The sequence below is a fragment of the Actinoplanes regularis genome, assembly GCF_900188005.1.
GTDB classification, from domain to species: Bacteria; Actinomycetota; Actinomycetes; order Mycobacteriales; family Micromonosporaceae; genus Actinoplanes; species Actinoplanes regularis.
The window spans coordinates 56,641-99,516 of sequence record NZ_FZNR01000030.1; the positions used below are offsets into that span (position 1 = coordinate 56,641).

At 68.8% G+C, this 42,876-nt stretch carries 43 protein-coding genes and 1 pseudogene (1 of these 44 only partly in view); 23 read left to right on the forward strand and 21 right to left on the reverse strand.

Annotated elements, in window-relative coordinates:
* The 4 genes from CHC09_RS40895 to CHC09_RS40915 all read left to right on the forward strand — a co-directional run.
* Window positions 1-92, forward strand: partial view of a hypothetical protein gene (locus tag CHC09_RS40895; protein WP_089298641.1) — the 3' end only. The gene continues 244 nt to the left of window position 1, outside the view; only the last 92 of its 336 coding nucleotides appear in the window; its start codon lies beyond the left edge, outside the window; it ends in the stop codon at window positions 90-92.
* Window positions 89-547, forward strand: coding sequence for a MerR family transcriptional regulator (locus tag CHC09_RS40900; RefSeq protein WP_089298642.1), 459 nt, complete (start codon window positions 89-91; stop codon window positions 545-547). Before CHC09_RS40895 ends, CHC09_RS40900 begins: the two co-directional genes overlap by 4 nt.
* Window positions 531-797, forward strand: coding sequence for a hypothetical protein (locus tag CHC09_RS40905; RefSeq protein ID WP_089298643.1), 267 nt, complete (start codon window positions 531-533; stop codon window positions 795-797). The genes CHC09_RS40900 and CHC09_RS40905 overlap by 17 nt, the downstream gene beginning before the upstream one ends.
* A 166-nt stretch (window positions 798-963) precedes the next feature.
* Window positions 964-1,176, forward strand: coding sequence for a hypothetical protein (locus tag CHC09_RS40915; protein ID WP_089298644.1), 213 nt, complete (start codon window positions 964-966; stop codon window positions 1,174-1,176).
* A gap of 81 nt (window positions 1,177-1,257) precedes the next feature.
* Here CHC09_RS40915 and CHC09_RS45860 read toward each other — a convergent pair whose 3' ends face one another.
* A complete protein-coding gene (locus CHC09_RS45860) occupies window positions 1,258-1,941 on the reverse strand; it encodes an SMI1/KNR4 family protein (protein ID WP_143232862.1) in 684 nt (227 codons plus the stop codon).
* 196 nt (window positions 1,942-2,137) lie between these two features.
* On the reverse strand, window positions 2,138-2,950 hold the full coding sequence (locus tag CHC09_RS40930) for a S1 RNA-binding domain-containing protein (protein ID WP_239138837.1): 813 nt from the start codon (window positions 2,948-2,950) through the stop codon (window positions 2,138-2,140).
* A 36-nt stretch (window positions 2,951-2,986) separates the two neighbouring features.
* Between CHC09_RS40930 and CHC09_RS45865 the strand changes: the two genes are divergently transcribed.
* A complete protein-coding gene (locus CHC09_RS45865; protein WP_143232863.1) occupies window positions 2,987-3,172 on the forward strand; it encodes a hypothetical protein in 186 nt (61 codons plus the stop codon).
* A gap of 294 nt (window positions 3,173-3,466) precedes the next feature.
* Window positions 3,467-4,024, forward strand: coding sequence for a radical SAM protein (locus tag CHC09_RS40935; protein ID WP_239138838.1), 558 nt, complete (start codon window positions 3,467-3,469; stop codon window positions 4,022-4,024).
* A gap of 131 nt (window positions 4,025-4,155) precedes the next feature.
* Here CHC09_RS40935 and CHC09_RS40940 read toward each other — a convergent pair whose 3' ends face one another.
* The 3 genes from CHC09_RS40940 to CHC09_RS40950 all read right to left on the reverse strand — a co-directional run bounded on the left by CHC09_RS40940 (window position 4,156) and on the right by CHC09_RS40950 (window position 6,424).
* Complete coding sequence (locus tag CHC09_RS40940) at window positions 4,156-4,524, reverse strand: hypothetical protein (protein ID WP_239138839.1); 369 nt, start codon at window positions 4,522-4,524, stop codon at window positions 4,156-4,158.
* 68 nt (window positions 4,525-4,592) lie between these two features.
* Window positions 4,593-4,823 (reverse strand): hypothetical protein, encoded by a 231-nt coding sequence (locus CHC09_RS40945; RefSeq protein ID WP_089298648.1) that lies wholly within the window; start codon window positions 4,821-4,823, stop codon window positions 4,593-4,595.
* A 29-nt stretch (window positions 4,824-4,852) separates the two neighbouring features.
* Entirely contained in the window at window positions 4,853-6,424 is a 1,572-nt protein-coding gene (locus CHC09_RS40950; RefSeq protein ID WP_089298649.1) for a serine/threonine protein kinase, read from the reverse strand.
* A gap of 468 nt (window positions 6,425-6,892) precedes the next feature.
* Between CHC09_RS40950 and CHC09_RS40955 the strand changes: the two genes are divergently transcribed.
* The gene (locus tag CHC09_RS40955) at window positions 6,893-8,215 is read left to right on the forward strand and encodes a TIGR04013 family B12-binding domain/radical SAM domain-containing protein (RefSeq protein WP_089298650.1); all 1,323 of its coding nucleotides are present in this window, start codon (window positions 6,893-6,895) and stop codon (window positions 8,213-8,215) included.
* Here CHC09_RS40955 and CHC09_RS40960 read toward each other — a convergent pair.
* The 6 genes from CHC09_RS40960 to CHC09_RS40985 form a co-directional block, all read right to left on the reverse strand.
* On the reverse strand, window positions 8,149-9,408 hold the full coding sequence (locus CHC09_RS40960; RefSeq protein WP_089298651.1) for a sensor histidine kinase: 1,260 nt from the start codon (window positions 9,406-9,408) through the stop codon (window positions 8,149-8,151). The two genes, CHC09_RS40955 and CHC09_RS40960, sit on opposite strands and share 67 nt — an antisense overlap.
* Window positions 9,405-10,061 (reverse strand): response regulator transcription factor, encoded by a 657-nt coding sequence (locus tag CHC09_RS40965; protein WP_089298652.1) that lies wholly within the window; start codon window positions 10,059-10,061, stop codon window positions 9,405-9,407. The genes CHC09_RS40960 and CHC09_RS40965 overlap by 4 nt, the downstream gene beginning before the upstream one ends.
* A gap of 84 nt (window positions 10,062-10,145) precedes the next feature.
* The gene (locus CHC09_RS40970) at window positions 10,146-11,408 is read right to left on the reverse strand and encodes a cation:proton antiporter (protein ID WP_089298653.1); all 1,263 of its coding nucleotides are present in this window, start codon (window positions 11,406-11,408) and stop codon (window positions 10,146-10,148) included.
* On the reverse strand, window positions 11,405-12,661 hold the full coding sequence (locus CHC09_RS40975) for a cytochrome P450 (RefSeq protein WP_089298654.1): 1,257 nt from the start codon (window positions 12,659-12,661) through the stop codon (window positions 11,405-11,407). Before CHC09_RS40975 ends, CHC09_RS40970 begins: the two co-directional genes overlap by 4 nt.
* On the reverse strand, window positions 12,658-13,650 hold the full coding sequence (locus CHC09_RS40980; protein WP_089298655.1) for an alpha-hydroxy acid oxidase: 993 nt from the start codon (window positions 13,648-13,650) through the stop codon (window positions 12,658-12,660). Before CHC09_RS40980 ends, CHC09_RS40975 begins: the two co-directional genes overlap by 4 nt.
* A gap of 1 nt (window position 13,651) precedes the next feature.
* Window positions 13,652-15,205, reverse strand: a complete 1,554-nt coding sequence (locus tag CHC09_RS40985; RefSeq protein WP_089298656.1) for an NAD(P)-binding domain-containing protein — start codon at window positions 15,203-15,205, stop codon at window positions 13,652-13,654.
* Between the two features lie 440 nt (window positions 15,206-15,645).
* Between CHC09_RS40985 and CHC09_RS40995 the strand changes: the two genes are divergently transcribed.
* The 6 genes and pseudogenes from CHC09_RS40995 to CHC09_RS41020 all read left to right on the forward strand — a co-directional run bounded on the left by CHC09_RS40995 (window position 15,646) and on the right by CHC09_RS41020 (window position 19,637).
* Window positions 15,646-16,392, forward strand: a complete 747-nt coding sequence (locus CHC09_RS40995; protein WP_089298657.1) for a hypothetical protein — start codon at window positions 15,646-15,648, stop codon at window positions 16,390-16,392.
* A 101-nt stretch (window positions 16,393-16,493) separates the two neighbouring features.
* On the forward strand, window positions 16,494-16,832 hold the full coding sequence (locus CHC09_RS41000) for a hypothetical protein (protein WP_089298658.1): 339 nt from the start codon (window positions 16,494-16,496) through the stop codon (window positions 16,830-16,832).
* Window positions 16,833-16,987: 155 nt separating this feature from the next.
* Window positions 16,988-17,446 carry a hypothetical protein gene (locus CHC09_RS41005; RefSeq protein WP_089298659.1) on the forward strand — a complete coding sequence of 153 codons (459 nt, stop codon included), beginning with the start codon at window positions 16,988-16,990 and terminating at the stop codon, window positions 17,444-17,446.
* A gap of 151 nt (window positions 17,447-17,597) precedes the next feature.
* Window positions 17,598-18,137, forward strand: coding sequence for a hypothetical protein (locus CHC09_RS41010; protein ID WP_203833400.1), 540 nt, complete (start codon window positions 17,598-17,600; stop codon window positions 18,135-18,137).
* A gap of 178 nt (window positions 18,138-18,315) precedes the next feature.
* Window positions 18,316-18,809 (forward strand): annotated as a pseudogene (locus CHC09_RS41015) (DinB family protein).
* Between the two features lie 135 nt (window positions 18,810-18,944).
* Window positions 18,945-19,637 carry a hypothetical protein gene (locus CHC09_RS41020; RefSeq protein ID WP_143232864.1) on the forward strand — a complete coding sequence of 231 codons (693 nt, stop codon included), beginning with the start codon at window positions 18,945-18,947 and terminating at the stop codon, window positions 19,635-19,637.
* Window positions 19,638-19,743: 106 nt separating this feature from the next.
* Here the strand turns inward: CHC09_RS41020 and CHC09_RS41025 are convergent, their stop codons facing one another.
* Entirely contained in the window at window positions 19,744-21,228 is a 1,485-nt protein-coding gene (locus CHC09_RS41025; RefSeq protein ID WP_089298661.1) for an aromatic amino acid ammonia-lyase, read from the reverse strand.
* A 63-nt stretch (window positions 21,229-21,291) separates the two neighbouring features.
* Between CHC09_RS41025 and CHC09_RS41030 the strand changes: the two genes are divergently transcribed.
* The 3 genes from CHC09_RS41030 (at window position 21,292) to CHC09_RS41040 (ending at window position 26,177) form a co-directional block, all read left to right on the forward strand.
* The gene (locus tag CHC09_RS41030; RefSeq protein WP_089298662.1) at window positions 21,292-22,809 is read left to right on the forward strand and encodes an NAD(P)-binding domain-containing protein; all 1,518 of its coding nucleotides are present in this window, start codon (window positions 21,292-21,294) and stop codon (window positions 22,807-22,809) included.
* A gap of 2 nt (window positions 22,810-22,811) precedes the next feature.
* Window positions 22,812-24,236: a class I adenylate-forming enzyme family protein gene (locus CHC09_RS41035; RefSeq protein ID WP_089298663.1), complete on the forward strand. Its 1,425-nt coding sequence runs from the start codon at window positions 22,812-22,814 to the stop codon at window positions 24,234-24,236.
* 87 nt (window positions 24,237-24,323) lie between these two features.
* On the forward strand, window positions 24,324-26,177 hold the full coding sequence (locus CHC09_RS41040) for a beta-propeller domain-containing protein (RefSeq protein WP_089298664.1): 1,854 nt from the start codon (window positions 24,324-24,326) through the stop codon (window positions 26,175-26,177).
* A gap of 160 nt (window positions 26,178-26,337) precedes the next feature.
* On the opposite strand, the gene sodN is transcribed toward CHC09_RS41040, so the two are convergent.
* The 3 genes from sodN to CHC09_RS41055 all read right to left on the reverse strand — a co-directional run bounded on the left by sodN (window position 26,338) and on the right by CHC09_RS41055 (window position 29,241).
* On the reverse strand, window positions 26,338-26,742 hold the full coding sequence (gene sodN / locus CHC09_RS41045; RefSeq protein WP_089298665.1) for a superoxide dismutase, Ni: 405 nt from the start codon (window positions 26,740-26,742) through the stop codon (window positions 26,338-26,340).
* On the reverse strand, window positions 26,742-27,242 hold the full coding sequence (locus CHC09_RS41050; RefSeq protein ID WP_239138841.1) for a flavin reductase family protein: 501 nt from the start codon (window positions 27,240-27,242) through the stop codon (window positions 26,742-26,744). The genes sodN and CHC09_RS41050 overlap by 1 nt, the downstream gene beginning before the upstream one ends.
* Window positions 27,243-27,582: 340 nt before the next feature.
* The gene (locus tag CHC09_RS41055; RefSeq protein ID WP_089298666.1) at window positions 27,583-29,241 is read right to left on the reverse strand and encodes a S8 family serine peptidase; all 1,659 of its coding nucleotides are present in this window, start codon (window positions 29,239-29,241) and stop codon (window positions 27,583-27,585) included.
* Between the two features lie 511 nt (window positions 29,242-29,752).
* Here CHC09_RS41055 and CHC09_RS46945 point away from each other — a divergent pair.
* On the forward strand, window positions 29,753-30,346 hold the full coding sequence (locus CHC09_RS46945; protein WP_179277495.1) for a hypothetical protein: 594 nt from the start codon (window positions 29,753-29,755) through the stop codon (window positions 30,344-30,346).
* A 727-nt stretch (window positions 30,347-31,073) separates the two neighbouring features.
* Window positions 31,074-31,556 (forward strand): fumarylacetoacetate hydrolase family protein, encoded by a 483-nt coding sequence (locus CHC09_RS48960; RefSeq protein ID WP_373872014.1) that lies wholly within the window; start codon window positions 31,074-31,076, stop codon window positions 31,554-31,556.
* 212 nt (window positions 31,557-31,768) lie between these two features.
* Here the strand turns inward: CHC09_RS48960 and CHC09_RS41070 are convergent, their stop codons facing one another.
* Genes CHC09_RS41070 through CHC09_RS41085 form a run of 4 tightly spaced genes read right to left on the reverse strand, consistent with a single transcriptional unit; the run spans window position 31,769 to window position 35,584 of the window.
* Window positions 31,769-32,680, reverse strand: coding sequence for a carbohydrate kinase family protein (locus tag CHC09_RS41070; protein WP_089298668.1), 912 nt, complete (start codon window positions 32,678-32,680; stop codon window positions 31,769-31,771).
* Window positions 32,677-33,480 carry an ATP-binding cassette domain-containing protein gene (locus CHC09_RS41075; protein WP_179277496.1) on the reverse strand — a complete coding sequence of 268 codons (804 nt, stop codon included), beginning with the start codon at window positions 33,478-33,480 and terminating at the stop codon, window positions 32,677-32,679. Before CHC09_RS41075 ends, CHC09_RS41070 begins: the two co-directional genes overlap by 4 nt.
* On the reverse strand, window positions 33,477-34,505 hold the full coding sequence (locus tag CHC09_RS41080; protein WP_239138842.1) for an ABC transporter permease: 1,029 nt from the start codon (window positions 34,503-34,505) through the stop codon (window positions 33,477-33,479). Before CHC09_RS41080 ends, CHC09_RS41075 begins: the two co-directional genes overlap by 4 nt.
* Window positions 34,506-34,507: 2 nt before the next feature.
* A complete protein-coding gene (locus tag CHC09_RS41085; protein ID WP_089298692.1) occupies window positions 34,508-35,584 on the reverse strand; it encodes a substrate-binding domain-containing protein in 1,077 nt (358 codons plus the stop codon).
* Window positions 35,585-35,909: 325 nt separating this feature from the next.
* Between CHC09_RS41085 and CHC09_RS41090 the strand changes: the two genes are divergently transcribed.
* The 3 genes from CHC09_RS41090 (at window position 35,910) to CHC09_RS41100 (ending at window position 40,722) form a co-directional block, all read left to right on the forward strand.
* Window positions 35,910-36,971, forward strand: a complete 1,062-nt coding sequence (locus CHC09_RS41090; protein WP_239138843.1) for a LacI family DNA-binding transcriptional regulator — start codon at window positions 35,910-35,912, stop codon at window positions 36,969-36,971.
* A gap of 34 nt (window positions 36,972-37,005) precedes the next feature.
* Entirely contained in the window at window positions 37,006-39,441 is a 2,436-nt protein-coding gene (locus CHC09_RS41095; RefSeq protein ID WP_089298672.1) for a glycoside hydrolase family 32 protein, read from the forward strand.
* A 375-nt stretch (window positions 39,442-39,816) separates the two neighbouring features.
* The gene (locus tag CHC09_RS41100; protein ID WP_089298673.1) at window positions 39,817-40,722 is read left to right on the forward strand and encodes a DUF6910 family protein; all 906 of its coding nucleotides are present in this window, start codon (window positions 39,817-39,819) and stop codon (window positions 40,720-40,722) included.
* Between the two features lie 100 nt (window positions 40,723-40,822).
* Here CHC09_RS41100 and CHC09_RS41105 read toward each other — a convergent pair whose 3' ends face one another.
* Window positions 40,823-41,464 (reverse strand): TetR/AcrR family transcriptional regulator, encoded by a 642-nt coding sequence (locus tag CHC09_RS41105; protein WP_089298674.1) that lies wholly within the window; start codon window positions 41,462-41,464, stop codon window positions 40,823-40,825.
* Window positions 41,465-41,501: 37 nt separating this feature from the next.
* Between CHC09_RS41105 and CHC09_RS41110 the strand changes: the two genes are divergently transcribed.
* On the forward strand, window positions 41,502-41,840 hold the full coding sequence (locus CHC09_RS41110; protein WP_089298675.1) for a rhodanese-like domain-containing protein: 339 nt from the start codon (window positions 41,502-41,504) through the stop codon (window positions 41,838-41,840).
* Here the strand turns inward: CHC09_RS41110 and CHC09_RS41115 are convergent.
* The gene (locus CHC09_RS41115) at window positions 41,833-42,420 is read right to left on the reverse strand and encodes an MGH1-like glycoside hydrolase domain-containing protein (RefSeq protein ID WP_179277497.1); all 588 of its coding nucleotides are present in this window, start codon (window positions 42,418-42,420) and stop codon (window positions 41,833-41,835) included. The two genes, CHC09_RS41110 and CHC09_RS41115, sit on opposite strands and share 8 nt — an antisense overlap.
* Here CHC09_RS41115 and CHC09_RS41120 point away from each other — a divergent pair.
* Window positions 42,412-42,606 carry a hypothetical protein gene (locus CHC09_RS41120; protein WP_089298676.1) on the forward strand — a complete coding sequence of 65 codons (195 nt, stop codon included), beginning with the start codon at window positions 42,412-42,414 and terminating at the stop codon, window positions 42,604-42,606. The two genes, CHC09_RS41115 and CHC09_RS41120, sit on opposite strands and share 9 nt — an antisense overlap.
* The last annotated feature ends 270 nt before the right edge of the window (window positions 42,607-42,876 follow it).

Consider the following 42,876-nt stretch of genomic DNA (forward strand, 5'->3'; position numbering starts at 1 on the left):
AGGTGCTGCGACTGGATGTCGAGGTCCCGGCCGCGCACGTAGCGGTCCTCGACGCCCTCGCCGAGCGGGCCGCGGCGGGGATCCGGCCGTGACCGGGTTGCGGAGCGGTCAGGTCGCCGACGCGGCCGGGGTGAATCTGCAGACGCTGCGCTACTACGAGCGGCGCGGTCTGCTGGCCGAGCCGGACCGCAGCCTCGGCGGGCACCGGCTCTACCCGGCCGAGGCGGTGACGGTGTTGAAGGTGATCAAGGCGGCGCAGCGGCTCGGGTTCACCCTGGACGAGGTTGCCGACCTGCTCGCCGCCGGCGGGCATCGACACGGCCGTCCGGACGCCGGGCTCCGGCAACGGGCCCAGGAGAAGCTCGCCGAGGTGGAGGCGAAGATCGGTGACCTGCAAGTGATCGCCGGGACACTGCGGGCCGCAGTCGCCGCGGGCTGCGACGACCTGGTCACCTGCGCCGGCCGGCCGTGCTGCCCGATCCCGTTCGCCACCATCGCCTCCGCCCCGCCCGCCGATGAAGGAGCGCTCGATGCCGACTCTCGCTGACGGGTTACGTCGCCTGCTGCCGTCCGGGTTGACCGGCCTGGCCGGGGTCGCCTGCGCGGCTTGCTGCGTCCTGCCGATGCTGCTGGCTGCCGGAGCGCTGTCGGGCGCGGGCTGGGCGGTCGCCGGAGACTGGATGCCCGGGATCACCGTCGCGCTCGCGGCGGGAGCCGGCGGGGCCTGGTGGTGGGCGTCGCGGCGACGCCACCGTGCCGGGTGCGCCGGTGGCGGCTGCGCCTGCGGGACCCGGTGACCTCGGCAACGGCGGCTGATGATCATCGGCCGGTAGGTTGCCGGGCATGACCGTCGGTCGTTCTCCGCGGTTGGTCGTCCTGGCCGCGTTCGCCGAGATCGGCGAGCGTGGCTGATCTGGCAGGGCTGGCGGGAGAACCGCGGGCTGTGGTGGATCGCCGCCGACGGTGTCGCGCTGGGCGCCTAAGGCTTCGTCGCGACCCTGGCTCGCCAGCCTCTTCGACGGCCTTCCGGCCACCGCCGCCCAGCTTCGCGAGGATCGCATCCTGGAGGAAGCGCGAGCTGGCGGCGGTTACCCGCTGCACATCGCCGCGATGTTCGGCCTCACCGCAAGACCCGCCCTGCGCTACGCGAAGGCCGCCCGGCCGCAAGCCGAGTGACCACCACATGCACGGCTGGGAACCTGCAGGTGCAGGAAGCTCCAGCCGTCCAACCCGATAGACATGGGCGCGAGGACCGGATCATTCGGGCCCCTCCCAGTCGGCGTCGGCACCGCCGTGCCATTTGCCTGTGTTCGGGTCCTCGAAGAGCCAAGGTGGGTACAGGCGGCTCTCCGTCCATCGCAGCAGCCACGACGCCAAGGTCATGTCTTGGCGGAACAGCGACGCAGCGATCTCTTCCTCCGGCGCAGGATTGGGGTCCATCCCCCACATCGGCCCGGCTGGATCACCTAGGTCGATGAATGAGGTGATGCCGCAACCCCAATGGCAGATGGTCAACAGGTTGCGTGCCTCCTCGGGGAACCCGGCCGGCCATCGTTGATCGAGAAAGCTGGGCGCGAGCTCGGCAACCGGGACCAGTCCGTTAGCCGGGCCGAACCCCCCGTCGCCCAACTCCAGGTAGCAGCGACGTAACAGTCGAGGCAGAGGCCTTCCGATCGCTGCTTCACACGCTTCGATCGCATCGACCGTGGCCGGTTCTAACGGCGAAAATGACGGAATCCGCCCCGCCTCGCGCGCTGCCCGAAAACCGGGCTCCCACCGGGCATGTACGCGCGCGAGCTGACCGTCCGGCGCATACCTGAACGCGCCGCCACCTTCAAGATCCTCTCCCGGAACTCCCGGCATCGAGTCCAGGTACTCGCCAGCCTCAATGCGTTCCCGGACAGCCTCGATCGCCAGATTCTCCTGGTCTTCCTCGGTCACGGCGCGATCATGACCCAGGGGTACGACATCAATCGGTGCGGCGGGATTCGTGGAGGTACGGCGCTCTGTCACTAATGCATCGACGGTAGTGAGCCCGCCGCTGCCTGGTTAGGCTCGGCTGATTCCGCCGCAACCACCTGGTCCCCGTCCCTTCTGGACTAATCCTGGTCGGCCAACGAGGCCTCGAGGAAGCGGATCAGCGGTGACAGGACAGAGCGAGCCGGCGCCGGAGCAGGTCGATTTCAGTGATGGTGACGATGACCTCGTCGCCGATCTGGACTGCCTGGTCTGGCGTCTCGATGGGCGTTGTGGAGAGTTCGCTGAGGTGAATCAGGCCTTCGATGCCGTCCTTGACGCGGACGAACGCTCCGAAGGGCACCAGTTTGGTGACCGAGCCATGCAGGATCTGCCCCACCTGAAAGGTGTGAGCGAAGTCCAGGAAAGGATCAGGCTGGGTGGCGCGAAGCGACAGACGGGCCTCACCATTGGTGGTGTCGAAGGCGAGGACTTCGCAGGTGACATGCTGTCCTGCGGCGATGACCTCGGACGGGTCTTCGAAGGTGAGCCAGGACAACTCGGGCATGGTGATGAAGCCGACGCCGGGGAAGGTGGGGTGTTTCGGCCCATCATCCAGATCCACGAAGACGCCGAATCTTTCGATGGTCGCCACGGTGCCCGACAACCGCTGTCCCCGGTGCAGTGCTTTGAGGAAGGCCCATAGTTGTGGGTTCTCGGTCGCTGACCGTGAAAGCAGGACCTGCCGTCTCAGATGATCGACGGTGATGACCTCAGCGGAGACTCGGTCGCCGACCTGAACGATCGCGCCGGGCGATCGTTGGAAGGAACGCCAGGAGAAGTCCAGGCAGCCGATGAAGCCGACCGGGTCGCCGGCGAAGCCATCGAGCAACACCGCTACTCCTGAAGGCGTGATCTCCGCAACGGTTCCCGTCAGGGTGTCACCGACGCTCACAGTCGCCATGAACGCCGTAGGGGACTGGTCGTCTTCCATCGTCTTCATGATCCAGGACGTTCCATGGGTGTTCAAATGGCGATGTCCTCGACAGAGGGCGGATGCCGCTGCGTCGACAGTCCGTGCTGCGATCTTGGGAAAGGCGGGCATGCCGAGTTGGACGGCCGCGGCGCGGCGCTGGAAGCTGATGTCATCAAGGTCACCGGCGATGAGGCCGAGATGATCCGTCAGGTCCGGGAACTGCGATGCGGCGGAAGCTGACCAGGGCGGCCCTCGAGGATCTGCATCACCGCGAGCGGAAGTTTTAGCCGCCCCAGGCCACGAGAAACCGGACCGGTATCCAGGACGGCACCACAACCCAGATGCCCATGCGCCGGCAAGCGACCAGATCCCGATGTTCCCCACCCGGAGGTGCCGGCTCGATTCGCGTGCGGCAGGTTGCCCCAACCCGATAGTGCCGCCCACCGCCCAATGAAGATTCAGCACGCCGACCGAGAAAACGCCGACCAGCGCGGGTGCCGGTCCGCGATGGCGGGTGCTGGCAAAATCGCGGCCATGGACGGTCCTGAGCTGGTCTTGGTGCTGCGGTACCGCAAGGCGGTGACGTACGGCTTCCACGTGCTGCTGGGTGCGCTCGGCCAGCATGAGACCCCCACCCGGTACGAGGTGCGCTTCGGCGAGAACGTCGAGGAGACCGCCCGGCACATCCGTGCGGCCGGCGATGTCCGTACCCTCGTGCTCTGGTCTTTCTATTCGCCGGACGCGGCGGCGCTCGCCGAGGAGTTGAAGCAGATCCGCGAGTTGGCGGACGGCCCGAACGTCACGCACCTGGCCGGGGGAGTGCATGCGACGGCGGAGCCGGTGCAGACGCTGGACGCGGGCTGGGACCTGGCCGCGGTCGGCGAGGGCGAGTCGACCCTGCTGAGCCTGGTCGACGCCAAGGGCGACCCCACCGGGATCACCGGCCTGGCCTACCGCGACGCCACCGGCAACGTGAAGAGGACCGGCAAGGCCAGGCAGCGGGACCTCAACGACTTCCCGGGCTTCGCCCTCAAGTGGGACAAGTTCAACGCCCTCGAGATCACCCGGGGCTGCGTCTACGCCTGTCCGTAGCCACCCGAACTACTACATGTGCTCCCCCGAGTTCCCCCGCCTGCCTCTGGTCATGCACCGGTCAGGCCGCCTGGTGTCCGTTCGCCCTCGGATATCAACGTATCGGTGATCTCACCGGCCCGGGCGAGACCTCACGGCTGGGCGTCTTCGATCCGAGCACAACGCAGGTAGGCGAGCAAGTCTCGTTGCTCGGATTCAGGCAGGGCTGCGAACGATTGGTATGCCGTCTGTCTTGCGTACGGCGTCTTCGCTGCCAGCAGAGAAATGATCGCCGCCCAAGCCAGGGACAGCGCGTGGATACGGTCCGCGCGGAGGACCGGAAGGCGGGTCAGTTCACCCAGAAGACTCGCCGCGCCCTCGTCGGTCGCGGCTCTGTCGCCCAGCTCGAAGACAGCCTTCCCCCGGTACGGGCCACCAGCTCGGACGAGATCGGCCAACGCCATGTTGCTCATCTCCCGGACCGGTGGCACGGGAAGTTTCGGGGGTACAGGCAGGGTCATGGTTCCTCTCCGAAGATCTTGCGATACTCCTCGCTGACAAGGTCCCTGAGCTTGCGACCGAGTCGTGGTCACCGATCGACTCGGCGTACCGGATCTCCGCTGCCGACGGCGAGGACCAGGCCGTCGTCGCGGACGAGGACCGAGAGCCGCCGCGGTGACAGGGCGGTGTGGCTGGTGCTCGGGCGCCGGGGCAGGTGCCAGTGCAGCAGGTCGGGGGCGAAGTGCCGGAAATCCTGCTCGATGCGGTCGACGGTAGCCCTACTGAGGCGGGCGGCTGATCTCGGAGAAGTCGAGATCAACAGCGACGTCGGCAGTCACCGCAGAGGTGTCAGCTGACCGACGGGCTGGGCAGCGGGCCGCGGTCGACGAAACTGAACGTGTAGATCGGGTCGCCGTCGCCGACCTCCTGGACGTAGAAGGCATCACCGTCCCACAGCAGGTAACCGCTGGAGTCGTTGTAGATGTAGTACGCCGGCCGGCCCTGGTCGTCCTTCTTCTCGGCGGGGATCAGCTCGAACCGTGTTCCCGGCCCAGCGAAGCATTCGGACTGGATCAGTTTCGCCGACTCCTCGGTGAGCCGGACACCGAGACACACCGGACGGTCGGGCGTCGACACGGCCAGTGACTTGAACAGGAAGTCGACGCCGGCCGGGATCAGCGCGAACTCCGACTTCTTCCCGGTGCCATCCCCGGCCTCGATCTCGGTGTAGTGCGACTCCATCGCCAGGTCCTTGTCGAGCTGGACGGAGTGGATCAGGGTCTTGCGCTTGCCGTTCCGGATGGCCTGAAGCTTCTCGAGCGGTGACAACGACCGTGCCGACGGTTTCGGCGCCGGCCGGCCCGATGCGGCACTGCCCGAGGTGGGTTCACCGGAAGCGGCGGCACTGCTGGGGGACGGTGCGCCGGTGGCCGCCCGGCTGCCACCGGGCAGGCTACGGTTCGCCAGCCCTATGCCGGTTGCGGCGAGCACGGCGACCGCGGTGGCGAGCACGGCGACCGTACGCCCGCGCTTTGCCTTGACCGGAACCGGCGCTATTTCCGTCGCCGCGGACGTGGCGGTGACCACCGCCGGACGTGGCGACTCGCCCGCCAGCAGCAGATCCAGCAACTCGCGGGCGGTCGGCCGGGCCTCCGGGTCCCTCGCCAGCGCCCATTCCACCGCGCGGCGCAGCGACTCCGGCACCCCGGCCAGATCCGGCTCACTGGTGAGGATGCGCATTGCCGTCCCGGCGGCCGAATCCGCGGCGAACGGGCCCCGGCCGGTCGCCGCGAACACCACGACGGCGCCCCAGGCGAAGATGTCAGCGGCCGGGGTGACCGGCCGCCCGTTGACCGGATCGAACCGCTCCGGTGCCATGTAGGAGACCGTGCCGACCATCTGATCGGTGCGGGTGTGCTGGCTCGTGGCCTCGAACGCCCGCGCGATCCCGAAGTCGATCACCTTGATGCCGCCGCGCGCGAACAGCACGTTGCCCGGTTTCAGATCCCGGTGGATCACCTCGGCCCCGTGGATCGCGGTCAGCGCCGTGGCGATCCCGACGGCGACACCCTGCAGCGCCGCTCCGGACAGCGGCCCCTGCTCCCGCACCTCGACCGCCAGGCTCGGCCCGTCGACATATTCCACCACCAGGTACGGCGGCTCATGATCGGGATCAGCGTCCAGCACCTCGGCGGTCGAGAACGGCGGCACCTGCTTGGCCCGGTTCACCTCGCTGCGGAACCGTCCCCGGAACTCCGCCTCGTGCGCGAACTCCGGCCGCACCATCTTGATCGCGACAAGCCGCCCACCATCACTGTCCCGGCCCAGGTAAACGGTGCCCATGCCGCCTTCACCGAGCCGTCCGACCAGCTCGTACCGGCCGAGCCTGGCCGGGTCTCCCGGGCGCAGCGGCATGCTCATTCGGATCCGTCTCCTTCCGCTTTCGCGCCCCGGGAGTCTACCCATGCGGATCATCACGCCCCGGTGCCCGTCGAACCGACTGCTCCCGGTGCGAACGCGCCGGTGGCCGCGACCGCGGTAACGCCCCCGAGGTGGTACTCCAGCAGGAGATCCGTTCTGAGCTGCGGTAGTGGTGTGGCTTTGTCCGTGGACGGCAAGCAGCCACCGTCGAGTCTCAGCGGTTGTTGGACTACTGATGCTTCGGCGGTGGCTGCCGCCTGCAGAGTGGACACGGTGGGGCGCGCTTCATCCGTCCAGAGCCGCGTCGCCGGGTCCGGGACTGCGTGGCCGAGCGGCTCGCGCCACTGCCAACCAAGAACTGCTGGACCATCGCCGAACACGGCCCCCTCGATCGATGGACATGAGAGGCCGAGATGGTCAGGGCCATGGGCTCGGAACTGGCTCTCCGGGGCCTGGCAAAATCGCGGCATGGGCGGTCCTGAGCTGGTCATCGTGCTGCGGTACCGCAAGGCGGTGACGTATGGCTTCCATGTGCTGCTGGGTGCGCTGGGCCAGCATGAGACCCCCACCCGGTACGAGGTGCGCTTCGGCGAGAACGTCGAGGAGACCGCCCGGCACATCCGTGCGGCCGGCGATGTCCGTACCCTCGTGCTCTGGTCTTTCTATTCGCCGGACGCGGCGGCGCTCGCCGAGGAGTTGAAGCAGATCCGCGAGTTGGCGGACGGCCCGAACGTCACGCACCTGGCCGGGGGAGTGCATGCGACGGCGGAGCCGGTGCAGACGCTGGACGCGGGCTGGGACCTGGCCGCGGTCGGCGAGGGCGAGTCGACCCTGCTGAGCCTGGTCGACGCCAAGGGCGACCCCACCGGGATCACCGGCCTGGCCTACCGCGACGCCACCGGCAACGTGAAGAGGACCGGCAAGGCCAGGCAGCGGGACCTCAACGACTTCCCGGGCTTCGCCCTCAAGTGGGACAAGTTCAACGCCCTCGAGATCACCCGGGGCTGCGTCTACGCCTGCAGGTTCTGTCAGACGCCCTTCATGTTCTCGGCGAAGTTCCGGCATCGGAGCGTCGAGAACGTCCGGTGGCACGTCGACCGGATGCGGGCGCGTGGGCTGCGCGACGTCCGCTTCATCACGCCGACGGCGTTGAGTTACGGGAGTCAGACGGAGGAGCCGAATCTCGACGCCGTCGAGGAGCTTCTCGCGTCCTGCAGGGAGGGGATCGGGCCGAACGGGCGGGTCTTCTTCGGCTCGTTCCCGAGCGAGATCCGGCCCGAGCACGTCAGCCGCGAGGCGCTCCGGCTGGTCAAGAAGTACTGCGACAACAACAACATCATCGTGGGTGCCCAGTCGGGCTCCGACCGCGTTCTCGACGCCGCGAAGCGAGGCCACGGTGTGGAGGAGGTCAAGCGGGCCGTCCGTCTCGGCATCGAGGAGGGCTTCCGGATCAACGTCGACATGATCTTCGGGATGCCGGGCGAGAACGAGGACGACGTCGACGACTCGCTGTCGCTGGCCCGTGAGCTGGCCGATCTCGGCGCGCGTATCCACGCCCACACGTTCATGCCGCTGCCGGGCACCCCGTGGCGTGACGCCCCGCCCGGCGACGTCGACCCCGAGACGATCCGCGAGGTGGACCGGCTCTCCCGGCGTGGCGCCCTCTACGGCCACTGGCAGAAGCAGCGCGATCACGCCGTCCGGTTGGCGGCGGCGGCCGAGGCCTATCCCCGCCCGGGGCGTAGCCGGACGATCCTGCCGCAGGTCTCGAGGACGGAATCGCCCAGATAAGGGGAGTGCGGCAGCCGGACGGTGAAGGTGGCTCCCGCACCGGGATGCCCGTCCGCGACGATCGTGCCGCCGTGACCGGTGACCACCTCACGCAGCAGCGCGAGCCCGAGTCCGAAGCGGCGCTCCCCGGCGCCCGCTCCCCGGTGGAACCGGTCGAAGATCCGCTCGGCGTCGGCCGGGTCGAAGCCGTCGCCGGTGTCCGCCACCACCAGTTCGACGGCGTTCGCGGTGCCGCGGACGGTGACCTCGACTCCGCCTTGCGGCGTGTGGGTGAGCGCGTTGGCGAGCAGCTCACTGACCACCCGGCGCAGCGCCGACTCCACTCCGGTGACCAGCACCGGTTCCGGCGGCACGTGCAGGGTGACCGACGTGGACGGGTTCAGGACCCGTTCGGTCTCCTCGGCCGCGAGTCGTGCCAGGTCCACCGGCTGTCCCGGCGGCAGGTTGTCCGGGTCGGCGGCGAGCCGGGCGGAGAGCAGCAGTTCGTCGACGATCTCGCCGAGCCGCCGGGTGGTGCTGACCAGCCGGTCGAGGTCACGGTCGCCGGCGCCGGTCTGCGCGGCGCGCCGGGCCAGCAGTTGGGCGCGGGTGTGTACCTGGGCGATCGGTGTGCGCAGCTCATGGCTGGCGTCGGCGACGAACCGGCGCTGCCGGCTGAGGGCCTCGGCGAGGGGCGCGACCGCGCGATGGCCGACCAGCATCGCGGTCAGGATCGCCGTGAGTAGCCCGGCCACGGCCGCCAGGAGGAACGCGGTGAGCAGGTGCCGCTGGTCGGCGATCTGGAAGCGGGCGTCGAAGACGGCCTGGACGATGACGTCGCCACGGAACTGGGTGCGCACCCAGTAGGTGGTGCCGTCCCGGTCGATCCGCTGGTTCTGCGGGACACCGGTAGCGACCACCCGGTCGACGTCGCCGTCCAGCGGCAGTCCCGTGGGGGCGGCGCGGCCGGCGTGGGTCAGCGTTCCGTCGGCGGCGTAGAAGAAGATCCAGCTGCAGGCGGGCGGGCCGGCGATCGTCCCGTTCCGTACGCCCCAGTCCAGCTCCCGGCTGATCTGTTGCTCCTGGCTGCGGCTCAGGACCTGGTACGAGATCGCCCCCACCATCGTCAGCAGCAGCCCGATGGCGAGCCCGACGAGCAGCCCGATCCGCCAGCGGGCGCGCCGCACCGCCCGCAGTTCGAGCAGTTGGCTCACAGCGCACCCAGCCGGTAGCCGAGCCCGTGGACGGTCTGCACCACGTCGCGGCCGAGCTTGCGGCGCAGGTAGTAGACGTAGGTGTCGACGATCGACGCGGCCGCCGCCTCGTCGAAGACCCGGCTGCGCAGGGTCGCCCGCGAGTGCACCGCGCGGGGGCGCGCCGCGAGCACCCGCAGCAGCTCGAACTCGCGGGCCGACAGCGACACCCGGGTGCCGTCGGCCCGCACGGCGTCGCGGACGCCGAGGTCCAGCAGTCCACCGCCGACCCGCAGCACCTCGGTGGCGTCGGAGGTGCGCCGGCACAGCGCCCGGATCCGCGCGCTCAGCTCGTCCAGGTCGAACGGTTTGACCAGGTAGTCGTCGGCTCCCGCGTCGAGTCCGGCGATCCGGTCGTCGACCGTGCCGAGTGCGGTCAGCATCAGCGCCCGGGCGGCGACCGCCCGCGCCCGCAGTCTGGTGATCAGGTCCAGGCCGTCGAGCGCGGGTAACCTCCGGTCGATCACCAGCACGTCGTAGGGCCGGGTCAGGCCCAGGTGCAGTCCGCGCTGTCCGTCCGGGGCCTGGTCGACGTGGTAGCCCTCGTCGACCAGGGTCTCGGTGACCATCTCGCGCAGATCCGAGTCGTCCTCGACCACAAGAAGCCGGCGCATGACATCGAAGATCTCATATGAATGGACGTTCTGGGAGAAAAAGATGTTTCTCAATCAATTTCTTAAGGTACGACGAGATCCCTCTTAAGATGCGACCAGCGCCGGCTCCTCGACCGGTGCCGGCGCCCGCCGTTCCCGCCGGTCCAGCCAGGACAGCAGCGGTGTCGTCATCAGCGTCGTGACCAGCGCGACCAGCACCAGCACCGTGAACAGCGACGCGTTCACGATCCCCGCCTCCAGCCCCACGTTCAACGCGATCAGCTGCATCAGCCCGCGAGCGTTCATCAGCGCCCCGACCCGCAGCGCCACCCCGCTCGGCTCGCCGCGCAGCCGCGCCGCCGCCCAGCAGGCCCCGAACTTCCCGGCGATCGCCAGGGCCACGCACGCCGCCGCGAACGACAGCACTCGCGGGTCGCCGAAGAGCCCGAACTCGGTGCGCAGCCCGGAGAACGTGAAGAACAGCGGCAGGAACACCGCCGACGCGACCGGGCCGACCCGGCCGATCACCCGGTCGGTGCGCTCGTGCCGTGGCATCACCACGCCGAGGGCGAACGCGCCGAACACCGCGTACAGGCCGATCTCGTCGGTGTAGAACGCGATCAGGAACAGCAGCGCCACCACGGCGAGCATCCGGCCCCGCTCGTCGAGCCGGTCGGTACGGATCAGCGCACCGGTCACCCGCGGCCCGGCCAGCCACAGGACCAGGCCGAACAGCACGGTTCCGCCCGCGGTGACGAACGCCGGCCCGGCCTCACCCGAGCCGAACGCCAGCACCACCGCCAGCATGATCCACGCGACGCCGTCGTCGACCGCGCCGCTGGCCAGCGAGAGCGAACCGTGCCGGGTGCCGGCGATGCCCCGCTCGGTGATGATCCGGGCCAGCATCGGGAACGCGGTGATGGCCAGCGCCACCCCCACGAACGCCGCGGTCACCCCGATCGAGACACCGTCCACCCGGATCGGCACCACGCCCGCGGTGGCCAGCACCAGCAGCACCCCGAACAGGAGCGGGACGGTGACCCCGGCGAGCGACACCGCGCCCGCCGTGCCGACCAGGTTGGTGACCTTGTGCGACTTGAACGCGTATCCGGTCTGGAACATGAACAGGACCAGGCCGATCTGCCCGACCACGTACAGGATCGGCAGCAGCGGCGCCGGGAACAGCGCCTCCTGCACCTGCGGGAAGAACAGGCCGAGCAGCGACGGCCCGAGCATGACGCCGGCCAGCATCTCGCTCACCACTGGCGGCTGCCCGACCTTGGCCAGCAACCAGGTGATCAGCCGGCAGAACAGGATGATCACCGCGACCGCGATGAAGAACCGCGGTGCGAGCTCGGTGGGGGTCACGGGCAGGCCTCCTCGAAATAGGTGGTGCAGAGCTTCTGGCGGCGGGCGTCGAGCACCATCCACGTGCCGAGGACCAGTTGTTTGACCGAGCGGCCGGCGTCGGCGACGCGATCGGCCCGGCGCAGGGCGATGAGCCGGCCGTCGCTAGGTCCCTGATGACCGATCGGGGTCAGGTAGGCCGGGCCACGGTTCGGCAGCGAACGGGTGTGCGCGACCGAGGTCGCGAGGGTGAACCGGCGCAGCACCTCGCGGGTGGCGGCGCGCAGCATCACCGGCGCGGTGCCGCGCGCCGGGCACGCCCGGTTCGCGGTTATCCCGTACGGGATGAAATTCGCGTCTTTGCGTTTCAGGCTTTTCCAGCGGTCCGGGTCGAAGATGTCGTCGGCGGCCGGGCCGGTGCGCTGGAACGCCAGATAGTTGAAGAGCAGCACGGAGCCGGCGGGCAGGGTGACGTCACCGGCGGTGATCGGCGCGGAGGTGATCCGGTGCGCGATGCCGAAGAGCGGGTGCACCCGCAAGGTCTCGTCGATGAGCCGGTCGAGGGATTCGTCGGAGAGGTCATCGGGGTAGCCCGCCGCGCAGAGCAGGATGTGCGCCATCGCCTCGGACATCTGCACGACGGCGGTGTTGAAGAACGCGCCCTGCAGATACCAGGCCGTCTCCTGCGCGGTGAACGGCGGCGGCAGCACCACCGGGCAGGTGTTCCGCTCGATCCGTGACAGAAGGTAACGGGTCATCCGGTCGCGACGGCGCATGTGCCGCAGGCTCAGGCCCTTCAGCGCGGTGACGACATCGTCCGCGTTGGCGACAATGAGTTTCCGCGCTTCCGGCGGGCAGTTCTCGTCGAAGACGAGTTCGTGGAAGACCTCCGCCCAGATCGGCATCATCAGATCCCGGAGCCGGACGAATGAGGTTCTCCTCGCCGGGAGTTGGTCCAGGATCCGCCGGGCCGCAGTGGTCGCCAGCTCGTCCGAGCGCGCGTGCGGCACCGCGAGAACCCTCCGCGTGGTCCGCGCGACTGTCTGATACCGATCACCCGGCTCGAGGTGCTCCTGGTGCATCTGCGGCCCCGGCGCCAGCCAGTACCAGAACAGGTCGGACAGCCCGGCGCCGCGACTGCGCCCGTCCGCGGCCGGATCGCTGTAGACCCGCTCGAAATGTTCCGCGCCGACCAGCGGCCCGGGAACCGGGATCCCCTCCGCGCCGTTGACCCGCCGGAAGATCCACTCACGGAGCCGGATCACCGCGCTCACCCGGCCACCGCCACCAGGTCCGGGGTCAGCTCGGCCGGTCGCTTCGCGCCGGCCAGTGCCATCGCATGGTCCAGCTCGGCGGTGAGTCGCTCCAATTCCTCCCGTACGGCGTCAGCCCCGCCCCGGGCCAGCGCGTCGAGGACCGGCCGGCCCACCAGCACGGCCTCCGCACCCAGCGCCAGTGCGACCAGCACGTCCGTCCCGCGCCGGATCCCGCCGTCCACCAGCACCGGAATCCGGCGTCGCACGGCCGCCGCGACGGCCGGCAACGCGTCGACCGACGCGATCGCCCCGTCCAGCTGCCGCCCGCCGTGATTGGACACGATCAGCCCGTCCACGCCGTGCTCCACCGCCAGCCGCGCATCGGCCGGGTGCAGCACCCCCTTGAGCACGATCGGCAACCCGGTCACCCCGCGCAGCCAGGCGATCCGATCCCAGCCGAGCGTCGCGTTCATCTCGATGCTCCGCACCCGGCCGGTCTCGTCGCGCATGTTCTCGCAGGCCAGCCCGGCCGGCAGGGTGGTGAAGCCGTTGCGCAGGTCACGGTCACGGCGACCGAACACGGGGGAGTCCACGGTCACCACGAGGGCCCGGCATCCGGCCGCCTCCGCACGCTTGACCACCGCGGCGGTGAACACCGGATCCGGCTGCGGATAAAGCTGGAACCACAGCGGCCCGCCGGCCTCGGCGATCCGCTCGACCGGCTGCGTCGCCGCCATGCTGACCACCATCAGCGTTCCGGCCGCGACCGCCCCCTGCGCGGTCGCGGCCTCCCCGCCCGCATGTGCCAGCAGGTGGAAAGCGGTCGGCGCGACCAGGACCGGGGTGGCCAGCTCGGCGCCGAACAGGGTGGTCCGCAGGTCCCGGTCGCCGGTGGCGCGCAGCACCCGCGGGACGATCCGCAGCCGGTCGTACGCCGCGAGGTTCGCCCGCAGCGTGCGTTCCTCGCCGGCGCCACCGGCGAAGAAGTCGGCGTGGGCCGGGAGCACGTCAGGACCCGGCCAGGCTTCGGGCGACGAAGTCCCGCAGCGGCGCGACGTGCACGTCCGGGCGGTCCCACCGGTTCTCCAGGTTCTCGGCCAGGTGGTGCGCCGCGGTCGCCGCACCGTCGCGGAAATGCCGCACGACCGGATGCAGGTACGCCGCGTCGTGCGCCTGGCCCGGCACGTCCTGTGCGATCCGGGTGACGGTGACGTCGAACGGGTCGACCTGATCGTGCTCGGGACCGTACTCCAGGGTGACCACGAACGCGTCCCGGTAGGCGTGGTCCGCGGTAGCCAGGCCGTGCTCGGCGAACCAGTCCACCGGCACCTCGTCGTGGTACCGCGCTCTCGTGGCGGCGACCGTCACGACGTCGGCCAGGAAACCGAACTGCTGCCAGAGCGCGGAGGTACGGTTCACCCGGGCGATGATCGCGTCGGTGACCGCCTCCGGGGCGGCGTCCAGCTTCTCGGCCGGCCAGGGCGTCTGTTCGTACGTACGCTCAAGGATTTTGTGAAGCGCGCGCACCGCGTACCGGAAGCCATGGATGAAACCGCTGGTGGATTTCTTGAAATCGCGGACCTGGGTGATGGTGCTGGCGAAGTACAGGCCCGGCACGTTGACCGATTCCCACGCCGCGGTCTGGGCCGGGAAACGGTCCTTGATGGTCAGCTGTGGGCGGCAGGAGTCGTCGAAGACGCACGCGTCGAAACGGAAGCCGGTGCAGGCCAGAACCCGGTCGTAACGCAGCTCCTTGACCACCTCGTTCACCCGGGAGAAGCTGAACGTGACCTTGAATCCGGCGCCGTCGCGTTCGATGCTCCGGACGGTGCCGTCGAGGATCGCGTTCGCGGACTTCAGCTGATAGGTGTCGAGGAAATTGTTGTTGACCGCGCGCAGATGGCCGACGTAATGCGTGCGCCAGGCCAGGTGCACCGAGCTGGGCCCGGCCACGTGGATCACACTGGTCGTCTCCATCAGGTTGTCCGCGGTCTCGAACGCGGAATTGCCCTTCCCGATGACGAGCACCCGCTGGTCCAGGTAGTCCGCGGGATCGACGGACATCTCGTCGTAGCCCTCGGCGAGCTCGAACCCGGGAATGTCGGGCCGATAGGTGCGCGAGACACCGGTCGCGACGATCAGGCGCTTGCAGGTGAACGCCTTGTCGCCCGCCTCGACATGGAACAGGTCACCGTTCTTGCTTACCCGGGTGACCCGGGTGTCGTATTCGACACGCAGGCCGCGCGCGAAGTCGCTCAGATAGCGCAGCATGACGTCGGCGTCCGGGAAATAGCGCTCGGTGTACCGGGTGAACAGCAGGTCCGGGTCGTCGCTGAGCAGCGAGTTCCAGTCCAGCCGCAGATTGAGCTCCGGATCGTCGGTGCCGGTGTGTGGCTTGTTGATGGAGATCAATGTCCGGTGCCGCGGATACCGTTCGAAGAACGCGCCCGGCCGGCCGGAACCCTCCAGCACCAGGTAGTCACGCTTGCCGTCGGCCTGCAGCAGTGCGGCGAGCTGCAGCCCGGCCGGCCCGGCCCCGATGATCAAGTAGTCAAGCGGCATGCCGCCGACCGTACGAACCAGAAATCAGCGAAATTTCAGAACGAACGGCGGCGGCAGCCGGCGCTGGTCAATCACGGACGTAGTAGTGGCCATTGGTGTCGTCGAAACTGCCCTTCGCACGGCAGCACCGGCGGAAACCGCCGCCCGGAGCCGCACGGGCAGGGGTCCTTGCCACCGAGCTTCTCGATCAGTTCGGTGTCGTTCCCGACGACCCGATCGCCGCGCTTGACCTGAGTCTCGCTACGGGTACCCCCTGCGGCGCTTGCTGGTGACCTCAAAAGGACAGTTCGAACGTCTCTTCGCGGTACATGATGACCTCCTGGGTAGTGCGTCGGCGGCGAACGCTATCGGCCGTCCTCCGCGGCCGCGACCGAATTTCGCCTATCCACCGGAGCTTGGGCGGCTGGTGGTAGCGATTACTCCACGGCGATAATGTGCCGGTGTTGCGCTTCGAGCGGTACTGGTGGGCGGCACTCGATCACGAGTTCACGGCCAGCGGGTTCTGCGATGACGAGAGCTATGATCGGCTTCCGCCGCTACCGGAACACATGTTCTCCGGAAATTTTGGCTGGCTGGTCGGCGGGGCGGCCGGCGCGGACGCCTGCTACATGGAGCCGGGCCCCATCTCAAGACCCGCGCTGTATGCAGTCGAACGCCGGTTGGCACGTTCCGGCCTGGCGCTTCCCACATCATTCATCACCTTCATGACCAGCGCGGAGCTGCAGCGCAGCATCCCGTCGTGTACCTCCAACGGCTGGCGGATATCGCCCCTCACGCCGAGCCCTGTGGAGGAGCACGGCTTCCTGCTGCGCTTCATGCACGATCAGCAGGGCTGCGCGTTCTTCTATCTCTATCTGGCCGCGGACGGCTCCTGCCCGGTTCTCGGCAGTATCGACCTGTTCACTCCGGAGGACGAGAAGGACGACAACCTTGAGCTCGCACCTCAGGATTTCGCCGCATCCGCGACCTGGATGGCGCCGGACTTCGAGCAGTTCATCTATCGCTACTGGGTCGAGAACGTCATCTGGCACCACGTCGTCAATCAAGAACGCCCCATGGCCGACCTGCCCCTTCCCGCACAGGAGTACGTCCAACTGCTCCGAACTCCGGATCGCCCGGCCCTCGACGTCTGGCCAACGCCACTGCAGTGGTCAAGTGACAACCCGGATCAGCTCAAGCTGTGGTAATTCAGCACATCGACGTCCGAGGCTGTCGCGAGGTCAGCGCCCTGGTGGCTGGAAGTCCGAGGCCGGCCGGTTCAGCTGGCATGCTTCTGCAAGAATGAGACGTGGAGAACCTCGAAATCGCCGTCCTCCGGAACGCTTTCCTTCGGCCCGGGATGGTTGGCCTCGATGGCTCATTCAGGGAGTATGTCGCCTTCATCGTAGGCTTTGACCTAGGACTCCAGCAGGATCTTATTGGTGGCTTCAGCGAATGGATTGCAAACAGGTCGGGCGCGGGCGGTTGGAGCCTCGTATGGCCTGTATTGGTGCTGAGAGAGGCTGGCCTGGAATCGTGGAATAAGAACGGCTGGCACGCCTTGAGCCGCGAGGACGATATTCGGGCTGTTGCAACTCTGATCGTTCTTCTGCAAGAGTTCCTCGACGCCGACCTCGGCCGCCGGTAGCCCTGAAGGATTGCACTCTCCTGCCGCGAGGCGCTCGTTACCCGGCGTGACGGTGGGTCGGATCGCCCGGTAGGCGGATTTGACGGTGAGCGGAAGCGGGAGTGGGCGGTCGGCGCTCAAGAGCGCTACCAGCAGTTCATCTTTACCCTCGCCGGATGACCGATGAGCACACCTTGGAACTCGTTATCGATCGGCTGTTGCTGGCGCTGGCGTCGCAGCTCGATCCATCAAAGGATCCCATTCTGACGGCTGACGCTGCCGACGCGCTCGCCGACCTGAGCAGAGCCCAGGCTGAGCTGATCTTCGGTCAAGCGGGCCATCTTGTTCACTACGGGGCTGACACCGAACCGCTGGAAGCCCTCATCAACGCGATCTCGGCCATCCTGTCGAGTGAGGCTCCGGAAGACGCCCCGTTCCGGCCGGGCGATGAAGTGCGACTCGTGGGTGCGCTGCCGGAGAGCCTTGCCGGATCGGACGAGGCAGAGCTCCGTAAGACGAAGTTCGTCGTCCGCTACGTTGGCCGGGGCCCGATGGTCGCTGTGCAGACCGACCTGACCGAGGACTACTGGATCGTGACGGTGCCGGCCGTCAACCTGGAGCCGATCCGGAGCTGAGTAACGCTGCCTCCGCTCATGCGGTCGTCCGTACACGCCGGCTGCGGATGATCGGCGCCCGTAGCGACGGCGGCACCCTGCCGGATTTCCGGAATACATGGGCTGAGCAGCCGATACGTCGGCTCGGAGGGGCCGACTAGCGTGACGGATCATGGTGTACGGATGGCGAACCGGGCTGGCGCTGAGCATGATGGTGGCGCTCGGGGTTGTCAGCGTCACGGCCGGTTGCGGGTTGCCGCTGCCGGCCGTCGAGCGGGCCGAGTCCGATGGTTTCGCCTTTCCCTATCCGACCGAAGGACGGCCGGAGCGCATCGCGATCGACCACAACACCTTCGAGGCAGAGCACGTCGGGCACACCGCGGACGGCGGACAGTTCTTCCTGACCACGCCGTTCGAACCGGCGGGCCGTCGGTTCGTCGCGCTGTACCTCTTCGATCGCGTCGGGCGGTTCGTCAGGGCGGAGATCGATCCGTTCGACAAGGACCTCTATCAGCGCCGGCTCAAGAACCTCGGCAAGGTGACCTTCGATCGGATCGTGGTCGAGCCTTTCGAAGTCGAAAAGTTCGGCCAGACCTTCGGCCTCGTCGTCGACGAGCCGACCGCGAGTGACGAGATCTGGTGGGTCACCGCCGAACCCGGCGATTACATGGCCTTCGCTGAGCCGTGGGACCTCGGCACCTACGACACCTGAGCTCGCCTCATCACCGGTTCGCGCATCTTCTGCCGCAATCGGCGCGCCTTTCGATCGGCCCGGAGGACGTCGGCACCGAGTGTTGCCTTGAGCGGCCGGGGGAGGAGTGAATTCAGAGCTCGAACGGCCCTCCTGACCGCGACCGAACTTGTCGGTCGTAGTGGGTAGGGTCGGGTGCGTGCTTGAGACGCAGCGTGAACGGGTGCCGCTCGACGACGGCGGCGAGTTGGACACGGCGTTGGCCTTCCTGTCCTTCGCCCGGTCCTGCGTGTGAAGAAAGCGGACGGGCTGAGCGAGGAGCAGTTGCGACAGCGCCTGGTGGTGTCGGAGACGACGCTGCTCGGGCTGGTGCAGCATCTGACCGACGCCGAGCACTACTGGTTCGGGTACACCTTCGGCGGTGACCGACGGTGGGCCGAGGTCGACTTCGGCATGGTGGTCGCGCCGGACCGATCGGCGCGGCAGGTGATCGCCGACTACCGGGCCTCGATCGCGGCGAGCGACGCGTACATCCGCGCAGCTGAGGGGCCCGAGGCGCGGACCGCGCATCCGGTGAACGACGAGCCGCGGACGCTGCGCTGGGTGCTGGCGCACGTGACGAGCGAGACCGTCCGGCACGCTGGGCACGCTGACATTCTGCGCGAACTCACCGACGGGGTCACCGGCCGCTGATCCGGAGTACCGTTCGCGGCCGGGCGGGGGACCGGGTGCACCGGTCGCCGTGCGTACGGTCATTTCCCGGCTGGGGAATTCCTGACCTCATCTGGTCGGTCTGGACGGTGGCTGCTGTCCAATAGCATGGCGGGCATGGCGTCGGCTGGATGGCATGACGATGCACCGCCGAGCGCCCAGGAAGCGACTCGTTCTCGCGTCTGGGTGGCGGCCATCTTCGGCCTGCTCACCTGCATCCTGCTGACCTACTTCGGACATCGCGGGTACGTGGAGACGGTGGCGTATTCCGCGTATCGGGCGGGCACGCTCGTGGCGCAGCCGGCGGAGGTCGTGCAGGTCGAACACTTCAGCGCCGCCGGTGGGTACGGCGGCAACGGCAGCTCGCAGGAGGTCCATTTCCGCTCGCCCGACGGCGGCGAGTGGAAGTCCTTGCAGCAGGGGCGGCAGGCGTACTTCGATCTCGAGGAGGGGCGGACCGTCCGGTTGGGTCTGTGGCACGGGCACCTGGTCACCGTCGAGGGCCGGTATGTGCGTACCCCGTGGTCGCCGGGGGCCGCGCTGTTGTTCGTGCTGCTGCCGCTGGCCTTTGTGCTCACGGTGCTCCAGATCTACCGGCTGAGGCGGCCGAAGCCACTGTTCGAGGGCAACTCCAGCGGAAAGTACGTGGGAGCCGCCGCTCTGCTGGCCTTCGGGAGCGGCCTTGTCGTGATGTTCATCGACGGCGTTCCGTGGTCGCTGGCGCCGGCGTTCGCGGTGAGCGTCCTGGGGCCGCTGGCGTGGTTCACGGTCCGGGAGATCAGCGAGCGTCGCGCCACCGCGCGCGGGTAGGCGCACTTCGCGGGGCCACGCGCCAAGGTCGAGAGTGGCGTTCCGTGACCAGGTGATGGGCCTCATCGCCAGCCATGTGGGTCAGCTCGCCGGTGTACTCCTGCGCTTAGGCCGTCGCCACGTGGGACTCCGCCACCTGTGCGGCGCGGCGGACGTCGGCCTGCAGCGGGCGGTCCGGGTCGATGGCGGGGATCGCGTCGGACAGGGCCGCGACGAGACGGGCACACGTCGTGGCGCTCGGAATGCGGGCGCCGACGTGCACCGCCTGGCGCAGACCCAGAGCGAGGGAGCCGGTGATCAGGCTGAGCAGGTGGGACTGGTCGAGGGCGCGGAGCGCGGCCTGCGTACCCAAAGGAATGATGTCCTGGTTGTGAAGGTTTGTCGGCAGGCTCTGGATGCTCGCCGGCATCGCGTCGCGGCGGATTTCCGCGATCAGGGCGGTCGACGCGAGTTGGACTCCCTGCAGGCCGTGCTGCCGGCCGGGGCCGGCGGCGAGCATCGGTGGGAGGCCGCCGTTGCGGACCGGGTCGACCAGCAGGTCGAGCTGGCGCTCGGCGAGGTTGCCGAGCTGGGCGAGGACCATGGTGAGGACGTCGGCGGCGAAGGCGGCGGGTTGCCCGAAGAAATTCCCTCCGTGTACGACCTTGTCCGCGCCCGCGAAGAAGAGCGGGTTGTCGCTGACACTCGCCAGGTCGGCAGCGACCACGCCGTCGACGTAACGCAGCGCGTCCTCGGCGGCCCCGAGCAGCTGTGGGGTGCAGCGGATCGAGTACGGCTCCTGCAGCGGCCGCGTTCCGGACGGTGTCGCCCCAGCCAGGAAGGCGCGCATGGTGGCGCCGACCGCGATCGCCCCGGCATGGCCGTAGGAGTCCAGCAGGGACGCGTCGAGGAACTGCGGATCGCAGCCGAGCAGGTCGGCCAGCACGCAGGTGAGCAACTGGATGATGCGGTGCGAGGTGCGGATCCGGTCGAGGGCGAGCGCGGTCGCGGCCGTCGTCAGGGAGGTGCCGTTGACCAGGGCGAGCGCGTCGCGGCCGTCGAGCGGCAGGGGCGCGAGTCCGGCCCTGTCCAGCGCTTCCGCGGCGGGCAGCCGATCGCCGTACACATAGGCGTTTCCTCGCCCTCGCAACGCCTGCGCCGCGGCGCCCAGCGGGATGAGGTCGCCGCTCGCGCCGACCGAACCCAGCCGTGGCATCGCGGGCGCGAACGTCGTGCCCAGCGCGGCGGCGAGCGCGTCCACGACGTGCGGCGACACCCCGGACGCTCCGCGGGCGAGCGAGTGCGCGCGCAGCAGCATCGTGGCGCGGGCGAGACCCGGGTCGAGGTCGGGGCCGTGGCCGGCGCCCAGGTGCGCGAGGGTGTTGTCGGCCTGGTCGCGCTGGTCGGCGCGGCCCGCGTACCCGACGAGCGCGCCGAAGCCGGTGGTGGCGCCGTAGACCGCCCGGTCGTCGCCGAGCACCTTGGCCAGGAAGGCCCGCCCGGCCGTCACGCGCTCGCGCACCTCCGGGCCGGCCAGCACGGTGATCGGTTCGCGGGCGGCGCGCAGGTCCGCGATCCGCAGCGGGGCCGCCAGGTCCACCTCGATCGTCATGGACGCCGACGCTAGTGACGACTTCTCAGAGCGCTCTGAAATCGCGTCAGTAGTTTGCGGCGCATGACGCACGACTACCTCATCATCGGCGCCGGGCCTGCCGGCCTGCAGCTCGCCGCTCTGCTGGAGCGCGACGGTCATGACTACGTCGTCCTGGAGGCAGGTGATGCGCCGGGAACGTTCTTCACCCGCTATCCGCGGCACCGCACGCTGATCTCCATCAACAAGGTGTGGACCGGTTCGGACGATCCCGAGTTCAATCTGCGGGCGGACTGGAACTCGCTGCTCACCGACGATCCGGCCCTGCTGTTCAAGAACTACAGCCGGAGGTATTTTCCGGCGGCCGACGACCTCGTGCGCTACCTGGCGGATTTCGCCGACGGCCTGAACATCCGTTTCGGCGAGAGAGTGCGGCGGGTGTCGCGCTCGGAGGGAGTCTTCACCGTCGAAACCGGGGCGGAGGTTTTCACGGCGCGAAGAGTCGTCGTCGCCACGGGTGTCTCACAGCTCTACGTGCCGCCGATCGAGGGTGCGCGGCTGTGCGAACGCTACGACACGGTCAGCGTCGACCCGGAGGATTTCGTCAACCAGCGGGTGTTGATCATCGGTAAGGGGAATTCGGCGTTCGAGACCGCGGATGCGCTGGTGGAGACCGCCGCGGTCCTTCACGTGGCCGGGCCCCATTCGGTGCGGCTGGCCTGGCAGACGCACTACGTCGGGCACCTGCGGGCGGTGAACAACAACTTCCTCGACACCTATCAGCTGAAGTCGCAGAACGCGGTGCTGGACGGAACCGTCGAGCGGATCACCCGGCGCGACGACGGCGGTTTCCGGATCGTCTTCCGGTACGCCCGGACCAGCGAACGGCTCCGCGAAATCGACTACGACCGGATCATCCTGGCCACCGGATTCCGTTTCGACGCGTCCATCTTCGACGAATCCGCGCGGCCCGATCTCGCGGTCAACGACCGGTTCCCGGCGCAGACCCCGGCCTTCGAGTCGGTCAACGTACCCGGGCTCTACTTCGCCGGCACCCTCACGCAGCAGCGTGATTTCAAGAAGTCCACGAACGGTTTCATTCATGGATTCCGGTACGGCGTCCGTGCCCTGCACCGGATCCTGCGCAGCCGTTACCACGACATCCCGTGGCCGTCGTCGCCGGTCGACGCGAGCCCGGAGGCGATCACCGACGCGATCGTCGCCCGGATAAACGTCTCCTCCGCGCTGTGGCAGCAGTTCGGCGTGCTCGCCGACGTGGTGACCGTGCAGGACGGCGCGGCCCGCTACCACGAGGAGGTGCCGGTCGCCTACCTCGGCCCGGAGCCGCTCGCGTTCGTGGTCACCCTGGAGTACGGCCAGGGGCACGACCAGGTGGATCCGTTCGACATCACGGTGCCGCGGATCGCGGAGAACGACGCCGGTGCGGCGCACCGGGCCAGCTACCTGCACCCGCTCGTCCGGGTGCGCCGTGACGGTGACGTGGTCGCCGAGCATCATCTCGCGGAGAACCTGGAGAATCACTGGAACATCCCGCCGGTGCATCAGGAGCCGCTCGCCCGCTTCATCAAAGGCGTCCTCTGACGATGTGGCCGGCACCGGTTCTGGAACTGCTCGCCGCCGGTGGGGATCGGCCGGTCTTCGAGGACGGTGGCCGGGTGGTCACCGCCGAGCAGATGTACTCGCTGATCCGGCGGATCGCGGCGGGGCTGCGGGAGGGCGGGATCGGGCCGGGGTGCGGGGTGGCGCTGCGACTCGGGGTCAACGCTTCCGCGTTCGCGGCCGTCATCGCCGCCTTCACGGTGGGAGCGCGGGTCTCCGGCCTGCCGCCCGGCCTCACCCGGGGGCAACTGGCGCATCTGCTGGAGCGTGATGACGCCGTGCTGATCGACGACGCGACCGTTGCCGGCCTGGCGGATCATCCGGCGGGGCCGCTCTTCACGGCCGGACGGGCCGAGGACGTCGCACGGATCATCTACACGAGCGGGAGCACCGGCAACCCCAAAGGCTGCGCGCAGACGTACGAGGCGATGTCCGCTGCCTGGGCGGCCCAGCCGCACCTCTGGCCGCCCGCGATCGCCGAGCTGGCCCGGCGGCTGGACCGCTACCTTGTCTTCGGGTCGCTGACCAGCCAGGTCATGCTCGAGTACGGCATCCTGACGCTCGCCGCGGGCGGGACGCTCGTGGCCGCGCACCCGCCGTCGTTCCCGGAGGCGATCGTCGGCCACCGGGCGACCGCGAGCGTGATCACGGTCGGCAAGCTGCATCAGCTGGTCCGCGCCCAGCAGTTGAACCCGGTGGACCTGAGCAGCCTGAAGGCGTTGATGGTCTCCGGGTCGCCGCTGGAGCCGGGGCGGCTGCGGGAGGCGCTGGACGTACTGGGGCCGGTGATCTTCCATGGGTACGGGCAGACCGAGACCGGCATGATCTCGATGGCCGTGCCGGGGGACCCGCTGGACTCGGTAGGGCGGCCGCCGGCGGTGACCTCGTTACGGTTCCACGACGGCGAGCTGTACGTGCGGACGCCGGCGCAGGCCGGGTTCTACTGGCAGGACCCGGAGGGATCGGCGCGGGTGTTCGTGGACGGCTGGGTCCGCACGCGGGATCTGGCCGGGCTCGGGGAGGACGGCTGCCTGCGGCTGCTCGGACGGGCCCGGGATGTGATCATCGTGCAGGCGACGCTGGTGTACGCCGGCCCGGTCGAACGGGTGCTGGCCACCGATTCGTCGGTCGCCGAGGCGTACGTCATCGGCCGGCCGGACGACGAGACGGGGGAGGCGATCCACGCGTACGTCGTGCCGGTCACCGGCCGCACCCCGGACCCGGCGATGCTGCGCGACCTGGTCGCGGCCCACCTAGGCGCCTCGGCTGCCCCGAAGAGCGTGACCGTTATCGATCGTGTCCCGCTCGCCCCGAGCGGCAAGCCGGACAAGGCCGCTCTGGCGACCGATGATCGCTTGAACCGCCGGTGGCCGGGCACCAGAGCGCCTTCGGCGCAAAGGACGGTGTGAAGGTTCGCGCCGGGGGTGGATGAAGCCGGGAAGGAGTGAATCGACGCCGGTCTGGAACCAGAACTCGCCAGGCGGCGTCACACCTTCATGTCACGCCGTTTGGTCATCGGAACAGCCCTCGCCCTCGCCATCCCGCTCGCCGGCTGCACTCCGGACGCCGACGTACCGCGCGCGGCGTCCCCGTCCGCCGGCGCCGCGATGCGCCTGGTGGCGTTCGACTCGTGCGAGCAGCTGATCGCCGATCTGCGCCGGGCGGCGAAGGCCAGCGTCGGGCCGTACGGCTTCGGCGGCGGGCCCGAACTGGCCGACGGGCGTCTCCGGGCCGCGGAAGGCTCCGCGAACAAGCTGGACGCCGCGCCGGGGCCGGCCTTCTCCGGTACCAATGTGCACGAGTCGGGGGCGGACGAGCCCGACCTGGTCAAGACCGACGGGCGACGGATCGTCACCGTCAGCCAGGGCATACTGCGCGTGGTGGACGCAGCCACCCGCAAGGAGACCAGCAAGGTCGACCTGGGAGTCCAGGACGCCGGTCAGCTGCAGTTGCTGCTCACCGGCGACTCCGCTCTCGTGCTGGTGCCGGCCGGTTACCAGCGCTTCGTCGTCGGCAAGCGGGCCGAGATCGCCGACGGTCCCCAACTGCTACTCGTCGACCTGTCCGGCACGCCGAGGATCGTCAGTCGCTACCAGGGTGAGGGCGAACTGGTCGACGCCCGGATGACCGGCACCACCGCGCGGATCGTGCTCCGCACGACACCACGGATCACATTCCCCGACGCGCCCACCATTTCGGACGAGAAGCAGCGGATCGCCGAGAACCGCGACGCGATCGACCGTGCCCCCGCGGACGCCTGGCTGCCCGGCTGGCAGGTAACCGACGGCGCGGTGACCAGCACCGGCAAGGTCGACTGCGGCCAGGTCAGCCGGCCCACCGACTATTCGGGCGGCTCGCTCGTCAGCATCCTGACCTTCGACCTGACCCGGCCCGCGCTCGGCGGCGGCAGCCCGGTCGCCGTCGTCGCCGACGGCGACACCGTGTATGCCACGGCGAACAGCCTCTACCTGGCCAGCGATCAGCGCTGGCGATTCGCCGGTCTGGCCGGTCGGGCGGTGATGCCGATACGCCAGGAGACGGACCTCTACAGGTTCACGATCGAGGGAACTCAGCCACCGGTCTATCGGGCTGCCGGAACCGTACCGGGCTTCCTGATCAATCAGTACGCGTTGTCAGAATGGGACGCTCACCTTCGGATCGCCACCACCGACTCGAAGACCGACCGATCCGCGGTACGGGTGCTGACCGAGCAGAACGGCAAACTCACGCAGACAGGCATCGTCGACGGGATCGGCAAGGGTGAACGGATCTATTCCGTCCGCTTCCTCGGCACCCGCGGTTACGTGGTCACCTTCCGGCAGACCGACCCGCTCTACAGCCTGGACCTCAGCGATCCGGCCAAGCCCACGATAACCGGCGAGCTCAAGATCACCGGCTACTCTGCCCACCTGCAACCCATCGGCGCGGATCGGCTGATCGGCATCGGACAGGAGGCGGACGGCGACGGCCGTACCCAAGGCACCCAGGTGTCGCTCTTCGACGTCTCGGACCCGGTGAAACCCCGACGGCTGGCGCAATACCAGATCCCCGGAAGCTACTCCGAGGCCGAGCACGACCCGCACGCCCTGCTCTGGTGGCCCGCCACGAATCTGCTGGTCGCCCCGGTGTCGACCTGGAACGGACGGAAGTCGCAAAGCGTGGCCCTCGCGCTGCGGGTGACCGACGACATCAGGCTGACCGGCAAGCTCACCCAGCCTGCCGTGAAGGGCTACCCGGCGATGATCCAGCGTTCGCTGGTTGTCGGGAATACCCTGTGGACGCTGTCGGACTCCGGCCTGCAGGCCTCCGACCTGTCCACGATGGACCGGCTGGCCTGGCTCCCCAACTAATCCGGTTGGTGCTGCCCGCCCTGGGCGCAGGCCGGCGACCTGGTCACCACCGGCCTGCGGCCACGTCGCGAATCTTGTCGCGGCCACAGCTCCTGGACATGGCCGCTCTGGTGATCGCCTGACAACGCTGGTGCCCGGCCCAGGCCGGGCACCAGCGTTGTCAGGCCTGCTTGGTTTCCCAGAAGATCTTGGAGATCTCCTCGATCTTGCCGAGCAGCTGATCGGCGATCGCCGGGTCCGCGGAGCCCTTGGCGCCGCCGGCGCCGGCCAGCTTGGTCGCCTCGTTGAACAGCTGGTGCAGCTGCGGGTACTTCTCGAAGTGCGGGGCCTTGAAGTAGTCGGTCCACAGCACCCAGAGGTGGTGCTTGACCAGCTCGGAGCGCTGCTCCTTGATGATCAGGGCGCGGGTGCGGAACTCTTGGTCCGTGCTGGCCTGGTACTTCTCACAGAGCGCCTTGATCGATTCGGCTTCGATGCGAGCCTGGGCCGGGTCGTAGACGCCGCACGGAAGATCGCAGTGGGCGCTCACGACGGTGCGCGGGAGCAGGAGACGCGGCAGTCGCATCAGAATTCCTCCGAGGTCATGAATTTCCGGGAATGGTGGATCAGGGGGCGGTCCTCCGGGCCGTGGAAGACCTCCAGGACGCCGGCGACGACCAGCGTCGAATCACCCACCGGTACGAGGTGCAGGGGAGCACCACGCAGCGCGGCGACCGCGTCGAACAGGATCGGCTCCCCCGAGGGCAGCGTGCTCCAGCCCTGGTCGGCGGTGAAACGCTCGCCGTCGGAGTGGGAGAAGTGCCAGGCCAGGTCGGTGTGCCGGGTGCCGAGGAGATGGACGACGAGGCTCGGCGCGGACAGCAGAGCCTGCGCCGAGCGGGTGCCCATGACCGAGAACGACAACGCCGGCGGGCTGACCGAGACCGAGGCGACGCTGGAAGCGGTCAGGCCGACCGGGCCGTCGGGGCCGTTGGCGGTGATGACCGCTACGCCGGTCGGGTATCGGCGGAAGGCGCCTTTCATGCGCTCGCTGACACCCGGGTCCTGCAATGTTCCTAGATCCACCGGGAGACGCTAAAACCTCAACTCACCTTGATGTCAAGTTGCATTGGGACGGGTCCATGGACGGTCTCACCGACCATCTGCTCAATGCGAACCGGCAACAGGTCGTGCTGACGCGGCGTTGGGTGCCGCGTCAGCCTGGGCGCAGGCGCCGGTCCCGCCGGGCCGATTCCCGTTTCACCGCGGGAGGCCGCAGTGTCCCGCGGCGCCGGCGCCGCGGGACACTGTGCGAGAAGCCAAGGCCGAAGAACGACCGGTTGTCGGCCGGCTCGTTCCGCACGGCCGCTTTCGGCACGACAAGGGTCAGAACCGGGTAGCGCCGCTCTCCCCGGCCGAAGAGGCTTCAGTCGTCCAGCTCCGGAACCAGGACCTCGGCGGCTCGCAGGGCCGCCGACAGCGTCTCTGCCTGCTCCCCTGGCGACGGTTCCGCATATCCGGTACGGAGTCGGTCCGCCGGCATCGCGTACTGAGGCACCTGAATCGGATCGCCGGTCCACGGCTCACCGGGTGACACGAACGGCGGTGCGAGCCCGACCGCCACGGTGGCGTCCGGGACGCCGGAGCCCGGGAGGCCGGCAAGCGGACGGCAGCTCGCGCGGACGAGTTGAGCGAGCCGTTGCACGCGCGCAGGTCCGCGGCTGACGAAGCCGTACCGAAAATCGGGGTGGTGTGCCAGGACCAGGCCCGCGAGTGCCGCGCCATAGGTGGCCGCGACAGCGGAGCCGTCCAGGGCTACCCGACCGCCGGTCGCCGCCGCTGAGATCACCGCGACGCCGGGCAGCCACGCGTCGACCTTCCGACCGCAACAGCTGGATCGAGCGGCGAACAGTCCCTCCGGAGTTGGGATACCCGCGATCTGAGCGGCATGCGCGCTGTCCGGCGGGAAGGTGCCCAACCGGCCTATCGCGGCGACGGTGAACAGAGCGGGCATCGTGCCCGGGAACCCCACCGGGCCTGCGGTGTCGCCGGCCGCCGCCACACAGAGAATGCCCGCCTGGCGTACCTCCTCGAGTTTCTGCGCCACAAGAACCGAGGGCTGCTCGGCGTAGACGCCGAGGTCGATGATGTCGACCTCCTGTGTGATGCAGTAGTCGAGCACTTCGATGAGGTTACTGAGCCGGCCGCCGGGAAATACCCTGCAGACGTGCACCTCGGCCTCCGGAGCCACGCCGACCAGCCGGTCGCCGTCGTGTCCGACGATCAGCGCCACGTGGTGCGTGGCCCGCCCGGTCAGGTCCTGGTCCCAGGACTTGTCGTCCTGCCCGACGACATCGATGCCGCCGGTGACCTGCTCGCTGGCGAGTCGTCCGGCGGCGACCCCCGAGCCGACGACGGCGATCTTCACGCCGTGCCCCCGGTACGTGGGCGGAAGGCGGTCGAAACCCGTCACCTGGCGTGCCCAGTCCTCGCCGGGATGTTCCTCCGAAACCTCGCCGAGCCTCCGGCAGACCACCGTATTGATCTCGGTGTGCGACAGGGCCGGCCGGTCGACCACGACGCTCCAGTGGTCCGCGCGCGGACGAACGTACACTCCCTCCACGTCATCGAGGGTGCCGGCCGGAACTGTCAGCTCAGCGAAGCCCTCGGCATCGGTATGGGCCGTCACGGGATAGGCCCCGCCGTGGACGTACAAGAAAGCGTCCTGGACCGGCTCGCCCTCCTCGTTGCGGGCCTGGAACCGTACCTGGGTGAACTCGTCGAAGCTGCTCGCATCCGTCGCCGGCCAGGGCGGTAGCGACTCAAGCTGCTTGAGCGGCTGGTCGATGTCGACGTGGAACTCCGGCCGCGCCGCCAGGATGGTGGCCTGCTCCGGCGTCGTCTCCACCACCGCGACCGTGGGATACCGTAGCCCCACGGATCCGGCGTGACCCTCCGCGGCGACGGCCTCGGAGACGGAGCTGCGAACGACCCGCAGCACGCGCAGGTCAGGGTTCCGTCGCAGTGCCTCGATGAGCTTCTGCTCCCTCGCCATCGGGTCCGCAGCGGCATCGGCCGCGGTCACCCACCCAGTCGGGGCCACCAAGTACCGTCCGGTGCGTGACCGAACCGAATCAGGCGAACGGCCCGCATCGCCTGCGTCGTCGCGTGCGTGGTTCCCCTCCGTCATAGCGCTGCTCCTTCCGCTGTGGTGTCATGTGACGGGTTCCAGCACCGGCTGGCGTGCCGGTCGTTGCCACGACTTCCTCTCCGGCGCCGCACCGGGGGAGGCCGGCGGCCGGGGCTCCTTCGAGCCGTGCCGGCCGCCGGCGTGCACACTGCACCCGATCAACCCGCCGCCGGGCCGAACGGCCCACGCCGTCAGCGCGAGTTGCCGCCCGCGTCAACCGGGGACAGGTGATCGATCCGCGTGGCGCCGGTGCCATCCGATTTGTGTGGTGCCGGCCTGGCACAAGGAGATCGGAGGTGCATCAGGCTGCCGCCCGCATCGGCGCCGCGGGTTGCGGCCCGCCATCGGTAGGCCCGGCAGGGCAGCGAACTCCGGACCGCGCGCACCGCGGCACCGGCGATGGGTCATGGCGCGGATCGCGAGACGGGCCCTAGCGGCCGAGCGGGCTACCCGGGAAGGGGTACGGCGGCTGCTGCTGACCGAAGCCATACTGCTGGCCGAAGGGCTGCTGCTGACCGAAGGGCTGCTGCGGGCCGTACTGCTGGCCGACGCCCTGCTGTGCACCGTACTGCGGAGTCAGCTGCTGCTGGACAAGCTGCTGCGCGGCTTGGTGCACGAACTGCAGCAGGCCGGACTGGACGATCTGTTGGATCGCCTGCTGGGCGACCTGCTGGACCACGGGCTGCTGGGCGAGGGAGTGCACCAGAGGATGGGTGTACGCCTGATGCTGCACGAGCTGCGTCTGCTCGATCTGCTGGATGATGCCCGGCTGCTGCGTCAAGAGCTGAGCAACCTGCTGCCGGATCAGCTGCTGGGCGATGCGGTGCGCCAACTGCTGCTGCGCGACCTGGAGCATCTGCTGCTGTCCCTGTTCCGGCCCGAACCTGCCGGCGAGCCCCTGGCCGCCCTGCTGGGCACCGTATGCGGTGCCGCTGTCACCGAAGCCGGTGAACATCTGCTGGCCCACGGTCGGCATGGGCGGTGTGTACGTCATGGCTGACATGGCGCCTCCTGACGTTGGAAGAATCCGATGGACTGATGTCCATTCCCGGCTGGACGCTACGCCCGCAGTCGATCGCAAACAAGGACTCACATTGACACATATGACTATCTTGCAATATTTCTTCAACGGTACTCGTCAGTGATATTGACGGCGTCACCCGGCGCGGCATGATCCTCGATCTACAATGGCCTCGACCGCAATCTTCAAAGGCCATTTCTTGCTGGTCAAGCAGGCCCGCACGGGAGCAGGGGGTGAGGTTGCGATGGTCACGTCGCCGCTGTCCGTGCCGGGCAGTGCGGCTGCGGGTAAGCCTCGTACCAGCTAAGTTCGGGTTTCCGCGACGGAGCGCGGGCCGGGACACCGCCGACATCCCGGTCAGCGGGCCCGAGCAGCAGATTCGCAGCTCCGAACGCGAATCGAAATGATCCCGACCCGGCAGGCTTCGCTTAAAGAATGTCATCTTCTGGTTACGAGGACGGCAGCTTTCACTATCGGGAAAAATTTACGACGAACGTCTTGACTCGATCAGCAACGGTCGCCACGAGCCGTACGAAATGACCTTCTCTCAGGGATTCAACCTCGATTCGTCATCCATGAAGGAGTGGGGCTATCGCGTCGCCGAGGGTTGTCACTCATCACCGGTCGCCCGGTAGCGGTAGACCGGCTTGCGGGTTGGTTCTGACGGCTGGTGTGCCGGGTGGCGGTGGTTGGCCATGGTGGCGCGATGCCGCGTTGGTGGAGACGTCCTTTCAGCATCGACCGAACCGAACAGGTGCTGACAGATCTGGGCGTTCGGGTCGGCAGGCAGTGGGCTGAGGAGGCCAAGCGTCGGGAGGTCATCCGCCCGGCCCCGGTGATGGTGCGTTGGTCGTCGACCGGTCGGCCGTCGGCCAGCCGACAGGTGGTGCTCGACAACGAGAGCGGGCCGGGTTGGCAAGAGATGCCGCTGCGGGGACGGTTCGATCCGATCAACGAGGAGATCGTGGCGGCGTTGCGGGGCCTACCGCATCAGCAGTTGGTGGTGCTGGGGACCTCCCTGAACGGGCGGGTGATCTCCCGCCCGCCGTTCTCGAGTATGTATTGGACGCCGGCCCAGATGCTCGCGCACATGACGGCGAACGGGGCCTCGATCCGCCCCGGCGATCTTTACGCCTCGGGCCCGGTGAGCGGGCCTGAACTGGACCAACGCGGTTCGCTGATGAGTTGAGCTGGGGCGGCCGGAACCCGATCACCCTGCCCGGCGGCACGGTACGCGCGTCCTGGAGGACGGTGACGAGGTGTGCGTCTCGGCGACCGCGCCCGGCCCGGGTGGCACCCGGATCAGCCTGGGCGAGGTCACCGGACTCGTCCCGCCGGCGAACGACGCCTGATCGGGTCGGCCTCCCCGGCTTGGCGTCGTAGTCCGGGACGGCATCGGCCTTACCGCGGGAGTTCCGCCAGCAAGGGTGGGTCGGCTCCCCTTCTGCCGCAGGTGATCGCGGCGGTGTGGGCGGCGAACCGCAGCGTGCCGGTCAGCGCGGTCTCGTCCATGTCGGCGAGGGCGTCACGTCGGTCGGCGCCGAGCAGGTTCCTTTCGGCGCAGGCGAACAGCAGGCCCGCGGTGAAGGCGTCACCGGCGCCGACGGTGTCCGCGACCTCCACGGGTACGGCGTTCACCGTGCTGGAACGCAGGTGGGTGATGGCCCAGGCACCGGCGGCGCCGAGCGTCACCACGGCCAGCCGGATGCCGCGCTCCAGCCATCCTTCCGCGACTTGCCGATACGGCTGGTTCGGATAGAGCCAGGCGAGGTCGTCAAGGCTGATCTTGACGATGTCGCTCATGCCGATCAGGGCTTCCACTCTTCGCCGGGCCCGCTCCGGATCGCCCATCAGTGAGGGCCGGCAGTTGGGGTCGTAGCTGATCGTCGCGGATCCGCGCGCCTCGCGCAGCAACGCCGCCACACTCTGGGCGCCCGGCGACACCACTGCGGCGGCCGATCCGGTGTGTACGCATTGGGTGCCCGGTGGCACCGTGCCGCGGAAGGACCGCCAGCGTAGGTTGAAGGTGTAGCTGGCGTGTCCGTCGGCGTTGACGTCGGTGCGTGCCACGCTGGTCGACGCGTCGTCGAGCAGGGAGTCGGCCGTGAACCGGACCCCGCTTCCCGTCAGGTGATCCAGCAGCAGCCGGCCGTGGCTGTCCGCGCCGATCTGGGTCAACAGGGATACCGGCTGCCCGAGCCGGGCGAGTGCCGTGGCCACGTTCGCCGGGCTGCCGCCGGGGTGGGCGACCGTCCGGCCAGTCATCGGGTCCGTGATGAGGTCGACGAGGCTCTCTCCCGCGACGAGGATCATGAGTTTTCTCCGGATTCGCCGGTGATCCCGACGGCGGTCTCGGCGAGTGTGGTGGCACCGGTCATGATGGCCACGGCCTCCGACATGGTGTGCGATCGCGGGGTGATCACTCCGGCTGCCCGGCCGAGGCGCTGGATGTGGATGCGGTCGGCGACCTCGAAGACGTGTGGCATGTTGTGGCTGATCAGCACCACCGGCAGGCCTCGGGAACGGACCTGGTCGATCATTCGGAGCACCTGTTGGGACTCGCGTACGCCGAGCGCGGCGGTCGGCTCGTCGAGCACGATCACTTTGCTGCCGAAGGCGGCGGCCCGCGCGACCGCCACGGCTTGCCGCTGCCCGCCGGAGAGGGTTTCGACCGCCTGCGACATGTTCTGCAGTGTGCCGATGCCGAGTTCGGTCAGTGCCTTTTCGGCCTCCTGCCGCATACCCTTCTTGTCGATCATCCGGAATACCGAGCCGAGCAGCCCGGGCCGGCGGCGTTCCCGGGCCAGGAACAGGTTGCTGGCGATGTCCAGGGCGGGCGCCACGGCCAGCGTCTGGTAGACGGTTTCGATACCGACGTCGCGGGCGTCCTGCGGCCGGCGGAAGTGCACCGGCCGGCCGTCGAGCAGTATCTCGCCGGAGTCGGGGGCGAGCGCGCCGGTGAGGCATTTGATCAGCGTCGACTTGCCGGCACCGTTGTCGCCGATGATGGCGAGCACCTCGCCTGGATAGAGGTCGATGTCCACGCCGTCCAGGCCGACCACCCGGCCGTACGTCTTGATCAGGCCACGCGCGGACAGCACCGGGGTCGTCACGACTTCACCTTCCGGATCCACTGGTCGACGGCGACGGCGAGCAGCACGAGCAGCCCGACGGCGAGCACCCGGTATTGGTCGTCGACGCCGGCGAGGGACAAGCCGCTGCGGAAGGAGCCGACGATGAGGGCGCCGAGCAGGGTTCCGACCAGGGCGCCGCGACCGCCGAAGAGGCTGGTGCCGCCGATGACCACCGCGGTGATGCTTTCCAGGTTCGCGTCGGTGATCGCGTTGGGGCTGGCGGCACCGGCCCGGCCGATCAGGATCCAGGCAGCGAGGCCGTAGACGGCGCCGGCGGTGAGGTAGACGCTCAGCAGCACCCGATCAACCCGGATGCCGGCGAGGCGGGCGGCCTCCTTGTCGTCGCCGACGGCGTACACATGCCGGCCCCAGGCGGTGTTCGCCAGGGCGTACCCGACGAGCAGGTAGAGGACGGCCACCAGCACCACCCCGACGCTGATCCGGAAATCGCCGACTGGGAAGGTCTCACCGGTCCAGTTGAGCAGGTCGGGCAGGTCCACGGCCTGCACGCTCTGTCCCTTGGTGTAGAGCAGCGCGATGGCTCCGAAGACGCTCAGCGTGCCGAGGGTGACGATGAAGGGTGGCAGGCCGACACGGGTCACGAGGGCACCGTTGATCAGCCCGGCCAGCAGGCCGACCCCGATGCCCAGGGCGACCGCGAGGATGCCCGGCAGGCTCTGGCCTTCGGTGACCTTGGCGGCGAGCATCATCGCCAGAATGGTGACGGCGCCGACCGACAGGTCGATGCCGGCGGTGAGGATGACCAGGGTCTGCCCGACGGCGAGCGCCCCGACGACCGCGACCTGTTGCAGCACCAGCGACAGGGAGTTGGGTGAGGCGAAACGCGGGTTGACGGCGCTGAACACGACGAAGGCGAGAATCAGCACCAACAGCGGGCTGATCGACGGGTGCGCGTGCAGGTTGTGTTGGAGCCGCTCCAGCGGTCTACGCCGACGCGGCCCGAGCTGCTCGACCGTGGTGGCGGCCGTGGGGGTGGTGGTCACGGTCAGGCCTTGCCCCAGCATTTGCTCGCGCCCTCGGCGGGGTCGATGCTGTCGACGCCGGACGCCGGCCGGTCGGTCACCAGGCTGACGCCGGTGTCGAAGAAGTCGAGGCCGCCGGTGGTCTGCGGTTTCTCTCCGCCCCGTGCGATCTTCTTGATCGCTTGAACGCCGAGCTCGGCCATCTTGACCGGGTACTGCTGGCTGGTGGCGTTGATCAGGCCGTCCTTGACCTGCTGCACACCGGCGCAGCCGCCGTCGATCGACACGACCAGTACGTCTTTGGTGCCGGCGGCCTGAATCGCCTTCCGCGCGCCTACCGCGGCCGGTTCGTTGATCGTGTAGACCACGTTGATCGCCGGGTTCTTGGCGAGGCAGCGTTCCATCGCCGTACGGCCGCCGTCCTCGGCGCCGTTGGTGGGCTCGTTGCAGACGATGCTGTAGGTGCCAGCGGCGTAGGAGCCGGTCTTCGCCTCGTCACCGTTGACCTTGGGGTCTTTGGTGTCGATGCCCATGCCTTTCAGAAAGCCCTGGTCCCGGTTGTAGTCCACCGAGACGATCTTGTCGGCGAACAGGTCGAGCAGGGCGATGCTGGCCGGCTTGCCGGCCAGTTGCTTGGCGGTCCACTGGCCGATCAGTTCGCCGGCCTTGAAGTTGTCGGTGGCGAAGGTGATGTCGACGGTGTTCGCGGGATCGGGCGGGGTGTCCAGGGCGATGACGTAAAGGCCCGCGTCACGCGCCTTCTTGATGGCCGGGTTCACGCCCGGACCATTGGGGGTGATCAGGATTCCCTCGTCGCCGCGGGCGATCGCGTCCTCGATGGCCTGGACCTGGCCGGCCTCGTCGCCGTCCTCCTTGCCGGCGGCGACGGTGAGCTTCACGCCTTCGGCCTCGGCGGCCTTACGCGCCCCGTCTTGCATGGTCACGAAGAACGGGTTGGTGGAGTTCTTCGTGATCAGGGCGACGGCGACGTTGTCGTCACCGCCGGCGCCCTCGTCCGCGCCGCAGGCGGTACTCATCAGACAGGTGGCCGTCGCGAGGGCGAGCAGCAGGGTGCCTCGCCGTCCTCCGGGCAGGATCATGTGCACTCCTATGTGCTTGCCGGCGGTCCGCCGAACGGATTTCGACAACGATGTCAACGCAGTGTTGGGTGTCGATTCGACTTCTGTCAATGGTCCTAGTTGATTGCGTCATGTAACGAAGTAGAAACGATTTAGACGTCTTGACAACGTGGTCATCGCAGACTCAGGATGGCGGCCACGATCCGGACATTAATTGATGAATGTCGATGAGATGGGAGGTGGGGTCGCCGGACAGCCGATACGGGTTGCCCTCCGCCGCGGCGATAGCCTTCTGCTGGCCCGGCGCCACCCCGCGGCCGGCGCCGACTGTTGCCGAGGAGAGCTTGTGCCGCACCATGCCGAAGAGATCGCCGCCGCGGTGACAACGCGAGCCACGCTGCGCGATGTCGCGATGCTCGCGGGGGTAAGCCCCAAGACCGCGTCGCGCGTCGTCAACGGAGAAACCGGCGTGAGCCCCGCCAAGGTCAACGCCGTGCAGCGGGCCGTCGCTCAGCTCAATTACCGGCCCAACTTCACGGCGAGCGCCCTGCGTCGGTCGACCGGCCGGACAGCGGCGATCGGCGCGGTGCTGGAGAACGTCGCGAACCCGTTCTCCTCCGCGCTGCACCGGGCGCTGGAGGACGTTGCCCGCAGCCGTGACGTCATGATCTTCGCCGGTAGCGTCGACGAGGATCCCGCACGAGAGAAAATCCTGGTCCAGGCGTTCACCGCACGTCAGGCCGACGCGCTCGTCGTGGTGCCGGCCAGCGACAACCAGGCATATCTCGCCCACGAGATCACCGCCGGCACGCCGGTGATCTTCGTGGACCGGCCCCCCGTGGGAGTACTCGCCGACGCCGTCCTGGCCGACAATCGCGCCGGCGCCGCGGCGGCCGTGCACCACCTGGTGGCACACGGTCATCGCGACATCGGCTACCTGGGTGACCTGTCCACCATCGCCACGGCCGCGGAGCGTCTTCAGGGCTACAAGGAGGCGCTCAGCGACCACGGCATCCGCCCGCAACCCGACCACATCGTCCACGACCTGCACACCGAGGACGCCGCCCGAGCGGCGGCACTGCGCCTGACCACCGGTCGCAGACCGCCGACGGCCTACTTCACCGCACAGAACCTGGTGACCATCGGCGCTATTCGAGCATTACGCGAACTCCACCAGCACGAACAGATCGCGCTCGTCGGATTCGACGACTTCCCCCTCGCCGACCTCCTGCAACCCGCCGTCACGGTGGTGGCCCAGGACCCATTCCGGATGGGTCTGGTCGCCGCCGATTTGATCTTCCGCCGCCTCGATGGACAGCGGTGGGAGCCCACCACCCATCTCGTGCCGACCCGACTGATCCCGCGCGGCTCCGGTGAGATCACCGGCCCGCACCCGAGGCAGTCATGACCGCCGCCGTCCGTCTACCCGCGAAGGGTGACCTATGTCCGCAGCAGTACCGACCGCCCTGAAACGTGCCGTCCTCACCGCGTTCCTGATCCTTGCCGCAGTGATCAGCCTGCCGGCACCCGCCTCCGCCGGGACGGTCAGCACCTACCCCGAGTTCCCGTACCCGGCCACCGACTACCACGAGCCGCAACGCGGGCAGTTCCACTTCAGCGCCCGCTCCGGGTGGATGAACGACGTGAACGCCCCGCTCTACTACCGCGGCACCTATCACCTGTTCTTCCAGCACAACCCGCACGGGCTCGGCTGGGACACGATGCACTGGGGCCACGCCACCAGCACCGATCTGACGCACTGGACCCAGAAACCGATCGCCCTGGAGCCCGGCGTGCACCCCGGCGACCTGTGGTCCGGAGCCGGCGTCGTGGACACCGCCAACGTCACCGGACTCAAATCCGGTGACGACGATCCCATCGTGGTCTTCACCGGCACCAACGGGGTGAGCATGGCGTACAGCACCGACGGGGCGAAGACCTTCACCAGCTTCGACAACGGCCGCAAGCTCGTCACCATGCCCGGCACCAGCCGCGACCCGAAAGTACTCTGGCACGAACCGACCAAACGCTGGGTCATGGTGGTCTGGTCCGACGCCGGCGGCAACGGCGTCAACATCTACACCTCCACCAATCTGATCGACTGGACGCTGCGCAGCCGGTACGCCGCGAACTGGCTGTTCGAATGCCCCGACATGTTCCAGCTGCCGCTCAACGGCAACGACGCCGACAAGCGCTGGGTCCTCACCGACGCCAGCGGCGAATACGTGGTCGGCGGCTTCGACGGCACCGCTTTCAGCACCACCTGGACCGGACCGCAGGTGATGGACCACGGCCGCAACAGCGCCGACGGCACCTTCTACGCGGGTCTCGTCTTCGCCAACATGCCCGACAACCGCGTCGTACAGATGGCCTGGCAGCCGGGAAACAGGGGTGGTACCTGGACCGGCAATGCCAGCATCCCGGCCCAACTCGGGCTGCGAACCCTGCCGGCGGGCATCCGGGTGACCCGGTTCCCGGTCGCCGAGGTGTCCGCGCTGCGCACCGGCACGCGGACCTGGACTTCCCGAACGGTGACCGCGGACCCTGCGACCGATCCGCTGACCGGCGTCAGCGCCGACACGTACGAACTGGAAGCCACGTTCGAGGTTTCCACCGCGACCGCGACCCGCTTCGGCTTCCGCCTGCACGCCCGCCCCGACGGCAGCTACGACCGGGCGCTCAGCTACGACCGCGCCAGCCAGACTCTCGACGGCAAACCACTGCCGACGGTGAACGGCTCCATCAAACTTCGACTGCTGGTGGACCGGGGACAACTGGAGATCTTCGGCAACGACGGCACGTTCTCCTGGACCGACAATGTCGCGTTCGACTCCACGCCGACCAGCCAAGGCATCCGGCTGTTCGCCGAGAACGGCTCGGTACGCCTCACCACACTGCGGTTGCACCAGATCAACTCCACCTGGGGAGCCGGCGAGTCCACCCTCGACAGCAACCTGGCCGGTCCGTGGCGGGCGGCCGGCGGCACCTGGACCGACACCGCCGGCGGCAAGCGCGGGTCAAGCACCGGGGACGGTTTCTACCTCAACTCGCAGACCGCGGGCGACGCCAGCTATGAAGGTGACGTACGGCTGGACACTGCCGCCGCGGCGGGTCTCACGTTCCGGGCCAGCGCGGACGGCACCGCCCACTACACGGCCAACATCGACGCGAGCGGGCTGGTGAAGCTGTGGCGGCCGGGCCGCGACATCGCGGTGTATCCGACACCGATCGAGCGCCAACGCACCTACCACCTCAAGGTGACGACCAACGGCGGCCGCATCCGGGTCTACCTGGACCACGGGCCGGTACCGGTCATCGACGCCACCGACACCGCCTACGCCACGGGACGATTCGGCGCCAACGTCTTCGCCGGCGCCGCGAACGTTCAGAACCTCTACTCCGGCGCGACCGGGTTCGTCACCACGGTGAACAGCCGGTGGTATCCGGTCGGTGGTGGCTGGACCGTGCCCGGCACCGGCGTCCGCGGCCAGTCAAGCGGCGACGCGTTCCTGCTCAGCGACCAGGTCGGCACGGACTTCAGTTACTCCGGCGACCTACGCGTCGAGACCGGTGTCGCCGCCGCCCTCACCTTCCGGGCCAATACCGACGCCACTGAGCACTACACCGCCAACATCGATACCGGCGGCGTCGTCAAACTGTGGCGACCGGGCCGTGTGATCGCCGAGCACCGCACGACCATCCGGGCCGGTCGCACCTACCACCTGCGGGTGGTGGCGACCGGATCGAGCCTGCGGGTCTACCTGGACGGCGGCGCCACCCCGGTGATCGACACGACCGACACCGCCTACCCGAGTGGCCGGTTCGGCGTCAACGTCTTCGAAGGTTCCGGTGTGATTCAGAATGTGGCGGTGTCCTAGCCGGCAGGAGCCCGGGCAGGCGGGCCGAGCTGCCCGCCTGCCCGGGCGCGGCTAGCGGGGTGTACGCCTGGAACTCCGCGATCCGCACGTTGCCCGCCCCTGTAGTGGCGGTGAGTCCGGTGGTTGCGCTCGTCGGAGTGTCGGCTTGGGCCTGCGTCGTGGTGGGATCTTCAGTGCCCGCGCGGATCTCTACACCGATCCGGGTGGCGAGGATGCGCTGATCACCTCCCGTGAGAAGTGCGGTGTCGGTGATCGCGGCGGCGTCCGCCGACGGCACCACGGTCAACGCCCCGTACACGACGATCTGCTGAACCGGGGTCCGGCCTCGGGCAAGAATGGCAGGGCCTGCGGTTGTCGGTGGAGAGGTGGTGTGTCGTGCGAGTGGCCGTGCAGGAGTCGGCGTTGCTGGCGTTCCCGGATGGGTCGCCGGTGCGGGCGGCGTCCGGGATAGCCCCGTTCGGGGACGGTTGGCTGATCGTGCAGGACGACGCGACCCACGCGGCGTGGTCCCGGCAGGGCGTGGTGACGGCGGTCCGGGTGGCCGATCCGGTCGACGGTCTTGAGATCTTTAGCTCGGCGGCGGGCACCAAGCATCGGAAACCCGATTTCGAGGCGGCCTGCGCGGTCACCGTGGATGGCACGCCCGGGGTGCTGCTGTTGGGCTCCGGCTCGACTGGTGCGCGGATGCGGGCGTCGCTGGTCACCCCCGCCTCGTTCACCTTGGCGGAGTTGAGCCCGGTGTATTCGCGTGTCGCTGCGGCGCTGGACATCCCCCTGGTTCAGCTCAACCTGGAGGGCGCTTGCCTGGTCGGGGATCGGCTGCGCTGGTTCCAGCGCGGCAACGCCGCCGCCGGGATTCCGAGTGGCAGCGTCGACCTCGACGCACGGGCGTTGTTGGCCGTGGTGACCGGCTGCGGTGTCGCAGACCGGGTCGGGGTCGGTGACCGGCGACGGTATGACCTGGGCACGGTCGGCGGGGTTGCTCTGGCGGTCACCGACGCTCTGGCGCTGCCGGACGGGCGGATCCTGGTCAGTGCCGCCGCCGAGGACACCCCGAACGCCATTGACGACGGACCTGTGGTCGCCGCGGCCCTCGCCCTGATCGAGGGCGAGACCGTGCTGGCCACTGCCGAACTGTCCGCCCTGCCCGGCGGCGTGCCCAAGGTGGAAGGGGTCGCGTTGCGCGACACCATTCCCGGTGGTGTACGCCTGTGGGCGGTGGTGGACGCCGATGATCCCGCCATGCCGTCGCGCCTGTTGGCCCTGACCCTGTGGTGGTGAGGCTGGCCGAGGTCGTGGTGCGGGCTACGGTTCGTCGCGTGGTGAGGCAAGCACCGTTCGTCGAGCACCAGGTCCAACGCCAGGCTTGACCCAGTCGCCACTACCTGGTGAGCGCGGCGACGAGCGTCAGGGCGGCGCGACGTGCCCGGGCGTGGCCCAGCTCGGTCGTGACGGCGCGGATATGTTCGGCGGAGAGCACGGCGAGCAGGGTGTGTGCGTCGGCCTCGGGGTCGTCGCGCTCGGCCAGCATCAGTCGAACGTGGTGGTGCCAGAAGCGGTACGCGCCGATCCGGTAGCGGGCGCGGGGCGACCCGGTCTCCGACATCCCGACCAGGTCCAGGTGGGCCAGCAGATATTCGAGATACGCGTCCACGAACGCCAGTAGCCGCTCGGCCGGAGTCGGATCGTCGCCGGCCCGGCCCGGTCCAAGCGGGGCCGGGCCGGACAGGATCGCGTCCTGCAGCTTGCGTTCCTGCTCGTCAAGCAGGGCGACGGCGAGCCCCGCCTTGTCCCCGAACCGGCGGAACAGGGTGCCCTTGCCGACGCCCGCGGCCGCGGCGATCGCGTCCATCGACACCGCGTCGACGCCGTGCTGGCGGAAGAGGGCCGCGGCCGCGTCGAGCACCACAGCCCGATTGCGTGCGGCGTCGGCCCGTTCCCGGGGTGGTGACGTGCGCAACGTCAGTAATTCCTCAGCCGGCCTGGCGTAAGCGGACTGCGGTCCGTTATCGTCGTGACGCATAACCGGACTATAGTCCACTCCCATCCAGGAGGATGCCGTGACCGCCCTCATCAACCGCGAACAGCTGCGAACCGAGATCGAAGCTGGTGTCGTGACCGTCATCGACGCTCTCGGTGGCGAGTACTACGCCAAGCAGCACCTGCCCGGCGCGATCCCGCTCGTGGAAAATGAGGTGACCGAACAGGCCGCCGCGCTCCTTCCGAGCAAGACCTCCTTGATCGTGACCTACTGCTCGAATCCGGCTTGCCCGAACAGTCAGCGGGTGGCCGACAAGCTCACCGCCCTCGGATACGCCAACGTGCGCAAGTATCGGGAAGGCATCGAGGACTGGACGAATGCGGGGCTGCCGACCGAGTCGGGCCCGTTCGTCAGCTGACGAGCGCCCGCCGGAGAGCGTGGGCGCGTCGACATCGCACCGCGGCGAAGATCAGGTAGCTGGCGGCGGTCCAGGTGTAGGCGCGGTCGCGTAGCCCGGTGCCGGTCTCGGCGTCGAAGTTCTCGGCAAAGCCGGACTTCTCGCACAGGACCCGGAACCGCTGGCTGATCTCGTCGGCGAGGGTGACATGCCCGGCACGGCGCAGGCAGTCCTCGATCAGCACGGTCGAGGGCGCCCAGATCGGTCCTCGCCAGTAGCCGTCGGAGGCGTACTGCGCGGAGTTGGTCGGCTCGGTGGCGGGGCCGTGCGCGGTCAGGTGCGCCGCGATACGGCCGGCAAGAGTGTCGCTGACCTGTCCAGGAAGGCCGGCGCCGACGGCGATCGGCATCAGGTCGAGCGTGCTGGTGCCGATCTCGCCGGTCTCGGCGTTGCGGGCCAGGAACCGGCTGCCGTCCCAAAGCCGCAACATCGCGGTGCGGATCTCGCCGGCGGTCGCCTTCCACTGCCGGGCGGCGACGGCTACCTGTACCTGCCGGATGCCGAGACCACGCTCCTGCGCGGCCTCGCCACGTTGGAGCACGACTCCTCGCCCACCGTCGAGTCGGCGGTGCGCTCTCTCAGAATCCTTCTGGACAAAGAGGTCGGCGCCGAGCAGCGCCGGCTCCTGCTGCGCGCCAAGGACTTCGAATGCAAGAAGGTCATTCCGCCGGACATTCAGCTGGCGGTGGATCTCCTCCGGACCGAGGCTGCGACAGGCTCGCACTGACCTCGGAGCCCGCCGAACCGGACTCGATCCTGACGATGGGTTGGCCGAAAGCGTCGAAACATGCCCAGCCCGAGCCTGCCGGACGACGGATCAATAGCTGTTCTGGGGTGACCGGAACGCCTTTGGGACTGACGTGGTGACCTGCCGACCCGCGCGGGAGAGGCTGCGGTCGATGGCTAGTGCCCTGACCAAGAACGTTTGGGGTGTTGGGGTCAGGCCGCCGCTCGTGTGGCGGGTTGGCCCCAGCGTCGTTGTCGTTCGCAGCGGATG

What these genes read in the sequence shown, in the direction of transcription:
- CHC09_RS40930 (WP_239138837.1), bottom strand. Translation starts at nt 2,950, where the DNA reads ATGGAAGACGACCAGTCCCCTACGGCGTTCATGGCGACTGTGAGCGTC.
- CHC09_RS41070 (WP_089298668.1), bottom strand. Translation starts at nt 32,680, where the DNA reads ATGATCCTCGTCGCGGGAGAGAGCCTCGTCGACCTCATCACGGACCCG.
- CHC09_RS41105 (WP_089298674.1), bottom strand. Translation starts at nt 41,464, where the DNA reads ATGCGTCACGACGATAACGGACCGCAGTCCGCTTACGCCAGGCCGGCT.
- CHC09_RS41025 (WP_089298661.1), bottom strand. Translation starts at nt 21,228, where the DNA reads ATGACGATCGAGGTGGACCTGGCGGCCCCGCTGCGGATCGCGGACCTG.
- CHC09_RS41085 (WP_089298692.1), bottom strand. Translation starts at nt 35,584, where the DNA reads ATGATCCTGCCCGGAGGACGGCGAGGCACCCTGCTGCTCGCCCTCGCG.
- CHC09_RS41020 (WP_143232864.1), top strand. Translation starts at nt 18,945, where the DNA reads ATGGCGTCGGCTGGATGGCATGACGATGCACCGCCGAGCGCCCAGGAA.
- CHC09_RS40965 (WP_089298652.1), bottom strand. Translation starts at nt 10,061, where the DNA reads ATGCGCCGGCTTCTTGTGGTCGAGGACGACTCGGATCTGCGCGAGATG.
- CHC09_RS46945 (WP_179277495.1), top strand. Translation starts at nt 29,753, where the DNA reads ATGGCGCGGATCGCGAGACGGGCCCTAGCGGCCGAGCGGGCTACCCGG.
- CHC09_RS48960 (WP_373872014.1), top strand. Translation starts at nt 31,074, where the DNA reads ATGCCGCGTTGGTGGAGACGTCCTTTCAGCATCGACCGAACCGAACAG.
- CHC09_RS41035 (WP_089298663.1), top strand. Translation starts at nt 22,812, where the DNA reads ATGTGGCCGGCACCGGTTCTGGAACTGCTCGCCGCCGGTGGGGATCGG.
- CHC09_RS40905 (WP_089298643.1), top strand. Translation starts at nt 531, where the DNA reads ATGCCGACTCTCGCTGACGGGTTACGTCGCCTGCTGCCGTCCGGGTTG.
- CHC09_RS41040 (WP_089298664.1), top strand. Translation starts at nt 24,324, where the DNA reads ATGTCACGCCGTTTGGTCATCGGAACAGCCCTCGCCCTCGCCATCCCG.
- CHC09_RS45865 (WP_143232863.1), top strand. Translation starts at nt 2,987, where the DNA reads ATGGCGATGTCCTCGACAGAGGGCGGATGCCGCTGCGTCGACAGTCCG.
- CHC09_RS41030 (WP_089298662.1), top strand. Translation starts at nt 21,292, where the DNA reads ATGACGCACGACTACCTCATCATCGGCGCCGGGCCTGCCGGCCTGCAG.
- CHC09_RS41010 (WP_203833400.1), top strand. Translation starts at nt 17,598, where the DNA reads ATGGTGTACGGATGGCGAACCGGGCTGGCGCTGAGCATGATGGTGGCG.
- CHC09_RS40940 (WP_239138839.1), bottom strand. Translation starts at nt 4,524, where the DNA reads ATGACCCTGCCTGTACCCCCGAAACTTCCCGTGCCACCGGTCCGGGAG.
- sodN (WP_089298665.1), bottom strand. Translation starts at nt 26,742, where the DNA reads ATGCGACTGCCGCGTCTCCTGCTCCCGCGCACCGTCGTGAGCGCCCAC.
- CHC09_RS41005 (WP_089298659.1), top strand. Translation starts at nt 16,988, where the DNA reads ATGACCGATGAGCACACCTTGGAACTCGTTATCGATCGGCTGTTGCTG.
- CHC09_RS40955 (WP_089298650.1), top strand. Translation starts at nt 6,893, where the DNA reads ATGGGCGGTCCTGAGCTGGTCATCGTGCTGCGGTACCGCAAGGCGGTG.
- CHC09_RS40935 (WP_239138838.1), top strand. Translation starts at nt 3,467, where the DNA reads ATGGACGGTCCTGAGCTGGTCTTGGTGCTGCGGTACCGCAAGGCGGTG.
- CHC09_RS40985 (WP_089298656.1), bottom strand. Translation starts at nt 15,205, where the DNA reads ATGCCGCTTGACTACTTGATCATCGGGGCCGGGCCGGCCGGGCTGCAG.
- CHC09_RS40950 (WP_089298649.1), bottom strand. Translation starts at nt 6,424, where the DNA reads ATGAGCATGCCGCTGCGCCCGGGAGACCCGGCCAGGCTCGGCCGGTAC.
- CHC09_RS41095 (WP_089298672.1), top strand. Translation starts at nt 37,006, where the DNA reads ATGTCCGCAGCAGTACCGACCGCCCTGAAACGTGCCGTCCTCACCGCG.